This window comes from Rhodoferax sp., assembly GCF_010365055.1.
Lineage (GTDB): Bacteria > Pseudomonadota > Gammaproteobacteria > Burkholderiales > Burkholderiaceae_C > Rhodoferax.
The window spans coordinates 1-53,069 of sequence record NZ_JAAFHA010000019.1; the positions used below are offsets into that span (position 1 = coordinate 1).

The 53,069-nt window shown below is 60.6% G+C and carries 45 protein-coding genes and 1 tRNA gene; 27 read left to right on the forward strand and 19 right to left on the reverse strand.

Annotation, left to right across the window (positions count from 1 at the left end; translation table 11 throughout):
- Window positions 1-102: 102 nt before the first annotated feature.
- The 3 genes from GZ093_RS06765 to GZ093_RS06775 all read right to left on the reverse strand — a co-directional run bounded on the left by GZ093_RS06765 (window position 103) and on the right by GZ093_RS06775 (window position 3,558).
- On the reverse strand, window positions 103-1,143 hold the full coding sequence (locus GZ093_RS06765) for an AraC family transcriptional regulator (protein WP_296483864.1): 1,041 nt from the start codon (window positions 1,141-1,143) through the stop codon (window positions 103-105).
- A 151-nt stretch (window positions 1,144-1,294) separates the two neighbouring features.
- Window positions 1,295-2,632, reverse strand: a complete 1,338-nt coding sequence (locus tag GZ093_RS06770) for an enolase C-terminal domain-like protein (RefSeq protein WP_296483867.1) — start codon at window positions 2,630-2,632, stop codon at window positions 1,295-1,297.
- A gap of 179 nt (window positions 2,633-2,811) precedes the next feature.
- Window positions 2,812-3,558 (reverse strand): FadR/GntR family transcriptional regulator, encoded by a 747-nt coding sequence (locus tag GZ093_RS06775; protein ID WP_296483870.1) that lies wholly within the window; start codon window positions 3,556-3,558, stop codon window positions 2,812-2,814.
- A gap of 151 nt (window positions 3,559-3,709) precedes the next feature.
- On the opposite strand from GZ093_RS06775, the gene GZ093_RS06780 reads away from it, so the two are divergent.
- From GZ093_RS06780 to GZ093_RS06840, 13 genes are all read left to right on the forward strand, one after another.
- Window positions 3,710-4,519 carry an NAD(P)-dependent oxidoreductase gene (locus GZ093_RS06780; RefSeq protein ID WP_296483990.1) on the forward strand — a complete coding sequence of 270 codons (810 nt, stop codon included), beginning with the start codon at window positions 3,710-3,712 and terminating at the stop codon, window positions 4,517-4,519.
- Window positions 4,520-4,532: 13 nt separating this feature from the next.
- On the forward strand, window positions 4,533-5,453 hold the full coding sequence (locus GZ093_RS06785) for an SMP-30/gluconolactonase/LRE family protein (RefSeq protein WP_296483873.1): 921 nt from the start codon (window positions 4,533-4,535) through the stop codon (window positions 5,451-5,453).
- Between the two features lie 39 nt (window positions 5,454-5,492).
- Window positions 5,493-6,476, forward strand: coding sequence for a TRAP transporter substrate-binding protein (locus tag GZ093_RS06790; RefSeq protein ID WP_296483877.1), 984 nt, complete (start codon window positions 5,493-5,495; stop codon window positions 6,474-6,476).
- Between the two features lie 114 nt (window positions 6,477-6,590).
- The gene (locus GZ093_RS06795; protein ID WP_296483879.1) at window positions 6,591-7,118 is read left to right on the forward strand and encodes a TRAP transporter small permease; all 528 of its coding nucleotides are present in this window, start codon (window positions 6,591-6,593) and stop codon (window positions 7,116-7,118) included.
- The gene (locus GZ093_RS06800; protein ID WP_296483882.1) at window positions 7,118-8,401 is read left to right on the forward strand and encodes a TRAP transporter large permease; all 1,284 of its coding nucleotides are present in this window, start codon (window positions 7,118-7,120) and stop codon (window positions 8,399-8,401) included. Before GZ093_RS06795 ends, GZ093_RS06800 begins: the two co-directional genes overlap by 1 nt.
- A gap of 75 nt (window positions 8,402-8,476) precedes the next feature.
- Entirely contained in the window at window positions 8,477-9,451 is a 975-nt protein-coding gene (locus GZ093_RS06805) for a tripartite tricarboxylate transporter substrate binding protein (RefSeq protein WP_296483885.1), read from the forward strand.
- Between the two features lie 75 nt (window positions 9,452-9,526).
- Window positions 9,527-10,006, forward strand: a complete 480-nt coding sequence (locus GZ093_RS06810; protein ID WP_296483888.1) for a tripartite tricarboxylate transporter TctB family protein — start codon at window positions 9,527-9,529, stop codon at window positions 10,004-10,006.
- A 12-nt stretch (window positions 10,007-10,018) separates the two neighbouring features.
- Entirely contained in the window at window positions 10,019-11,527 is a 1,509-nt protein-coding gene (locus GZ093_RS06815) for a tripartite tricarboxylate transporter permease (protein ID WP_296483890.1), read from the forward strand.
- Window positions 11,528-11,588: 61 nt separating this feature from the next.
- Window positions 11,589-12,854 carry a glucarate dehydratase family protein gene (locus tag GZ093_RS06820; RefSeq protein WP_296483893.1) on the forward strand — a complete coding sequence of 422 codons (1,266 nt, stop codon included), beginning with the start codon at window positions 11,589-11,591 and terminating at the stop codon, window positions 12,852-12,854.
- A 3-nt stretch (window positions 12,855-12,857) separates the two neighbouring features.
- Window positions 12,858-14,495: a galactarate dehydratase gene (gene garD, locus GZ093_RS06825; protein ID WP_296483896.1), complete on the forward strand. Its 1,638-nt coding sequence runs from the start codon at window positions 12,858-12,860 to the stop codon at window positions 14,493-14,495.
- A gap of 76 nt (window positions 14,496-14,571) precedes the next feature.
- Window positions 14,572-15,354: a 2-dehydro-3-deoxyglucarate aldolase gene (garL, locus tag GZ093_RS06830; RefSeq protein WP_296483898.1), complete on the forward strand. Its 783-nt coding sequence runs from the start codon at window positions 14,572-14,574 to the stop codon at window positions 15,352-15,354.
- A 57-nt stretch (window positions 15,355-15,411) separates the two neighbouring features.
- Window positions 15,412-16,302 (forward strand): 2-hydroxy-3-oxopropionate reductase, encoded by an 891-nt coding sequence (glxR, locus tag GZ093_RS06835; protein WP_296483901.1) that lies wholly within the window; start codon window positions 15,412-15,414, stop codon window positions 16,300-16,302.
- Between the two features lie 144 nt (window positions 16,303-16,446).
- Complete coding sequence (locus GZ093_RS06840) at window positions 16,447-17,733, forward strand: glycerate kinase (RefSeq protein WP_296483903.1); 1,287 nt, start codon at window positions 16,447-16,449, stop codon at window positions 17,731-17,733.
- Between the two features lie 85 nt (window positions 17,734-17,818).
- Here GZ093_RS06840 and GZ093_RS06845 read toward each other — a convergent pair whose 3' ends face one another.
- Window positions 17,819-18,628 carry a thioesterase family protein gene (locus tag GZ093_RS06845; protein ID WP_296483906.1) on the reverse strand — a complete coding sequence of 270 codons (810 nt, stop codon included), beginning with the start codon at window positions 18,626-18,628 and terminating at the stop codon, window positions 17,819-17,821.
- Window positions 18,629-18,790: 162 nt separating this feature from the next.
- Window positions 18,791-18,922, reverse strand: a complete 132-nt coding sequence (locus GZ093_RS06850; RefSeq protein WP_296483908.1) for a hypothetical protein — start codon at window positions 18,920-18,922, stop codon at window positions 18,791-18,793.
- A 63-nt stretch (window positions 18,923-18,985) separates the two neighbouring features.
- On the opposite strand from GZ093_RS06850, the gene GZ093_RS06855 reads away from it, so the two are divergent.
- Entirely contained in the window at window positions 18,986-19,339 is a 354-nt protein-coding gene (locus GZ093_RS06855) for a hypothetical protein (RefSeq protein ID WP_296483911.1), read from the forward strand.
- A 120-nt stretch (window positions 19,340-19,459) separates the two neighbouring features.
- Window positions 19,460-19,900, forward strand: a complete 441-nt coding sequence (locus GZ093_RS06860) for a CBS domain-containing protein (protein ID WP_296483914.1) — start codon at window positions 19,460-19,462, stop codon at window positions 19,898-19,900.
- Between the two features lie 229 nt (window positions 19,901-20,129).
- On the opposite strand, the gene GZ093_RS06865 is transcribed toward GZ093_RS06860, so the two are convergent.
- The 6 genes from GZ093_RS06865 to GZ093_RS06890 form a co-directional block, all read right to left on the reverse strand.
- Window positions 20,130-22,346, reverse strand: a complete 2,217-nt coding sequence (locus GZ093_RS06865; protein WP_296483916.1) for a hypothetical protein — start codon at window positions 22,344-22,346, stop codon at window positions 20,130-20,132.
- Between the two features lie 82 nt (window positions 22,347-22,428).
- Entirely contained in the window at window positions 22,429-23,403 is a 975-nt protein-coding gene (locus tag GZ093_RS06870) for a thiamine pyrophosphate-dependent enzyme (protein WP_296483919.1), read from the reverse strand.
- A 23-nt stretch (window positions 23,404-23,426) separates the two neighbouring features.
- Window positions 23,427-25,337, reverse strand: a complete 1,911-nt coding sequence (locus GZ093_RS06875; RefSeq protein ID WP_296483922.1) for a 2-oxoacid:acceptor oxidoreductase subunit alpha — start codon at window positions 25,335-25,337, stop codon at window positions 23,427-23,429.
- Between the two features lie 19 nt (window positions 25,338-25,356).
- Window positions 25,357-26,916 (reverse strand): NADPH-dependent glutamate synthase, encoded by a 1,560-nt coding sequence (gene gltA / locus GZ093_RS06880; protein ID WP_296483925.1) that lies wholly within the window; start codon window positions 26,914-26,916, stop codon window positions 25,357-25,359.
- 82 nt (window positions 26,917-26,998) lie between these two features.
- Window positions 26,999-27,889 carry a sulfide/dihydroorotate dehydrogenase-like FAD/NAD-binding protein gene (locus GZ093_RS06885; RefSeq protein ID WP_296483929.1) on the reverse strand — a complete coding sequence of 297 codons (891 nt, stop codon included), beginning with the start codon at window positions 27,887-27,889 and terminating at the stop codon, window positions 26,999-27,001.
- Window positions 27,834-28,085, reverse strand: coding sequence for a hypothetical protein (locus GZ093_RS06890; RefSeq protein ID WP_296483931.1), 252 nt, complete (start codon window positions 28,083-28,085; stop codon window positions 27,834-27,836). The genes GZ093_RS06885 and GZ093_RS06890 overlap by 56 nt, the downstream gene beginning before the upstream one ends.
- Window positions 28,086-28,301: 216 nt before the next feature.
- Between GZ093_RS06890 and GZ093_RS06895 the strand changes: the two genes are divergently transcribed.
- From GZ093_RS06895 to GZ093_RS06910, 4 genes are read left to right on the forward strand one after another with little or no spacing between them, the layout of a single operon-like run.
- Window positions 28,302-29,921, forward strand: coding sequence for an FAD-binding oxidoreductase (locus GZ093_RS06895; RefSeq protein WP_296483934.1), 1,620 nt, complete (start codon window positions 28,302-28,304; stop codon window positions 29,919-29,921).
- Entirely contained in the window at window positions 29,909-31,507 is a 1,599-nt protein-coding gene (locus tag GZ093_RS06900) for a glycerol-3-phosphate dehydrogenase/oxidase (protein WP_296483937.1), read from the forward strand. Before GZ093_RS06895 ends, GZ093_RS06900 begins: the two co-directional genes overlap by 13 nt.
- Entirely contained in the window at window positions 31,504-33,066 is a 1,563-nt protein-coding gene (locus GZ093_RS06905) for an FGGY-family carbohydrate kinase (protein ID WP_296483940.1), read from the forward strand. Before GZ093_RS06900 ends, GZ093_RS06905 begins: the two co-directional genes overlap by 4 nt.
- A 41-nt stretch (window positions 33,067-33,107) precedes the next feature.
- Window positions 33,108-34,457, forward strand: coding sequence for a hypothetical protein (locus GZ093_RS06910; RefSeq protein WP_296483944.1), 1,350 nt, complete (start codon window positions 33,108-33,110; stop codon window positions 34,455-34,457).
- On the opposite strand, the gene ygiD is transcribed toward GZ093_RS06910, so the two are convergent.
- Window positions 34,458-35,315 carry a 4,5-DOPA dioxygenase extradiol gene (gene ygiD, locus GZ093_RS06915; RefSeq protein ID WP_296483947.1) on the reverse strand — a complete coding sequence of 286 codons (858 nt, stop codon included), beginning with the start codon at window positions 35,313-35,315 and terminating at the stop codon, window positions 34,458-34,460.
- Between the two features lie 245 nt (window positions 35,316-35,560).
- Between ygiD and phaZ the strand changes: the two genes are divergently transcribed.
- Both phaZ and GZ093_RS06925 read left to right on the forward strand, forming a co-directional pair.
- Window positions 35,561-37,084: a polyhydroxyalkanoate depolymerase gene (gene phaZ / locus GZ093_RS06920; RefSeq protein WP_296483952.1), complete on the forward strand. Its 1,524-nt coding sequence runs from the start codon at window positions 35,561-35,563 to the stop codon at window positions 37,082-37,084.
- The gene (locus tag GZ093_RS06925) at window positions 37,084-37,785 is read left to right on the forward strand and encodes an RnfABCDGE type electron transport complex subunit B (protein ID WP_296483955.1); all 702 of its coding nucleotides are present in this window, start codon (window positions 37,084-37,086) and stop codon (window positions 37,783-37,785) included. Before phaZ ends, GZ093_RS06925 begins: the two co-directional genes overlap by 1 nt.
- On the opposite strand, the gene GZ093_RS06930 is transcribed toward GZ093_RS06925, so the two are convergent.
- From GZ093_RS06930 to GZ093_RS06940, 3 genes are all read right to left on the reverse strand, one after another.
- Window positions 37,782-39,308 (reverse strand): methyl-accepting chemotaxis protein, encoded by a 1,527-nt coding sequence (locus GZ093_RS06930; protein WP_296483958.1) that lies wholly within the window; start codon window positions 39,306-39,308, stop codon window positions 37,782-37,784. The two genes, GZ093_RS06925 and GZ093_RS06930, sit on opposite strands and share 4 nt — an antisense overlap.
- Window positions 39,309-39,501: 193 nt before the next feature.
- Window positions 39,502-39,816 (reverse strand): BON domain-containing protein, encoded by a 315-nt coding sequence (locus tag GZ093_RS06935; RefSeq protein ID WP_296483961.1) that lies wholly within the window; start codon window positions 39,814-39,816, stop codon window positions 39,502-39,504.
- A 231-nt stretch (window positions 39,817-40,047) separates the two neighbouring features.
- Window positions 40,048-40,452: a ribonucleotide reductase subunit alpha gene (locus tag GZ093_RS06940; RefSeq protein ID WP_296483993.1), complete on the reverse strand. Its 405-nt coding sequence runs from the start codon at window positions 40,450-40,452 to the stop codon at window positions 40,048-40,050.
- Window positions 40,453-40,681: 229 nt separating this feature from the next.
- Between GZ093_RS06940 and GZ093_RS06945 the strand changes: the two genes are divergently transcribed.
- Entirely contained in the window at window positions 40,682-42,220 is a 1,539-nt protein-coding gene (locus tag GZ093_RS06945; RefSeq protein WP_296483964.1) for a 2-isopropylmalate synthase, read from the forward strand.
- A gap of 156 nt (window positions 42,221-42,376) precedes the next feature.
- The gene (gene pbpG, locus GZ093_RS06950; RefSeq protein ID WP_296483967.1) at window positions 42,377-43,417 is read left to right on the forward strand and encodes a D-alanyl-D-alanine endopeptidase; all 1,041 of its coding nucleotides are present in this window, start codon (window positions 42,377-42,379) and stop codon (window positions 43,415-43,417) included.
- Window positions 43,418-43,428: 11 nt separating this feature from the next.
- Here pbpG and GZ093_RS06955 read toward each other — a convergent pair whose 3' ends face one another.
- The 3 genes from GZ093_RS06955 to aat all read right to left on the reverse strand — a co-directional run bounded on the left by GZ093_RS06955 (window position 43,429) and on the right by aat (window position 45,836).
- Window positions 43,429-44,220: an IclR family transcriptional regulator gene (locus GZ093_RS06955; RefSeq protein ID WP_296483970.1), complete on the reverse strand. Its 792-nt coding sequence runs from the start codon at window positions 44,218-44,220 to the stop codon at window positions 43,429-43,431.
- A gap of 79 nt (window positions 44,221-44,299) precedes the next feature.
- The gene (locus tag GZ093_RS06960) at window positions 44,300-45,064 is read right to left on the reverse strand and encodes an arginyltransferase (protein ID WP_296483973.1); all 765 of its coding nucleotides are present in this window, start codon (window positions 45,062-45,064) and stop codon (window positions 44,300-44,302) included.
- Between the two features lie 7 nt (window positions 45,065-45,071).
- On the reverse strand, window positions 45,072-45,836 hold the full coding sequence (aat, locus tag GZ093_RS06965; RefSeq protein ID WP_296483976.1) for a leucyl/phenylalanyl-tRNA--protein transferase: 765 nt from the start codon (window positions 45,834-45,836) through the stop codon (window positions 45,072-45,074).
- A gap of 54 nt (window positions 45,837-45,890) precedes the next feature.
- Between aat and GZ093_RS06970 the strand changes: the two genes are divergently transcribed.
- A tRNA-Pro gene (locus GZ093_RS06970) sits at window positions 45,891-45,967 on the forward strand.
- A gap of 118 nt (window positions 45,968-46,085) precedes the next feature.
- Window positions 46,086-47,243, forward strand: coding sequence for an alpha-hydroxy acid oxidase (locus GZ093_RS06975; RefSeq protein WP_296483979.1), 1,158 nt, complete (start codon window positions 46,086-46,088; stop codon window positions 47,241-47,243).
- A gap of 11 nt (window positions 47,244-47,254) precedes the next feature.
- Here GZ093_RS06975 and GZ093_RS06980 read toward each other — a convergent pair whose 3' ends face one another.
- Complete coding sequence (locus GZ093_RS06980) at window positions 47,255-49,933, reverse strand: bifunctional acetate--CoA ligase family protein/GNAT family N-acetyltransferase (RefSeq protein ID WP_296483981.1); 2,679 nt, start codon at window positions 49,931-49,933, stop codon at window positions 47,255-47,257.
- Window positions 49,934-50,055: 122 nt separating this feature from the next.
- Here GZ093_RS06980 and GZ093_RS06985 point away from each other — a divergent pair, with 122 nt between their 5' ends.
- Both GZ093_RS06985 and GZ093_RS06990 read left to right on the forward strand, forming a co-directional pair.
- Window positions 50,056-51,297, forward strand: a complete 1,242-nt coding sequence (locus tag GZ093_RS06985) for a DNA polymerase IV (protein WP_296483983.1) — start codon at window positions 50,056-50,058, stop codon at window positions 51,295-51,297.
- A gap of 131 nt (window positions 51,298-51,428) precedes the next feature.
- On the forward strand, window positions 51,429-53,069 hold a 1,641-nt coding region (locus GZ093_RS06990), incomplete at its 3' end, for a methyl-accepting chemotaxis protein (RefSeq protein WP_296483988.1).

Sequence of the window (53,069 nt, forward strand, 5' to 3'; positions counted from 1 at the left end):
TTTCGTTTACATCAATGCAATGAATACCGCCTATCAAAAAATAAATCCAATACCTCTTGATTTGGTGGGAAGTCCCTGTAGAGGGCTACAGGCCAAATAAGCCTAAACTTTTTGGCAAACTGACACGCGGTACTGCCCAGGCCCCTGACCCTGCCAGCCCTTGAAGGCATGATGAAACGCTGGCGTATCCTGAAAACCCAGCAGATAAGCCACCTCGGCCACCGGCATGGCCGAGTTGCCCAGGTAATGGCGAGCCAACTCGTGCCGACTGCTGTCCAGCAGCGTCTGATAAGCCACCCCCACATCCGCCAGACGGCGCTGCAGGGTGCGGGTGGACAGGTGCAGGTCGGAGGCGACGCTGGCGAGTTTGACTGGGCCGCTTCCCAGACGACCAGAAATACTTTGGCGCACCTGGGCCACGATGCCCACGTCCTGCGGATAGCGCGCTTGCAGCAAGGCCTCGGCATGCTGCTGCAGCAGCGGCAACAAGGCCTTGTTGGCCTGTGGGATCGGCCAGGTCAATACCGAGGCCGGAAAGATTGCCCGGTTTTCAGATTCGCCCCAACGCAGACGCGCCCCACTCCACTGCGCAATGCGCGCCGCCGTGGCGGCGTCGGTCGCGTGCGTGAATTCCAGCTCAAAGTCGCTCAGGGGCCTGCCGACCAGCCATTGGGCGCAGGTCTGAATGCCCGAGAACACCGACTCCGCCAGCGCACCCGCAGCCGCATGGGCGGCGCAGTCGTTACGCCAAGCGTAAACCACCCTGTCGCCGCGCCGGCTAAAACTGGAGCGACCCAGGTCGTGCACCAAAGACTCAAAGCGCAATACCTGTTGCAGTGCATCCCCCAGGGTCGCACACGCCAGCAGCAAGATACCGTTGACGCCATGGCTGGTGGGCTTGACGGCCTGCCCCAGGCGCCAGCCAAACAGCGGCCCAGCTTGGGTGCGAGCCGCCTGCAGCAGGTCCAGGTAAGCCACTACCGACACATCTTCATCGCCGATGGCGGCGCGCCCGAGGGTCGCGATCAACCGCGTGTCGTCCAGCCCCTGGGCACGCGCTGCATCCCACAGCGTGTGAGCATAGGGCGCCACCACGCGCGCGCTTGGAGCGACGGCGGGGCTTGAGCAATCGGTTGACGGCATCGCGCCATGATAGTCGCGCGCCTTTGCCTTGAAGCTGGCGGCTCGCCAACCGCCAAGTCTTCAATAGCGGCTGACAATGCAGAGAGGCAACCTTCATGCGAACGCCACGAAATCGCGTCTCAACCGACAAGCTGTCGTGTCAATTCCTGGCTCAGCGCACCAGGCTTGGGCTCTTGGGGTTGAACTTCCAGCCGGGCATCAGGTACTGCATGGCGATGGCATCGTCACGCGCGCTTAAAGCCTGTTGCAGATAGAGCTGATGCGCTTTTTCCACTTCAACCATGTCCAGTTCAATGCCCAAACCAGCTTGGGTCGGCACGGTGATGCTGCCGTCCACAATCTGCAGTGGCGCCTTGGTGAGTCGCTGGCCGTCCTGCCAGATCCAGTGGGTGTCGATCGCCGTCACTTTGCCCGGCGCGCTTGCTGCCACATGGGTGAACATGGCCAAGGAGATGTCAAAGTGGTTGTTGGAATGCGAGCCCCAGGTGAGGCCATTCATCTGGCACAACTGCGCCACCCGTACCGAGCCTTGCATGGTCCAGAAATGCGGGTCGGCCAGCGGAATGTCGACCGAGTGCAGCGCGATCGAATGCGCCATCTCGCGCCAGTCGGTGGCGATCATGTTGGTGGCAGTCAGCAGCCCGGTCTCGCGGCGGAACTCGGCCATCACTTCACGGCCTGAGAACACACCTTCGGCGCCACAAGGATCTTCGGCATAGGCGAGTGCATCACGGTGGTCGCGACACATACGGATGGCATCTTTCAAGAGCCAGCCGCCGTTGGGATCCAGCGTGATCCGTGCCTCGGGAAAACGCGCGTGCAGGGCCTCCACCGCTTCCATTTCTTCCTCACCGCGCAGCACGCCGCCTTTGAGCTTGAAGTCCTTGAAGCCGTAGCGCGCGTAAGCGGCTTCGGCCAGTCTGACCACCGCTTGGGCGTCCATGGCTGTTTCATGGCGCAAGCGCAACCAGTCGTCGTTTTGGTCAGGTTCGCTCACATAGGGCAGGTCGGTGAGCGTGCGGTCGGCCACGTAAAACAGGTAACCGAGCACGGCCACGCTGCTGCGCTGTTGGCCCTCCCCCAACAAGGCGGCCACCGGCACGCCCAGGTGCTGGCCCAGCAAGTCCAGCATGGCACTTTCAACCGCAGTCACGGCATGGATGGCGACGCGCAAATCAAAGGTCTGCAGCCCGCGGCCACCGCTGTCACGGTCGGCAAAAGCGACGCGCAAGCGGTTGAGGATGCTGTTCCAGTTGCCTACCGATTGCCCGACGATCAGGTCTTTTGCGGCTTCCAGCGTCTGGCGAATTTTTTCGCCGCCGGGCACCTCGCCCACACCGGTGTGGCCGGCGCTGTCGGTCAGGATGACGATGTTGCGGGTGAAAAACGGGCCGTGCGCGCCGCTCAGGTTGAGCAACATGCCGTCATGCCCGGCCACGGGAATGACTTGCATGCGTTGGATGGTGGGTGTGTGCGTGGTATCAGGCATGAAACGGCTCGCTGAAGTTGAGTTGCAGAATCTAGTCAATAGACATCGTACAACTTGATCGCATTTCTTACAACCGGGTTATCCTGAATACTGGCACTCACGCGCACCGGTCTGTAGCGAGTTCCGACCGTCGCAGTTGCGTCAGCCGCGAGGCCTTCTTCGACGCCATGGGCACGCGCTCACGCCAGGGCAAGCTGCGCCCTGCGCAGGCGCTCGCGGCTGTTGTTCAGGTGGGTGCGCATGGCCGCGCGTGCCGCTTCAGCATCCTGGTTGCGGATGGCATTGAAAATACTCTCGTGGTCGCCGTGCACCCTTTGCAGGTAGTTCGAGCGGCCCTCTGGCGCGCTGTTGGGCGTGTTGACCCGGGCGCGCGGAATGATCATGGTGCCCAGGTAGGTCATCAGGTCGGCAAAGTGCCGATTACCCGTGGCGCGGGCCACTTCCATGTGAAATTCAAAATCTGAAGGTAGCGTATCTGCGTCATGCTCGATAGCGTTTGAAAATGTCACCAAGGCCTTTTCCATGTTGGCCAGGTTGCTATCACTTCTGCGTTGCGCGGCCAAGCCCGCGGCCTCGGTTTCCAGGCTGATACGCAGCTCCAGCAACAAGATCACGTCGGCCACGGTTGAGAAATCGTCTTCGGCAATCTTGAAGTTGCTGGTGTCGGGCGCACTCAGGGCAAAGGTGCCAATGCCGTGGCGGGTCTCCACCAGCCTGGAGGCCTGCATATGCGACAAAGCCTCACGCACTACGGTGCGGCTCACATCAAAGCGCGCCATGATTTCAGCTTCGGTCGGCAACTTGTCGCCGGGCTTGATCTGGCCGCCTTTGATGTTGCCAGCCAGGTCATCGACGATGACCTGCACCAGGCCCCGCGTTCGGCGCGGGCGACTTGCTGACGGACTAGGGGTTTTCCATGATTCCATATAAAAACGCTTGACTCACTGAATGCGGGTGATCACAATTTGCAATGTTGTCAGACAACCTATGACTGACAAGTGAAAAGATGAATCGAATGTAAAGCGAGAAACTGGAAAAGTCCAGTGCCTGCGCAGATTTCCTGAAGTGAGTGAAAAAATGACCATCAAGGCGCATCAGAGATTGTTGCTCACCGGCGCCGCCGGCGGTTTGGGTCAGGCCCTGCGCGAGCGGCTCAAAGCCAATTGTGAGGTGCTGCGTTTGTCAGACCGTGTCGACTTTGGCCCAGCCGCAGCAGACGAAGAAATCATGCTGGCTGACCTGGCCGACGCGCAGGCGGTCGACGCCATGGTGCAGGGCGTGCAAGCCATCGTGCACCTCGGTGGTGTGTCGGTCGAAGGCCCGTTTGGTCCGATCTTGCAGGCCAACATTCTGGGCCTGTACAACCTGTATGAAGCCGCCCGATTGCACGGCGTGATGCGCGTGGTATTTGCCAGTTCCAACCACGTCACCGGCTTCTATCGCCAGTGCGACACCATTGACGCCAGCGCCCCGCCGCGCCCGGACAGCCTGTATGGCGTCAGCAAGGCCTTTGGTGAAGACCTGTCGCGCTTCTACTTTGACCGCTATGGCATCGAGACGGCGTGTGTGCGGATCGGCTCATCCTTCCCCGAACCCAAAGACCGGCGCATGCTGGCCACCTGGCTGAGTTTTGACGACCTGCACCGGCTGATCACGGCCTGCCTCACCACGCCGGTGCTGGGCCACAGCATCGTGTTTGGCATGTCCGACAACGCCGTCACCTGGTGGGACAACAATCAGGCCCGCCACATTGGCTATGTGCCACAAGACAGTTCGGACGTGTTTCGTGACGCGGTGTACGCGCGCACGTCGGCGCCAGACTTGAGCGACCCGGTCGCCCAATTCCAGGGCGGCGGCTTTGTCGTGGCCGGCCCGTTTGCTTTCTGATCGCTGACTTACCATGACCCTGCCCAAAGCTGAGTTGGTGCTCGATGCCCGCAACGCGGTGGGCGAAAGCCCGGTGTGGAGTCCCGCCGAGCAGGCGCTGTACTGGGTTGACATCCCGGCGCGCACGCTGAACCGCTGGACGCTGGCCACCCAGGGTTTGAGCACCTGGCAGGCGCCGGAGATGCTGGCCTGTGTGGCGCCCATGGCCGGCGGCCACTGGATCGTCGGTGCCGAGAGCGGTATTTTTGAGTTGACGCCGCAAGCCGATGGTCAGCTCGGTTTTGAGCGCCTGGCCACAGTCAGCCACGCCTCAGAGGGCATGCGCTTCAATGATGGTCGGTGCGACCGCCAGGGCCGTTTTCTGGCTGGCACCATGTTGATGGATATGGCCTCTAGCCAAGGTGAGGGCTGCGTCTACAGCTATCAAAGCAGCAGCAACGGCGCAGGGCAACTGGTCAAGCTGTTGGACGGTTTCAAAACCCCCAACGGCATGGCCTTCAGCCCGGATGGCCGCACCCTGTACTTATCCGACTCGCACCCCACAGTGCAGTTGATCTGGGCTTTTGACTATGACCCAGCCACCGGAACACCCTCCAACCGCCGGGTTTTTGTCGACATGACCCCCCTGCCCGGCCGCCCCGACGGCGCTGCGGTGGATGCTGATGGTTGCTACTGGATTTGTGGCAACGACGCGGGTCTGGTGCACCGCTTCACGCCCGATGGCAAGCTGGATCAGTCGCTGGCCGTGCCGGTCAAGAAGCCCGCCATGTGTTCCTTTGGTGGCCGGAATCTGGACACCCTATTTGTGACATCGATACGCCCGCAAGGTGTCGATCTGTCTGACCAGCCGCTGGCGGGTGGCCTGTTCGCGCTGCATCCCGGCGTTTGCGGCCTGCCCGAGCCGATGTTTTCCCCTGTTCCTGTCAGTCGTTAATTAGTCAGTCTTTCAACCTGGTCACTCAAGGAGACAACCATGACCTTTCGCAGAACCCTTCTCGCCGCCGCCGTTGCTGCTGTAGCGCTCTCGGCCGCCTTCAGCGCCAATGCACAAAACATCGTGCTCAAGGCATCCGACACGCACCCGGCCGGTTACCCGACCGTGGTCGCGGTCGAGAACATGGGAAAAAAGCTCGATGCTGCCACCAATGGCCGCATCACGGTCAAGATGTTCCCGGGTGCGGTCTTGGGCGAAGAGAAAGCCGTGGTCGAGCAAGTGCAGATTGGCGCCATCCAGATCGCCCGCATCTCGCTGGGCGTGGTTGGCCCGGTCGCGCCGGATGTGAATGTGTTCAACATGCCGTTTGTGTTCCGTGACATTGCCCACATGCGCGCCGTGATCGACGGCCCCATCGGCGTTGAGCTGCTCGACAAAGTCACCAACAGCCCGGCCCGCCTGGTGGCCCTGGGCTGGATGGACGGCGGCGCACGCAGCCTGTACACCAAAAAGATGGTCAAGACCCCGGCTGACCTCAAGGGCGTGAAGGTCCGCATGATGGGTAACCCGCTGTTTGTCGACACTATGAACGCCATGGGTGGCAACGGCATTGCCATGGGCTACGGCGAGGTGTTTGGCGCCCTGCAAACCGGTGTCATTGACGGTGCTGAGAACAACCCACCGAGCTTCTTCACCTCCAACCATTACAACGCGGGCACCAAGTATTACGCCCAGACCAACCACCTGATCATTCCTGAGATCCTGGTAATGTCCAAGGTCACTTGGGACAAGCTCTCTGACGCCGACAAAGCGCTGGTGAAAAGACTCTCGCGTGAAGCCCAGATGGACCAACGCGTCTTGTGGGACAAGAGCGTGGCCGACTATTCCGCCAAGCTCAAAGCCGCTGGCATTGAATTTGTGCCTGTGGACCAAAAGCTGTTTTATGACGCCACCGCCCCGGTGCGTGCCAAGTACGGCGCCGACTATGCCGATCTGATGAATCGCATTGACGCCACCAAGTAAGAACGTCGCAGCCTTCAGCGCGCGGCCAAAGGCCGCGGCGATCCACCTGCACGTGGGTTGCCGCGCCCTGCACGCCACGCCAGCGCATTGACTCTCCATCCGTGAGGCAGCCCCATGAAAAACAAACTACTGCACTTCAATGATGCGCTCTATCTGGCCTGCATCTGGGTATCGGGCATCTCAGTGCTGGTCATGTCCTTGATTGTTCCCTGGGGCATCTTTGCCCGCTATGTGCTGGGTACCGGCTCACCTTGGCCAGAGCCGGTGGCCGTGATGCTGATGGTGGTATTCACATTTTTTGGTGCCTCGGCCGCCTACCGGGCGCGCGCCCACATTGCCGTGGCAATGGTCACCGACCGCTTGCCCAAGAAAATGCAGCTGCTGCTGAGCAGCCTGATCGATGTGCTGATGCTGATCGTGGCGCTCTTTGTGACGGTGTATGGCACCAAGCTGTGCCTGGAAACCATGAACCAGAGCATTGGGCAACTCCCATGGATGCCGGTCGGCGTGACTTATTTGCCGGTGCCATTGGGTGGACTCACCACCGTTATTTTTGTGCTGGAGCATATCGTCTTTGGCCAGCAAGGTAACCGTGCCGTGGTGACGTTTGACCATGAAAAAGTGAAAGCAGAGGCCGCCTGATGGATGCATTGGTATTGCTGGGTTCGTTCCTGGTCTTGATTGTTCTGGGCATGCCCGTGGCTTATGCGATGGGCTTGTCGGCACTCATTGGTGCGTGGTGGATCGACATTCCGGCGGACGCCATCATGATCGCCATAGCCGGCGGCGTGAACAAATTCTCGCTGCTGGCAATCCCGTTTTTTGTGCTGGCCGGAGCCATCATGGCCGAGGGCGGCATGTCACACCGGCTGGTTGCATTTGCCAGTGTTCTGGTCGGTTTTGTACGTGGTGGCTTGTCGCTGGTCAACATCCTGGCCTCCACCTTTTTTGGCGCCATATCGGGCTCGTCCATGGCCGATACCGCGTCCATCGGCTCGGTGCTGATCCCTGAGATGGAAAAAAAGGGCTACCCGCGTGACTTTGCCACAGCCGTCACCATCAGCGGCTCGGTGCAGGCGATTCTGATTCCGCCCAGCCACAACGCGGTGATTTACTCGCTGGCCGCCGGCGGTTCGGTGTCGATCGCCGCGCTGTTTCTGGCCGGTGTCCTGCCGGGCTTGATACTGGGGCTGACGCTGGCCGTCATGTGTCTGTTCATCGCCAAGAAGAAAGACTTCCCTAAGGGTCGCACGATTCCCATGAAGGAGGCCATCAAGATCTGTGTCGATGCGCTCTGGGGTTTGATGACCATGGTGATCATTCTGGGCGGCATTTTGTCGGGGGTGTTTACCGCCACGGAGTCCGCTTCGGTGGCTGTGATCTGGGCCTTTTTTGTCACCATGTTCATCTACCGTGACTACAAGTGGAACGAACTGCCCAAGCTGGTGCACCGCACCGTTAAGACGCTGGCGATTGTGATGATCCTGATCGGCTTTGCCGCCAGCTTTGGCTACATCATGACCCTGATGCAGATTCCGCAGCAGATCACCACCCTGTTCACGAGTGTCTCCACTGACAAGTATGTGGTGCTGCTGATGATCAACATCCTGCTGCTGCTCCTGGGCACGCTGATGGACATGGCGCCGTTGATTTTGATCATGACCCCAATCCTGCTGCCGATCGTCACCACCTTGGGGGTGGACCCGGTGCACTTCGGCATGATCATGATGCTCAACCTGGCCATGGGCCTGATCACCCCCCCGGTCGGTGGCGTGCTGTTTGTGGGCGCGGCGGTGGCCAAACTGCCGATCGAGCGGGTCGTCAAAGCGCTGTACCCGTTTTTTGGCGCCCTGCTGCTGGTGCTGATGGCCGTCACTTACATCCCCGCGCTGTCACTGTGGCTGCCCGGCGTGCTTCTCAAATAGGCAGAACCCCAAGTTCTGCGCCCTGCTTGCCCGTCACTTTCCATTACTTAACCTAGTCAATTCAAGGAGCACTCCATGACTATTCGCAGAAACCTTCTCGCCGCCGCAGTGGCACTTTGCACAGGCTTGCCGGCAGTCCATGCGGCTGATGCCACCGCCTGGCCGACCAAACCAGTGCAGGTGATCGTGCCCGCCGGTGCCGGCGGCGACACCGACTTCAATGCGCGCCAAATGGCGCGTTTCTTCGAGAAAATCGCTGGCAAACCGATGGTGGTGACCAACGTCAATGGCGGTGGCGGCACGATTGCCATGGCCCAGGTCCAGGGCGCGGCACCGGATGGAAACACGATGTTTTTCGGCCATACCGGCATGCTGATAGTCAACGAGGTCTCTGGCCTGATCGACTACAAGTTCGACGCGAAGCTGGACATCGCTTGCATTCCGGCCATTGACAAAGGCGTTGTATTCATCGGTAGCAAGAAATCCGGCTTCAAGAATGTGCAAGATGTCGTGACCAAGGCCAAGGCCGCGCCAAGCACCGTGATCTACGGCACCGAGATGGGCGGCTTTTCACATCTGCAAGGCCTGATGTTCGCCAAGCAGGCGGGCGTGCAGTTGAAATTTGTTGATGTTGGCTCGGCCTCTGACAAGATCACCTCGCTGCTGGGTGGGCGCATCGACCTAGCATCAATCTCTTTCGGCCCGGTCAAAGACTACGCCACCACCGGCGACATGGCCATGGTGGCCCAATTCAGCAAGGACGCCAATCCCCTGCTCGGCAATATCAACACGTTCACCCAGCAAGGCCTGGCCTTCGACATGGAGAAGCCTTACATCATCGCCTTCCCGAAGGGCACCGACCCGGCCATCATCAAAAAGATGGCTGACGTGATGCAGCAGATCACCAAAGACCCGGCCTATGCCAAGGCGCTGGAAGACGGCTTCAAACAACCCGTGTCGTTCATGCACACCAAGGACGCCACCGTCCACCTGAACAAGGTGCGTGACGACCTCATGCAATACAAAGACTTGCTGCGCCAGAAGAAATAAGCTGCTGGACAAACTCGCAGTCACAGGCAATCTGCCTGCTGACTGCGCCTGACCTTGGATAGACCGGAGACCGAGATGGCAGACAAAAAACGAATGGAATTTTTTCTGGGGCTGATCATGCTCTTTGTGGGGCTGGCTTACCTGTGGGCCACCACGGCTATCCCGCGCAAGGACAGCATTGATGCCTCTTTTGTGCCCTATGTGCTGGGTTCGATTTGCAGCGTGCTGGGTGTGCTGCAACTGCTGGCTGCCGCCAAACTGGAGGCCAGATCAGGTTCTAACGACAACGCGGAAAAAGTGGATTACGCCACGGTGGCGAAGACGGTCGCGTTGATTGTGGGCTATGTGGCTTTGCTGAGCAGCGTGGGCTTTCCGATCATGACCGTGGTCTATCTGATGGCACAGCTGTATGTGCTCACCCCGGCCGACCAAAAACCGCGCTGGGTGCTGTATGCCACAGTGGCGGTGGTCGCTGCGGCAGGGATTTACCTGTTGTTTCGCAACGCCTTTGATTTGATGCTGCCCCTGGGCTGGCTGGACTTTGCAAGCGAATAGCCGGGGCACACCATGCTTGACCTGTTTCAACAAGGCTTTGAGGCCGTCTTCACGCTCCAGATTCTGGGGCTGTTGTTCTTCGGAACGGTGGTCGGCATCATCTTTGGTGCCATCCCGGGGCTGACGGCCACCATGGCGGTGGCGCTGTTTCTGCCCATTACGTACAGCCTGGGTGCGGCAGCGGGCATTTCGCTGCTGGTGGCGCTGTTCATTGGCGGCACCTCGGGCGGGTTGATTTCAGCCATTCTGCTCAAGATTCCGGGCACACCCGCGTCGGTGGCAACTACCTGGGATGGCGGCCCGATGATGGAGCGCGGCGAGGGCGCCAAAGCGCTGGGCGTGGGTGTGGTGTTCTCGTTTCTGGGCACCATCATCGGTGTGGCGGCACTGGTGTTCATTGCGCCCACGCTGGCCAAACTGGCGCTGAGTTTTGGGCCTCATGAGTACTTTGGCATCGCCATCTTTTCGCTCACCTTGATCGCGTCGCTGTCGGGTGGCTCCATGGTCAAGGGTATTTTTGCGGGCGTGATTGGCTTCATGTTTGCCACCGTGGGCATTGCGCCGGTAGATGCCATTCCACGCTTTACCTTCGGTCAGGTGCAGCTCAACGGCGGTTTTGAGATTTTGACGGTATTGATTGGTGTGTTTGCTATTGCCGAGGTCATCAAGGTGGCCGAGGACGTCAAGCACGAGAAAAAAGCCGCCATCCAGCAGGTGAGCATGAAGCAGATCAAAGGCTTTGGTTTCTCGGTGGCCGAATTTTTTGGCCAGGGCTGGAACCTGATCCGCTCTTCGCTGATCGGCATTGCCATTGGCATCCTGCCTGGTATTGGTGCGGGCACGTCCAACATCCTGTCGTACGTCGCGGCCAAAAAGCAGTCCAAAACCCCGGAGAAATTTGGCAAGGGCATCATGGACGGCGTGGTGGCGTCTGAGACGGCTAACAACGCCGGTATTGGCGGCGCCATGATTCCGCTGCTGACTCTGGGCATCCCGGGCGACGCGGTCACAGCCATGCTGCTCGGCGGCTTCATGATCCACGGCATCCAGCCGGGCCCGCTGCTGTTTGTGTCGCAGGGCGCGCTGGTGTACACCATCTTTGCGGCGCTGCTGCTGTCCTCAGTGATGATGCTGGTGTGCGAGTTCTACGGCATGCGCATCTTCGTCAGACTGCTAGGGGTGCCCAAAAACGTGCTGCTGCCGGTGATTCTTGTGCTGTGTGTGGTGGGTGCGTTCGGGCTGGGTAGCCGGGTGTTTGACATCTGGACCATCCTGATCTTTGGCTTGGTGGGCTACGGCTTTGTGAAGTTTGGCGTGCCGCAGGCGCCGTTCATCATCGGCTTTATTCTGGGCCCCATGGCCGAGACCAACCTGCGCCGCGGCCTGATGTTGTCAGACAACAAATTCATGGACTTCCTGACCCAGCCCATCTCTGGCACGTTCATTGGTCTGGCCATCGCGTCGGTGGTCTGGCACGTTGTTCAGGCGCTTCGTCACAAGGCGACGCTCCCTACGGACTGAACCCAAGGCAAACACGCTCGGTCGCACCGCCCCCTCCGTACCAAACCACGCTTCCATCATCATGAAAATCACCGCTGTCCGTGTCACCCCGATTGCCATCAAAGACCCTGCCCTGCTCAACGCGGCGGGCGTGCACGAGCCGTTTGGCCTGCGCTCCATCATCGAGGTGGTCGGTGCCAACGGTCTCGTGGGTCTAAGCGAAACCTATGGCGACGCGCCGGTGCTGGACTTACTGACCCGGACCGGGCCCAGTCTGGTGGGTTTGTCGGCCTTTGATGTGCACGGCATGCTGGCTCGCGTGGCCGCGCATGCACCCAAGATCGCCACCGGTCATGTCGAGATGGAACTGGCCCCCGGCTCGCTCGCCAGCAACCTGGTGACCAGCGCCTATTCGGCTTTTGAAGTGGCCTTCATGGATTTGCAGGCGCGCACCATTGGCATTCCCCTGGTGCAGTTGCTGGGCGGCGCGGTGCGCAACAAGGTGCCGTATTCAGCCTACCTGTTTTACAAGTGGGACGCGTCGGTGGATCCCGAGTACGCGCCCGACCCATATGGTGAAGCGGTGAACGCCCAGCAGATCGTCAAGCAGGCGCACCAGATGATTGACCAGTATGGCTTTGAGAGCATCAAACTCAAGGCCGGTGTGTTTGACCCCGAAAAGGAAGCCGATGCCGTACTGGCCCTCAAAGCCGTCTTCCCCAATCACCAACTGCGCATTGACCCCAACAGCAATTGGTCCATGGCGACCAGCCTGCGCATTGCGAAAAAACTTGACGGGTGCCTGGAGTATTACGAAGACCCGACCCCCACGTTGGAAGGAATGGCCGAACTGCACAAGGCCACCGGCCTGCCGCTGGCCAGCAACATGGTGGTGACCAACTGGGCTGAACTCAAGCGCAGCATTGAGCTCAATTCTGTGCAGATTCTCCTCTCCGACCACCACTTTTGGGGCGGCCTGCGCGCCACCCAGGCGCTGGCACGCACCTGCCAGACCTTTGGCCTGGGCCTGTCGATGCACTCCAACTCGCACCTGGGCATCAGCCTGATGGCGATGACGCATCTGGCCGCATCCGTGCATCACCTGAGCTATGCGTGCGATACCCATTACCCATGGCAGAGCGACGAAATTTTGCAGGGCGGCCGGGTGCCCATCACGGGCGGCTGCGTGCACCTGACCGACAAGCCGGGTTTGGGTGTCGAACTGGACCAGGACAAGCTGGCCGAGCTCCATGCGGCCTACAACGTGTGTCGCATTCGCACCCGCAACGACGTGGTGCAAATGCAGCGCTTTCGGCCGGACTGGAAACAGATCAAACCCCGCTTCTAAGCCATGAGTACCACTCCACTTTTTATTCAGATGCACCCTGCTGACAACGTCGCCATCGTCGTCAACGACGGTGGCTTGCCCGCCGGGGCCACTTTTGCCAACGGTCTGACGCTCACGCAAGCGGTGCCCCAGGGCCACAAGGTGGCACTGGTCGGTTTACCCCAGGGCAGCGCCGTGCGCCGCTACAACGTCACCATTGGCACCACGCTCAAAGACCTGGCTGCGGGCAGTTGGGTGAATGAACTGGTGTTGCAGATGCCACCGGCGCGCTCACTCGATGCCCTGCCGCTGGCAACTCGCGCCGCGCCGTCTCTAGCAGCCTTGGATGGCTACACCTTTGAGGGCTACCGCAATGCGGATGGCTCGGTCGGCACGCGCAACATCCTGGCCATCACGACCACGGTGCAATGTGTCTCGGGCGTAGTTGAATTTGCGGTGAAGCGCATCAAGGCCGAGCTGTTGCCCCAGTACCCGAACGTGGACGATGTGGTGGGGCTGGAGCACAGCTATGGCTGCGGCGTCGCGATCGACGCGCCCGATGCGATCATCCCGATTCGCACGCTGCGCAACATCAGTTTGAACCCCAATTTTGGCGGTGAGCTGATGGTGGTCAGCCTGGGCTGCGAGAAGCTGCAACCGGAACGGTTGTTGCCACCCGGTAGTTTTGCTCTACAAAATATAGCTGCCAAGGCAATAAATACGGGGGCTACAGCCCGGTTTGATTCAAATTTTGGCGAAAATCCAGGCGCGCACGCCAGGGATGAGCAGTTGGACGTGGTCTGCCTGCAGTCCGACCACCATGTCGGCTTCATGTCGATGATCGACTCCATCATGCAAAGCGCTGAAAAGCACCTGGCGCGCCTCAACGCCAGACAGCGCGAGACCGTGCCCGCCAGCGCCCTGGTGGTGGGCGTGCAGTGCGGCGGCAGCGATGCGTTCTCGGGCGTCACGGCCAACCCGGCCGTGGGTTTTTGCACCGATTTGCTGGTGCGCGCCGGCGCCACCGTGATGTTCTCCGAAGTCACCGAAGTGCGTGACGGCATTGACCAGCTCACCGCCCGCGCCAGCACGCCCGAAGTGGCGCAGGCGATGATCCGCGAGATGGCCTGGTACGACGCTTACCTTGCCAAAGGCAGTGCCGACCGCAGCGCCAACACCACGCCAGGCAACAAGAAGGGGGGCCTCTCCAACATTGTTGAAAAAGCCATGGGCTCGATCGTCAAATCCGGCAGCGCGGCCATTTCCGGCGTGCTGTCGCCCGGTGAAAGCCTTAAGCAAAACGGCATCAGCAACGGCCTGGTGTACGCCGCCACCCCGGCCAGCGACTTCATTTGCGGCACGCTGCAACTGGCCGCCGGCATGAACCTGCATGTGTTCACCACCGGGCGCGGCACACCCTACGGCCTGGCCGAATGCCCGGTGATCAAGGTCGCCACGCGCAGTGATCTGGCGCGGCGCTGGCATGACCTGATGGACGTGAACGCCGGGCGCATTGCCGAGGGCAGCGCCAGCATTGAGGACGTGGGCTGGGAGCTGTTTCACCTGCTGCTCGAAGTCGCCAGCGGACGCAAGAAAACCTGGGCCGAGCACTGGCAACTGCACAACGCGCTGGTGCTGTTCAACCCGGCCCCGATCACCTGAACGCCTTGCATCCCCATTTTGTTGCGCTGCCCCTGCGACAGCTGCTTTTGTCCCAACCAACCCAACGACTACTGCCATGACACCAGCCACTCCCTACCAAGCCTTCCCCAACAGCTTCAAGCGCGACCTGCTGGCGGGCAAAAAACTCATCGGCTGCTGGTCATCGCTGGCCAACGCCATCACCACCGAGGTGCTGGGCGTGGCCGGTTTTGACTGGATCCTGCTCGACGGCGAACATTCCCCCAACGACATGGGCACTTACATCCCGCAGCTGATGGCGCTCAAGGACAGCGCCAGTGCGCCGGTGGTGCGGCCTTCCAGCAACAACCCGGTCGAGATCAAGCGCCTGCTCGATGCCGGCTTCTATAACTTTCTGGTGCCCTTTGTCGAGAGCGTGGCCGAAGCCCGCAGCGCCGTGGCCGCCACGCGCTACCCGCCCCAGGGCATGCGCGGCGTGTCGGTGTCGCAGCGCAGCAACCGCTACGGTACGGTGGCGGACTACTTCAAGGGTGCCAACGACAACATGTGCGTGATGGTGCAGATTGAGAGCGCCAAAGGCGTGGCAGCAAGCGCCGACATTGCTGCGCTCGACGGTGTGGACTGCCTGTTTGTCGGCCCCTCCGACTTGGCCGCCGGCCTGGGGCACCTGGGCAACGCCAGCCACCCCGAGGTGCAGGCGGCGATTGCGGCCGTGTTTGCCGACGCGAAAGCCGCAGGCAAACCCAGCGGCATCCTGGCGCCGCTAGAGCTTGACGCGCGCAAGTACATCGCCATGGGCGCAACCTTTGTTGCGGTGGGCAGCGACCTGGGCGTGTTCCGGACTGGTACGCAGGCCCTGTGCGACAAATACCGGGCTTGATGCCCTGCCCATCAAAACTGATTTTCTGGATCTTTCAACACCAACTGGAGTATTTCAATGAGCAAACTAGGATTTATCGGCCTCGGGATCATGGGCAATCCAATGGCCGCACATTTGGTCAAAGCGGGCCACGAGGTGTTTTTGACCACGCTGGGCCTGGTGTCCAAAGAGCTGACCGATGCGGGCGGCGTAGACTGCGTTTCTTCCCAAGAGGTCACCCAACGCGCCGACATCATCTTCTTGATGCTGCCCGACACCCCGGACGTGGCCAAGGTGCTGTTTGGCGACAACGGTGTCGCCAGTGGTTTGAGCGCGGGCAAAACCGTGGTGGACATGAGTTCGATCTCGCCGATGGACACCAAGGTGTTCGCGCAAAGAATCAACGCGCTGGGTTGCGATTACCTGGATGCACCCGTGTCCGGCGGTGAGGTGGGCGCCAAGGCCGCCAGCCTGACCATCATGGTGGGCGGCCCGCAGGCGGCGTTTGATCTGGTGAAACCCCTGTTCGAGCTGATGGGGAAAAACATCACCTTGGTGGGTGGCAACGGCGACGGCCAGACCTGCAAGGTGGCCAATCAGATCATCGTCGCGTTGAACATTGCGGCCGTAGGCGAGGCCTTGCTGTTTGCCAGCAAGGCCGGGGCCGACCCAGCCAAGGTGCGCCAGGCGCTGATGGGCGGTTTTGCGTCCAGCCGCATTCTGGAAGTGCATGGCGAGCGCATGATCAAGCGCACCTTTGACCCCGGTTTTCGCATCAAGCTGCACCAGAAGGACTTGGGGCTGGCGCTGCAAGGCGCGCGTGAGCTTGGCTTGGCATTGCCGCAGACCGCGGGTGCGGCGCAGTTGATGCAGGTCTGCGCGGCCAATGGCATGGCGGATCTGGACCATTCGGCGCTGGTCAAGGCGCTGGAATTGATGGGTAACCATGAGGTTGCGAGCCCCAAGTAAGGATCATTCAAAATTCATAGCTAGAGGCGCTTGCTGCAAAGGGGCTGGAGGCCAATTTGATGCATAAATACCCGCTGTGCCGGGTGCAGCCTGGCGGCCAAGGCAACCTGTCGATAATCAGGTTCTCATTGATCAGGACCAACCATGAACCGCCCCATCATCGACCCAACCGATCCGCGTGGCCTGCTGCGCCGCATGTTTGACGCAGCCGTCGCCTCGGCGCAACCCGCGCTGTGCCTGCCTGCGCATCTGCCGGCCCCTCCCAAAGGCAGGACGATCGTGATCGGAGCGGGCAAGGCGTCCGCCGCCATGGCGCGGGCGCTGGAAGACAACTGGCCCGGCCCACTCGAAGGCCTGGTGGTGACCCGCTACGGTTACGAAGTGCCTTGCGAGCGCATCGAAATCGTGCAGGCGGCGCACCCGGTGCCCGACGCGGCCGGGCAGCAGGCGGCGCAGCGCATCTGCGCGCTGGTCAGCGGTTTGTCGGCCGATGACTTGGTGCTGTGCCTGATCTCGGGCGGCGGGTCCTCCCTGCTGCCCTTGCCGCTGGACGGCATCACGCTGGAAGACAAGCAGGCGGTAAGCCGTGAACTGCTGAAGTCGGGGGCCAGCATCAGCGAGATGAACTGTGTCCGGCGACACCTATCGGCCATCAAAGGTGGGCGCCTGGCTGCCGCTTGCCACCCGGCCCGCGTGGTGACGCTGCTGATCTCCGACGTGCCGGGCGACAACGCCTGCGACATCGCATCCGGTCCCACGGTAGGGGATGCAACGACTTGCGCGGATGCACTGGCCATCCTGCGCCGGTATGGCATTGAACTGGCCGCCCACGTCAAAGATGTTTTGACGAGTGGGCGGGGCGAATCCATCAAACCGGATGACCCACGCCTGGCCGGCATCGACACCCGCATGATTGCCACGCCACAGATGGCACTGGAAGCTGCGGCTCACGTTGCCAAAAGCGAGGGCATCAGGCCCTACATCCTGGGCGATAGCGTGGAAGGTGAAGCCCGTGATGTGGGCAAGGTGATGGCCGCCCTGGCGCTGCAAGTGACACGGCGTGGGCAGCCCTTCGAGACCCCGTGCGTGCTGCTCTCCGGTGGCGAAACAACCGTGACGGTGCGCGGCAACGGGCGAGGCGGTCGCAACGTCGAGTTCCTGCTGTCGCTGGGCATCGCCCTGCAAGGCGAGCCCGGCATCCACGCGCTGGCCGGTGACACCGATGGCGTGGACGGGCAGGAAGAAATCGCCGGAGCGCACCTGGCACCCGATACGCTGGAGCGCGCCTGGGCGCTGGGCATGCGGCCAAAAGAAAGCCTGGACCAAAATGACGGTCACGGCTTTTTCCAGACGCTCGCTGACTCGGTGGTGACCGGTCCGACGCTGACCAATGTGAACGACTTTCGCGCGATCCTGATTGAGCGAAAGTGATTCACAGGGCTTGGCCCGGATGGCCCGCGGATTGCCCGAAAAAGTCACGCACCTGGCGCGACAGCACCCTCGATGGGCTGCATCCTCAGTCGCGCTGACTGACGCACAGGCTCTGCGTGGCGCGACCAATCAGTCCGTGCGTGTCGTAGAGCACCGATTCAGCGAGGCCGCCACCATTCGGGCCGAGGTAGGTACGAGCATCGAGGCAGATCCACTCGCCTTGTGGCCGGCGCAAGAGATTGATGGTCAGGTCCGAATTGACGAAGCTGTAGCTTTGTAAATCAAGAATCGCGCTGATGCCATTGCCGGAATCAGCGGCAACGGCGACGCGCTGATAGACACTTGGCGCCTCGCCGTCGAGCAGCGGGTGGCGCAGGCGGAACCAGATGGCACAGGGACCGTTGAAGAACTGGCCCTGCGCAACGCGGGTCTCCACCAGATCGGAGTAGCCCACATGCTTGCTGGCGAACGGGAAGGTCGCCGCTTGCGACGCCTCGGGCCCAATCGGGGCCAGCGGCAGCGGGTGCCCTGGCAGGCCGTCGGGCAACTGCAGCTCGTTCTCGCGCTGGGCCAGTGCCGTGAAGCGCGCGACCTCTTTCCCACCCGCCACGAGCCGCGCCGAGAAATGGCCGGCATTGCGCCCGGCATAGTCGGTGGCGACCTCGACCGCGACCTCGCCGACCGGCACCGGTCGCAGCAGGTTGGCGGTGAGCCGCGCGATGTGGCTCAGGCCATGGGCCGCAGCAGCGTGTTCAATGGCGCGGCACACCAACGCGATCGGTGGCCCGGCGTGCTGATGCGCAGGGTGCCAAGGGCCGCGCGTGAGCAAGCTGGCACGGTAGGCCCCGCTGTCAAGCAAGCTGTAGGCGCTGGCGGGCATGGCTGTCGTGGTCATGGTCAATGGTTCCGTTGTAATAGTCCATAGGCACTACAGTATCAGGCCATCTGCCGTCATCACCAAGGCAACAAAGAACGCGGGCGCTACCTTCGCTACTTCGGCGTCGGGCCGCCAGGCGGCTTGGGCATGGTGGACCTGTGGCCACCTATCAGGGCAGTTTCATCCGGTGCTTTCCTGAAAAATTGGTCGGGTACGCTGGCATGCGATGGTCAGCCGTACATTCAGCCGCTCCTTGTGAATTTCAGAACCAAGTTGCCATGGACTCGTTTTCCATTGCGAAAAATCAAACATGAGACTCCTTCTTGAGTTCAATCTGAGGCTGGAGACTACATCTGTTTTTTTGTAAGAAAAATCATGAACCCAAGATCCACAGCTAGACGCCTCGCCGCTGTTCGCTTCCCCTGTGCGATCGTGACCTCGCTGGCACGGGGACGCGCCACAGCGCAGCCGATACCGAAGGAGCGAAACGGCGCCTACGCTAGCCGTTCACTTGACGCCAGCATCGGCATACCGCTTTTTGAGACACATGGCACCAACACCCTCGAGCGGGTTGAGGACACGCGCATCAATCCGTCCAATGTCGCGTTCCGCACAATGGCATGCCACTGCATGTTCCAAGGCTCCACTATCGACAGCACGTCAGGCAATTGGTACTACGGCCAAGTCGCTGACAAAGATGACGACAAGTTCATGCTGTGGGGCGTGTGAGAAGGACCAAAAATGGAACAGAGCGTGATCGCAAAAAAAATGAAATTAATCCTGTTTTTTGCAGCGAATGCTGCCTGCCGCATCCCTTTAAACCCGTGATTTTTTGAAAGGACACTCGCCATGTATGAACGCACTGTATTTGAATCCATATCCCACAACCGCGTGGTCAGCGTGGCGCCGCATGCCAGCGTCCTGGAAACGGCTTGGGCAATGACCGCGGCCAATTGTGGCAGCGTGCTTATCACTGATCCCGGCGGGGCCATGCTGGGCATTCTCACCGAGCACGACCTGTTGACACGTGTGCTCGCCAAGTCGCTGAATCCGCAAACGACCCACGTGGCCGACGTCATGACCCCCCACCCGCATTGCGTGGGGCCTGAGGTGAAAGTAGCTGAAGCGGTGCTGATCATGATGGAACACGGCATTGGCAACCTGCCTGTCGTTTCTCATGCGTCCAAGATCCTGGGGATATTCTCGGCGCGCGACGCACTGCCAGGAGAGATTGTCGACGCGGCGAGCATTGCGGAGTTCAATGATCAGGTGACCGACGTTTTGGCTTGATTGGCATGTTTCGGTAGCCCCAATTGGGCACAGCCAGTTTTCATGGTTCGAAAGGAGCATGAAATGGCCTCGCCCTAAGCTGTCGGCGCGTGCAGCCGGAAATCAAGCCGGCTTTCGCATTCCTGGTCGTCCGGATTTCTGAAGGATTTCACGCTGAGCCTGGCGTGAGTTGGTCGGGCCTCACGCCTCACGCACAGACCTTCTGATCGAACGCCTGGGCGGCCCGGTACTACTGGAACGCCGCGGCACGTTTTAGCAATTCGTCCAGACCTGGTTCCTGTAAGTTGCGCGGTTTGCCCGGGTGAATGATCGACACTTGGCAACTCTCTGCCGCCTCCACCAATTGCGCGTAGCTTCCGGCCTGGATGTCCGCGATGTAGGCCTGCTTGTTGGCGTCGTAGGAAAACAGCTTGTTGTTGAGCGTGGTGCACTCGTTGCAGGTCGAACAGCGTGGCGTCTCGATATAGGCTTCGTCAGGCGATCTTTCCGGTTCTTGCTCCACCGGTGCGCTCGTCGCAGCGGGCGCAGGGGACGCCGACGGCGCGGCCGACACGCCCGCACCAGGCACGGTTGCCTCGCGCGCCTCAGTCTCGTGCTGCAGGCGCTCTTCCCAGGTCTTCTTCTCGCGCGCGAGAAGTTTTTCCGCGTGTGAATTGTGAATTCCGCCGAGTTCCTGCAGGCTGTGCCACATTTCGCGGCAACGGCGCGCTTCCCTGATGAGCCGCTCGTCGACGATCACTTTCTGCAACACGTTGTCGGCGTCGACCATCAGCAGGCTGGGTACCTTGTCCGGCAGACCCTTGCGCTCGCGCGTCAGAGACTCGTCCACCGGGATCATGCTGCCATTCCACTTCTCCCGCGGAACGCGCGCGAGGTGTCTGGCATAGCGGTGATCGCTGGCCACGAAATCGACCAGCGTGAAGGCCATGTCTTGCGATACCCGCTGGTGCTGTTCGTCCTCGTAGGTAAAGGCCTGAATCGGCCAGTCGAGATCAACCTGCGAATTGGCCCCGAGGTAGAAACGCGAGGCCCAGTTTGGGCCTGCGGATGGGTCGTAGGTGAAGGCCGGGAAGGCGCGCGACTCCATCGCTGCGGCCGACATCAGATAGGGCGGCAGGCCGGAAGACTTTGCGCTCGCGCCAGAAAACACGCTGAACAGGGCGGAGCCACGATAGGTCAACCCGCGCAGCAAGCGCTCGCGGAATCGGAACAGGTTGGAGCTGCTCGACTGCAGCACATACACCTCATTGAGCCCGATGGCCATGTTGGCGATCTGCCTGCTGCGCATGCCGGAGGTCAGTTTGCTTTCCCCATTCGGCGACTCTTCGAGGATGTCGTCGATCTGGAGCAAGACCTTGATCGGCAAGCCCGAGGCAAGGATCTCCATCAGATGGGCGTGCTCGACCGCCTGCATTTTTTCGGCGTTGACGCAGACCAGATAGTCGGGAAACTGCGCCAAGTCCTGCGGGTCGAGTCCGTTGGCGCCGAACTGCTCGAACAAGGCGTCGTGCCTGGATTCGCTGTACTGACCGTCAATCTCGAGCCCGGCGATGGCGATCGCTTTGGCGAGTGCGATCTGCTTCGGGCTGCGCTCGCGGAATGCGGCCAGCGCGTCGGCGCAACTATCGAAGAGGAAGGGGTAGGGTTTGGCGGCATCCGTCTTGGTCGCCGACGCAGCGGGAGACGAAATGAACTGCTGCGCGCTCAATGCATCGAGCAGCCCGCCTATGCGCTTGCGCCGACTCTCGGGAAACACGTCCGTCGGCAGGGCTTTGGAGAGCATGCGCGACATCGCGTCGAAGTCGAAAGCGTCACCAAAGCCGGTCCCTACCGCTGCTTGCAGGTGCTGGGCGCTGCGCCCCGCGGCGGAGCGTTCATAGTCGGCTTTGAGGATGTCAGATAGCTTCAGCACCAGCCGGTCAAGCTCCTTGCGAAATCCCTCGGCTTTTTGCTGTTGCACTGCGGCCCACGCATGCTGCAGCAGGCGGGCGGGTAGCGCGGTGTCGCAGTCAACCACCGCACCATTGACCTTGATCGCGGCGCGGGTGCGTCGCAAGCTGTCTTCGAACGACTGGTCCACACCCTTTGTGAACTGGCTTGAGGCCTTGTCCCACAGCGCGAAAAGCGACCCGCTGGCCCCGCCAGTGGCAAGCTCGCGAATGGCCTGCTCCAGCCGCAGCACATGCTTTCTGATGCGCTCGCCATCGCTGCCTTGCGCGACGCTTGCCAGGGCGCTGTCGATGATGCCCGATAGCGACTGCGCGAACAGGCCATCGGCACGACCGTCGACCAGCACCAGCGGAAAATCATAGCGAAGCTGGGTGAGATCCCGATAGCTGGCAAAAAGGGCCGGGCGCAGGCCCAGTCCATCGACCGCGTCCAGGTGCTCGCTCGGCCGTCTGCCGGTCAAGAAAAACGCAACGTGTGCTTGAGTATCTGCTTCCATGTCTTTATTTACCTGCCTTGCTGGTGGTATTCATTGTTTTCGAAAACGGTCCCCGTGGCGCACCTGCGCTTCATCCGGCCTTCTATTGCGCTCCCTCCGGCCAGACCGTGTACTTGTCCAACTCGGCATTGAGTCCTGCCCGCGTCAGATCGGGCGTGCGCAGCTTGTCCGAAAGCCGCAGGTTTTCGTAACAGGGAATATTCGGGTTGCGATACAGGATGCCGACGGGAATGGAATCGTGGCCGGAGGCGATTTCGCGTGCCCGGTCGATGTTCGACGGGTCATGCTGCAATTGATTCTTGTAGATCCGTGACATGCCGGCACTGGTCTGCAGGCCGTCCTCGTGGTTGAGCAACTGCACTCTGTTGGGGTCTTGCATCCACGGGTCGAGCGACGCCGGCAACCATTCCGGACAGCGCTGCACGATGCGAACGAACGACAGCCCCTTGTGGTGGTAGGCCGCCTTGACAATGTCGAACAGGATCTCCGGGATCCAATCGACCGCCTGCGCCACGAAGGAGACGTTTTGAACGCCGAGCGTCACCGTCAAGGGATTCAAAGCTTCCAGGTAACTGCCGCGTGGCGTCGTATTGCTCTTGGTCCCGATGGGTGAGGTCGGCGAGGCTTGTTTCTTGGTCAAACCATAAATCTGGTTGTCGTGCAGGAACACGGTGATGTTCATGTTGTAGCGGATGGCGTGAATCCAGTGGGCGGCGCCAATGCTGCAGCAATCACCGTCGCCCGTGTTGACGAACACGGTCAGGTCGGGCCTTGCCATCTTCACGCCTTCGGCGACCGGCAGCGCACGTCCATGAATGCCGTGGAAACCGTAGGTCTTCATGTAATGGGGAAAGCGGCTCGAGCAGCCTATTCCCGACACGAACACGGTCTTCTCCGGCAGCAAGCCTTCGTCCCGGCATAGCCGCTGTACCGCCGCAAGAATGGCGTTGTCGCCGCAGCCCGTGCACCAGCGCGGCACGCCGCTCTGATAGTCTTCGAGTTCGAAATGCTCGTCGCACATTTGCAGGAGGCACTCCGCGCTGGACATCATGTTCATGGCCATTTCACCTTTCTTAGCTTTTACTTATTTAGCTGTTCCAGCAGCACGCGGCGGATGGTGCCGGGCTTGATCGGCTGGCCCTTGACCTCGCTCCAGCAGTCCACGTCGACGAGGTAGCGCGAGCGCAACAGGATCGCCACCGACGAATAGCGGCGATTGGTTTCGTCGATGATCTGGTCGTGCGGGCGGTCGCTCCAGTTGCTCTCGATGGTCATGACCTTCTTGAACCCCTGCATGATTTCCTTGATCCCTGGCGGCAGGGGCTGCAGAAATTGCAGGTGCATGGAAGACACCTTGCGCCCCTCGACGCGCATTGCGTCGACCGCTTCCTCAATGGCGCCCTTGGTGCTGCCCCAGCCGATGACCAGCAGATCGCCCTGTGGATCGCCGAACACCGGCGGCGCCTTGAGCGTCCTTTGCAGAGCCGCAAGCTTCAGGCTGCGAAAGCGCAGGGTTTGCTCGTTGATTTCGGCATCGTAGGCGACGTGGCTGTCGCGGTCGTGCGCTAGTCCGGTCAAGGTATGCATGCCGCCGGGCTGGCCCGGAATGAAGCGGCGGGCGAGGCCAGTGGTGTCGTCCCAATCGTAGGGCCTGGCTCCGGCCGGAACCGGGCTCTGGTCAACCGGCGGCGCCAGCCAGGCTTCACTGAACTGCGGGCGCGCGAACGGTTGTTGCGACGTGGCAAGGCCGGCATCGGACAGGACCACCACGACCATGTTGAAAGTTTCGGCGATCTTGCGCGCCGTGATGATCGAATAGAAGCACTCCTCAATCGTGCCCGGCGCCATGACCACCTTCGGTGCGTCACCGTGGCTGCCGAAAATCGCGGCCATGAGATCGCCCTGCTCCATTTTGGTCGGCTGGCCGGTGCTGGGGCCGCCGCGCTGCACGTTCACCACCACCAGAGGAATCTCCCCCATGACCGCGAGCCCGATCGCCTCCTGCTTCAGGGAATAGCCGGGACCGGAGGTGATGGTGATCGTGCATTTGCTGGCGTAAGACGCACCGATGGCGAACGCGCAGGCCGCGATCTCGTCTTCCGCCTGATGCACCATGCCGCCGACATTCTCGAATACTTCTGACAGATAGTGCGAGGCCGATGTGGCGGGCGTGATCGGGTACATGGCGCAGATTTCCATCCCCGATGCAAGCACGCCCAAGGCCAGCGCCGTGTTTCCGTTGACCACGATCTGCGGCTCGGTCGCGCGCACCGCTGGAATGCTGTAGCAAAAGTCCAGATTGGCCTGTGCCCATTTGTGACCCGCTTCAAGCAGCTTGATGTTCGCATCGACCACGCTCTGATCTTTCTTGCCGAAAGCCAGCACGATTTGATCCACCGCCAGCTTCAGCTCCAGGCTGTAGATGCGGCACAGCATGCCCAGCGCGAACATGTTCTTGCCCCGCTTGGCATCCGCGACGATGGTGCGACATTCCTGCTCCATCGGAATTTCGTACACATGGTAGCCCGCAGCCACAAGTCGGTCGTAGGTCTCGACATAGGACGCCACGATTTTCGGATCGGCATGCGTGCGCCAGATGCTTTCCAGCAGGATGGTGCAGCCCGGTTTGAGTTCCTTCGCCCGCACCCTTCCGAGCAGTACTTGCTCATTGAACGCCACCACCAGGTCGGTCTCGTCGCCGCCGTTAGTGATGTATCCGGAGCCGATGCGGATCCGATTGCCGCTGGCCCCTGCGACGCTGCGCGCTGGCGGGCGAATTTCGGCGGGAATGATTTCAGTGGTCCAGATGCCATTGCCCATCTGCGCAGCAATCGCACCCAGGGATTGGCCGCACTTCTGCGCGCCTTCTCCAGAATCGCTGATGATTTCGATGATGTGCTCTTTCAACTTGAGCGCCGATTTCTTGCGGGCCGGCGATCCCGTTTTGTTGCCGGGCTTCTCTGTCAACTGGTGCATGGTGAGTTCGTTCATGGTCTTTCCGTAGCCGCTGTTAGACGTTTGCGCCGCCAATCGCTGTGTCAGCAAGGGGTAATTTAGAAACGCGCACGCGTGCGAAATTACGTTCCTTCGTATCAATCCCAAACAGAGTGGCAGCACCAGCACCAGCACCAGCCCCGTCCCCGCCGGTATAGGGCAGCGCACAGTCGCGGATTCCGAGATAGGCCTTCATGTTGCGCGCGGCCTTGCGGCCGGCGCCCATGGCTTCGATCACGGTCGCCGCGCCGGTGACGATGTCACCGCCGGCGAACACCCCCGCCATTGAAGTGGCGAGGTTTTCGTCGGCACCGATATAGCCCCATTTGTTCAGCTTGAGCTTGGACGTCTGGCCCATGATCGGATTGGCGTTGGTGCCGATGGCATACACGATCAGATCGGCCTCGAAATCAAACTCGCTGCCGGCGACCGGCACCGGCCGACGCCGACCCGAATCGTCGGGCTCGCCCAGCTCCATGCGCACGCAGCGCATGCCGCGCACGCTTCCCTTGCCGTCGTCCAGAACCGACACCGGCGCGGTGAGCCAGTGGTACTCGACCCCTTCCTGCTCGGCGTGATGGACTTCTTCGGCTCGCGCCGGCGCCTCGGTGCGCGATCGGCGGTAAATGCAGTACACCTTCTCGGCGCCGAGCCGAATGGACACGCGCATCGCGTCCATCGCCGTGTTGCCAGCGCCAACCACGGCGACGCGCTTGCCAATCGGCAGCGGCGTGTCAAAGGCTGGAAAGTCCCTCGCGCGCATCAGGTTGCAGCGCGTCAACAGCTCATTGGCCGAGAGCACGCCGTTGAGCGAATCCCCGGGAATATTGAGCATCGTCGGATAGCCGGCGCCAACGCCGACGAATACCGCGTGGAAACCCATCTCGTCGATCATCTGTTCGATGGTGAACAAGCGGCCCACCAGGGTGTTGCATTCGAACTTCACGCCAAATTTTTTCAGATTGTTGATCTCGGCGTCGATCACGGTATTCGGGAGGCGGAAATCGGGGATGCCGTATTTCAGCACCCCGCCCGCCTGATGGAAGGCTTCATAGACAGTGACGTCGCAGCCGGCCTTGGCCATATCCGCCGCGCAGGCCATGCCGGCCGGTCCCGAGCCGACGATCCCGACGCGGAACCGGTTTGGCTCGATATAGGGAATGTTGACCCAGCCTTCCTTGATGGCGGTGTCGCCGACAAACCGCTCCAGGCGCCCGATCGCGACCGCTTCAAGGGAGTCGCCGACGGTGCACACGCCTTCGCATTGGTTCTCCTGCGGACACACCCGGCCGCAGATGGACGGCAAGAGATTGGTGTTGGTGAGAATGTCGTAGGCACCGCGAAAATTGCGTTCGCCAATCTTCTGGATGAAGCCAGGGATATTGATTCCCACCGGACAGCCGCTAATGCATGGCTCGTCCGGGCACATGAGGCAACGCTCTGACTCACGCAGCGCATCTTCAAGGCTGTAGCCGCAGGCAACCTCCTCGAAATTCTTGGCCCGCACCTGCGCGGCCTGTTCGCGCATCGGCGTGCGTTCCTGTGGAATCGTTCGTATCGTCTTTTTCTTTGCCATCTCTTGTTCCTCAAGCAACTAGCCGGACGCTTGGCGAGTCCAAGCGGCGGCGCCATGCTGCGCTCTTGACCGTCGAGCCGATCTAGCCCGCCAACGTGCTGGAGCCCCCTTGCGTCGTCATACGGCAGCTGTCGGACCAGCGTTCGTGGGCCGCCTTCTCGTCTTTCGTGTAGCGCTGCAAGCGCAGCATCAGGTCGTCGAAATCAACCAGATGACCGTCAAAGTCCGGTCCGTCAACACAGGCAAACTTCACCTGATCGCCAACCTTCACCCTGCAGCCACCGCACATCCCGGTACCATCAACCATGATCGGGTTGACGCTCACCATGGTTTTGATCTTGTAGGGCCGCGTGGCATCTGCGCATGCCTTCATCATCACCGGCGGGCCGATCGCAACGACCTCTTCGATGTCTGGGTGTTGCGCCAGCGCGACCTTGATGCCGTCGGTGATCATTCCCTTCATCCCTGCCGAGCCGTCATTCGTGCACAGGATGAGCTCGTCGCAGCTGGCCCGAAACTTGTCCTCCCAGAATACAAGATCCTTGTTCCGAAACCCGAGGACGGCGATCACGTACGCGCCGCTTTCCTTGAAGGCACGCGCCTGGGGAAAGATCGGGGCCACGCCCAAGCCACCGCCCACGCACAACACCTTTTTGGCGTGACTGATCGGACTGGGTGTGCCCATCGGGCCCACCATCGCGAAAAGCGAAGCGCCGACCTGGCATTCCTGTTGCATTTGCCTGGTTGTCTTGCCAACCGCTTGGATCACCAGCGTGATGGTGCCCTGCTTGCGGTCGAAGTCCGCGATGGTCAGCGGAATGCGCTCACCGTTCTCGTGCAGCATGACAATGACAAATTGGCCTGGCTTGGCGGCCTTGGCCATCAAGGGATGGCGCACCTCAAGCAGGTAAGTGACGTTAGAGAAATCCTCTCGGGCCACGATCTCGAAGTTGGACATTGCGGTCGCTTTCATATTCGGCCAGTTTGCGCTGGTGGGTTATTGCGGCAATGCCTGGCATCCGCCGATCTGCCGTCTTCTTCACCACTGACGGGATGATGAAAGTTTCCTCCGGTGGCGAGGGGATGTTTTGATTAATATCAAAACCCAGGACAGACTGGAAGAAAGCAGGCTGGCGCCCTTCCTGCTGCTTGCAGTCCTCGTTGCCCATAGCAAGTACCGCAGCCGAACAAGCTCAATCTACTATCAAATATATAGCTATTTGTGCTTATTCCATAAGGGCTGGAGCCATAAAACATAAAGACCTCCCGGTAAGACAAGTTTTTGAGCTGGCGCGATAAAACAATTGATTGGCGGCATCGCGAAGTGGCAACGGTGCAGCCTTGCTCTACAGTCGGCGGGATACCGGAGCAACAAGGAGCAAGGCATGCGACGATGGAATGGCTGGGGCGACCATGCGACTTCAATGCAGCTGAACGAGGCCGCTCGCGTCATGTTGAACGCGCGCCTGGGGCCTGGTCGGCCCGGCGTTGATGCCACGCGTGAAGACATGCTGGCGCAAGTCCCGGCCTCCCGCCTGAACGGCGCCCACCCGCTGATTCAAACTGACGCCGCCAGTCGCTTTGGCATGGCGATGGGCGAGAGCTTTGCCGACTGGATCCGAAAACGCTTTGGCGCCCTGCCCCCGGTGCCTGATGGTGTGGCTTTCCCGGAATCCTCAAGCCAAGTGCGCGAGTTGCTTGACCTGGCCAACGCGTCCAACTGGATCGTGATTCCGTTTGCCGGTGGCACCAGTGTGGCCGGGCACCTGGACTGCCCCATCAGCGACCGGCCGATCCTGTCGATCAATCTCAGCCGTATGAACCGGCTGCTGCACCTGGACAAAACAAGCCAGTTGGCCACCTTTGGCGCCGGCACGCCGGGGCCGCTGGTGGAATCGCAGCTGCGCGCGCAGGGCTACACGCTCGGGCATTTTCCGCAGTCGTTTGAGTACTCCACGGTGGGCGGATGGGTGGTGACGCGCTCCAGCGGGCAGCAGTCGCTGCGCTATGGCCGAATCGAGCAATTGTTTGCCGGTGGCCGGCTCGAGGCTCCGGTGGGCAACTTGACGATACCAACGCTGCCGGCCTCTGCCGCCGGGCCTGACTTGCGCGAGTTGGTGCTGGGCTCGGAGGGCCGCTTTGGCATTCTGACCGAGGCCATACTGCGGGTTTCGCGTTTGCCCGAGCATGAGAGCTTTCATGCCCTGTTCTTGCCCGATTGGGATTCAGCCGAAGCCGCCGTGCGCGAGCTGGTGCAGCGCAAACTGCCGTTAAGCATGCTGCGCCTGTCCAACGGCATCGAGACCGAAACCAACCTGACGCTCGCAGGCCACGCGCGCCTGATCGGCTGGCTGCAGCGCTATTTGTCCTGGCGCGGCTGTGCGGAAGGCAAGTGCATGCTGATGCTGGGCGTAACGGCCGACGCGCGCACCGCGCACCACGCCCTGCGCGAGGCGCGGCGCCTGCTGGCGCGTCATGGCGGCGTCTACATCGGGCGCGCCATGGGCAGCAAGTGGCTGGCCAACCGCTTTAAAGGCCCGTACCTTCGCAATGCGCTGTGGGCCCTGGGTTACTCGGCCGACACGATCGAGACCGCCGTCGACTGGCCGCAGGTCAAACCACTGATGCTGGCGATGGAGCAGACCGCACGCGATGTGTTTACGCAATATGGCGAGCAGGTGCATGCGTTCACCCACTTGTCGCACTTGTACCCGCAGGGCAGCGCGATCTATTCGCAGTTTGTCTGGGCCACGGCAGCGGGCGGCTTTGCGCCCAATTTTGAGCGTTGGCAAAAGCTCAAAGCCGCGGTGGCCACCACAATCGCCGTGCACGGCGGCACGGTGAGCCATCAGCACGGTGTCGGGCGTGACCACGCCGCCCATCTGGCCGACGAGAAAGGACCGCTGGGCATGGCGACGCTGGCCGGGTTGTGTCACCACTTTGATCCGAACAAGATCATGAACCCCGGCAAGCTGCTGCAGGACGGTGGGCCATGGGCGAGTTGAACCCCAACGCCCGGCGCGCCCAAGCGATGGCGCAGCTTGACGCGCAGACCTGGGACCTTGTCGTGATTGGCGGCGGCATCAGCGGCGCCGGGGTGGCGCAGCAAGCGGCGCGCCGCGGCTGGCGCGTGCTGCTGATCGAGCAGCGCGACTTTGCCTGGGGCACGTCCAGCCGTTCTTCCAAGCTGGTGCATGGCGGCCTGCGCTACCTGAAGGAAGGCGATCTCAAGACCACCTTGCACTCGGTGCGCGAGCGCGAGCGTTTGAGGTGCGAGGCGCCAGAGTTGATCGAGCCGCAGAGCTTTCTGTTTGCCGATTGCGTCGGGCGCAAACCGGGTCGCTGGCTGTTTCAAATCGGTTTGATGGTGTACGACCTGATGGCTGGTCAGCGCAGCCACTGCTGGGCTGACCTGGCGACCACGCAGACGCTGGCGCCAGGCCTGGCACCCCCCAAAATGCGCGGCTCCCTGGTGTTTCAGGATGCCAAGACCGACGATGCGCGACTGGTCTGGCGGGTTCTGATGGAGGCGCAGCGCGACGGCGCGGTCACGCTGAACTACGTCGCAGCACAAGGGTTGCAGCTGGATGCGGGCCGGGTGTCGGGCGTCACCTTGCTGGACGTGCTCAGCGGGCAGCAAACCCAGGTGCGCGCCAAAGCCGTGGTCAACGCCACCGGCGCCTGGGCCGACCGGCTGCGCCGTGCGGTCGGTGGCGATCCCATGCTGCGCCCGCTGCGCGGTAGCCATCTGGTGGTGCCGTTCTGGCGTCTGCCCGTGGCGCAGTCCATCAGCCTGATGCACCCCAAAGACGGTCGACCGGTTTTCCTCTACCCCTGGGAGGGGGCCACGCTGATCGGCACCACCGATCTGGATCATCGCGCGGACATCGATGTCGAGCCATCCATCACGCAGCAGGAAGTGGACTACCTGATCGAGGCAGTGAACGACCAGTTCCCCGCCGCCGCGCTCAAGCCCTGTGATGTCAGTGCCTGTTACGCCGGTGTGCGCCCTGTGGTGGACGACGGCAGCGGCACGGCCTCTCAGGCGGCGCGGGACCATGTGGTGCTGGATGAATCGGGACTGATCACGCTGACCGGGGGCAAACTGACCACCTTCCGACTGATGGCGCAAGACGCGCTGGCGTTGGCGGCACCGCGCGTGGGCCGACCGTTTGCGCGCGATGACGCCGTCCTGTTCACGCCAGTGGCCGACCTGAACCCGCGCTGGAGCGCCGCTGTGCGACACCGGCTGGCGGCGCGTTATGGCTATCGGTCGGGGGAACTGAGCCAGCACGCGGCTGAGGCCGACCTGCAGACCCTTCCTGGCACCAACACCCTGTGGCTGGAACTGGCGATCGCGGCCAGCGATGAAGCGGTCGTGCACTTGGACGATCTTCTGTTGCGCCGCGCGCGCCTGGGCATTCTGTTGCCGCGTGGCGGGCTGGATCATCTGGCGCGTATCCGCAAGATGTGCGAACCGCATTTAGATTGGGGCGACGCGGGCTGGGTCGTCGAGATTGCACGCTACCAGGCGCTCATTGCCGCGCACTACCAACTGCCCACCGTCAAACCAGAGGCGACAAGCCCATGAACAAAACCTACCTGCTGGCTATCGACAACGGCACCCAGAGCGTGCGTGCCTTGCTGTTTGATCTGCAGGGAAATTTGGTGGACAAGGCGCAGGTCAACATTGACAGCTACCAGTCACCCGAACCGGGCTGGAAGGAAAACGACCCCGAGGCCTTCTGGCAGTCGCTATGCCAGGCCTGCCAGCAGCTGTGGGCCCACACCAGCGTGCCCAAGAGTGCGATTGCGGGTGTAGTCATCACGACCCAGCGCGCCACCACCATCGCCTTGGACAGGCAGGGCCAGCCCTTGCGCCCGGCCATCATTTGGCTGGACCAGCGTCGCGCCGACAGCACGCCCAAGCTCAAGTGGTGGTGGGAAGTTGCCTTTCGCGCCATTGGCATGCGTGACACCGTGCACCACTTCCAGCGGGAAGCCGAGGCCAACTGGATCGCACAGAACCAGCCCGAGCTCTGGGCGAAAACCGACAAGTACCTGCTGTTGTCGGGTTACCTCAATTACCGTTTTACCGGCCGTTTTGTCGACTCCATCGCGTCGCAGGTAGGTTACATCCCGTTTGACTACAAGAAAGGCTGTTGGGCCGCCCCACGCGACTGGAAATGGCAGGCCATGCCAATCAAGCCATCGATGCTGCCCGAACTGGTCCCGGCGGGAACCATCATTGGCCACGTCAGCGCCCAAGTCGCGCTGAGCACCGGCATTCCAGAGGGCTTGACTGTGATCGCCGGTGCCGCCGACAAGGCCTGCGAGGTCATTGGCGCCGGTTGCCTCACGCCCGAGATCGCCTGCCTGTCCTATGGCACCACCGCCACCATCAACACCACGACGCCGCGCTACCTGGAGGCCACCCCCTTCATCCCCCCGTACCAGGCGGCGGTGCCGGGCCACTACAACACCGAAATTCAAATCACGCGGGGTTTCTGGATGGTGAGTTGGTTCAAGGAGCAATTCGGTTTGCACGAGCAGCAGATTGCCCTGCAGAGAGGTGTAACACCGGAGAGTCTTTTTGATGAATTGGTGAGCAACGTCCCGCCCGGCGCCCAGGGCCTGATGCTGCAACCGTTCTGGAACCCGGGCATCAAGGTGCCCGGTCCCGAGGCCAAAGGCGCGATCATCGGTTTTGGCGATGTCCACAAGCGGGCCCACCTGTACCGCGCCATCCTCGAAGGCCTGGCCTACGCGCTGCGCGAAGCCAAGGAGCGCATCGAAAGGCGCGGCGGCACGCGCATCAGCAAGGTCAGGGTCTCCGGTGGCGGCTCGCAAAGCGACGCGGCGATGCAGATCACCGCCAATATCTTCAATTTACCGTGCGAGCGGCCGCATTTGTACGAGACCAGTGGCCTGGGCGCAGCCATGCTGGCCGCCGTCGCCTTGGAACTGCACCCCGACTTTGCCACCGCTGTGCGCGAGATGACCCGCATCGGGCAGGTGTTCCAGCCCGAGCCCGCCCACGCCCGCACCTACGACCAGCTCTACCGTCGCGTCTATTGCCGCATGTACCAGCGACTGCAACCCCTGTACCGGGACATTCGGGAAATCACGGGCTATCCGGCACCGGACTGAGCCGCTTGTTACGATGGCTCAACTTTTCAGGAGATGCTCAGATGAGACGATTCGCCGTGGCCTTGGTCGCCGCGCTTGGACTGGCCGCAGCTCAAGCCCTGGCTTGGAGCAACCACAGCTATGCGGCCTACCGTGTTTTTGAAAAAATGCCTGAGGTGGTCAATGCCGCGCCGGTGACGGTCGAGCCGCTGGAAGCCTTCCTGAAAGCGCAAGAAAAATCCATTGAAAACCTGCTGGCCAGCCAGGAAGCCTGGGCCCAGGGCCAACTGGCGGTCTACCCGCCGCGCCCGGCAGCACTGGCTTTCAAGGCCGACTCCACGCGATCCGACGCGGCCCGGCGACTGGCTTTCTTGATGGCGCTGCGGGTCGCGCCAGACAGCAAAATGGCCCTGTACGTGCAACCCGATCCTTGGGACACCCACCCGGACACTGCCATGCGGCTGCCCCACTCTGGCGTCGACACGCTGCCCGAACAACCCAACTCAAGCTACCGCTTTGTGGGCCTCAAGACGGGCACTCAAGTTGCGCCGCTGGCCGTGCTGGCCTCCGCCACCGATGAACCGGACTACGGTCTGGACATCAACCTGTGGGCCGACAGTCCGTCGGACTGGGGCAAAGTGTATGGCTTTGGGACCTTGCCGTTTGGCAACCCCGCGCTGTACTTCTCCACGCAGGCGCCCTTTCATATGGGCTTCTACCAGGAAGACCGTGTCATCTACCTGGCGGCGCCCTTCCTCAAGAAAACCTTTCCCCTGCTTCGCATCCACCAGTACAGCAGCCTGGCCGGGCTGGCGTTCCGCACCGGACATCCTTATTGGGGTTGGCGTTTCACCGGGCTGGCGCTGCACTATGTGCAGGATCTCACGCAGCCTTATCACGCCAGCCTGTCGCCCGGCAATTCATCGGCCAAGCTGATCGGCATCAACCTGCTGGCCATGGCCGGGCTGCCCAGAATGAAGGACGAGATGATTGTGCTGCTGTCCAATCGCCATCTGGCGCTGGAAAAGTACCAGAATCAATTGATCTATAACGCCGCGCTGGCCCGGCAGGAGAGCCCCCTTGAGCAGGCCCTGCGCACCAGCAACAAAGACGCCAGCTACCCGGCTTGGTCCGACATGTATGCGCGCGATGTCGTCAGTCGCCAGTCTCATGCCCTTGGCAGCAGGCTGACCGACATTCTGGTGGACACCCTGCCACCTGGCTATGTCTCGGACCCGTCCTTCGATTTCGGCGTGAAAGAGTCGGGCATCAATCTGCTGGCTGAACTGAGCCGGCAAGATGCAGCCAAACGAGCCAGGTTGGACAGCGTCACCACCGAGTTGATGGGCAATTTTGGCGCCCACAGCCGCAACCTGGTGCGCGGCGTGCTGAAAGCCGGCGCAGCGCCGTGATTAAGCCCAGATCACCGAACGCATCGAGATCGACGCGGCTTGATAGCTGGTATTGAAAAACTGCGGTTCCTCGCTGGCATCGACCGCCCCGGCGGCGTACAGCAAGGGCAAGAAGTGCTCATGGGTCGGATGCGCCTGTTTTGCGACCGCGCCGAGCGACTGAAAATCCTGCAACGCCGTCAGATTGCCGCTCTGCAGATAGCCGGCCACGGTCTGGTCAAACTCGAGCGCCCAGTCGTAAGCCTGATCCGGCGCCGCTCCCATCTGCAGGGTGCGCAGGTTGTGCACGATGTTGCCGCTGCCAACAATCAGCACGCCGCGTTCGCGCAAACCCTTCAGTTGTTGGCCCAGCGCGTAGTGTTCAGTGGGAGGGCGGCTGTAGTCCATGCTGAGTTGAATCACCGGAATATCCGCTTGCGGGAACATCGGCTTGAGCACGGACCACGCACCGTGGTCAAGCCCCCAGTCCTGCATATCCAGCGACACGGGCTTACCACTGTTTGCCTGGCGCAGGCTGCGGCTGATTTCCTGCGCGGCCAGCGGAAAACCTGGGGCCAGGTATTGCTGATCGAAAAGCGCTGGCGGGAAACCGCCAAAGTCGTGAATGGTTTTTGGCTGAGCCATGGCGGTCAGCCACCAGCCGTTTGTGAGCCAATGGGCAGAGACACACAGGATCAGCTTTGGTTTAGGCCACTGAACGCCAAACTTTTCGCCTAGCAACTGCCAGCTTCGGCGGTATTCGTTGTCCTCTATCGCGTTCATGGGACTGCCATGGCCCAGAAAAATGACCGGCATTCTGGCTGTTTGTTTCAACGCTTGGATGGAGCCGAGGGCATTAGCATCTGAGTGGTTGGTCATCAAATCTCCAAAAAAAATCACGATTACACAGTCCGACAGCGCCCCAACCCGCAACGCTCCAGAACTTCCGACGTGTGCAGGGCTGATGATTTTCCTTTATAAAGACGCCATCAAACAGAGATATTGACTTATCCAAGCCTTGCAAAAGCCTGACGAATGGCCGGGAAATTGGTGCTTTCAGTCTTCCGCAAAGTCGGCCAAAAATGTTATATTGCACTGCAACATTTCCAGAAAGTGAATTCATCGTGCTGTACAAAATCTACGAAACCCAACGCTCCTTGATGGAGCCTTTCTCAGACTTGGCGCACTCTGCCTCCAAGGTCTACGGTAATCCGCTGTCGATGTTGGGGCAAAACCCGTTTGCGCAGCGTCTTTCTGCCGGCTACGACTTGATGCATCGCTTGGGCAAGGATTACGAAAAACCGGAATTCGGTCTGCGCACCGTCGATGTTGACGGGGTCGAAGTCGCCATTCATGAGCGTGTCGAACTCGACAAACCTTTTTGTGAACTGCGCCGGTTCAAGCGCTTCACCGATGACCAGACCACACTCGGAAAGCTCAAAGGGCAGCCCGCAGTGCTGATCGTGGCGCCGCTGTCGGGTCACTATGCAACGCTCTTGCGCGACACCGTCAAGACCATGCTCAAAGACCACAAGGTCTACATCACCGATTGGAAGAATGCGCGCCTGATTCCCCTGTCAGACGGTGAATTTCATCTGGATGATTATGTGAACTATGTGCAGGAGTTCATCCGCCATCTGCAAGGCATTTACGGCAATTGCCATGTGGTGAGCGTGTGCCAGCCCACGGTGCCGGTGCTCGCTGCTGTCTCGCTGATGGCCAGTCGCGGCGAGGTGACGCCCCTGAGCATGACCATGATGGGCGGCCCCATTGATGCGCGCAAATCGCCCACGGCAGTGAACAACCTGGCGATGAACAAGAGTTTTGAATGGTTTGAGAACAACGTGATTTACCGCGTTCCCACCAACTTTGCCGGTGCTGGTCGGCGGGTCTATCCCGGTTTCTTGCAGCACACCGGCTTTGTCGCCATGAATCCGAGCAACCATGCCAAGAGCCATTACGACTACTTCAAGGACCTGATCAAGGGCGACGACGCGAGCACCGAAGCGCACCGCAAGTTCTACGACGAGTACAACGCCGTGTTGGACATGGATGCCCACTACTACCTGGAAACGATCCGGGTCGTGTTTCAGGAGTTCTGCCTGCTCAAGGGCACCTGGGATATCAAGGGCGTGGACGGAAAAATTGAACGTGTCCGCCCGCAAGACATTACCACCACAGCCCTGTTCTCGGTCGAAGGTGAGCTTGACGATATCTCCGGCTCGGGCCAGACCGAGGCCGTGCACAGCATCTGCAGCGGTGTTCCCAAGTCGGAGCAAAAACACCTGGAGGTCAAGGGCGCCGGTCACTTTGGCATCTTCAGCGGTCGGCGCTGGCGCGAGGTGGTGTACCCAGCGGTTAAATCGTTCATCCGCAGTCACCAACCCGTTGCCAAAGCTGCCGCCGCACCGCTAGCGCAGGCTGCACCCATCCCCAAAGTAGTTGCAGAAGCACAAGCGGTTGAGCAATCAGTTTCGACAGCTGTGGCGCAAGCCGTTGCGCAAGCCGCTGACACTGCCGCTCACCTGGCACCGACGATCAAACTGGAATCCCCGCCAAAATCTTGGAAAAAACCAGTGCTAGCCCCCGTCAAGCTTAAGCCAGTAGCTACCAAAAACGCAGCTACGAAGCCACTTCGCAAGAAGTGATGAACGCGCTGGCCGCCCGGATACTGGCGGTTTTGCCGCAAACGCAGTGCACCCGCTGCGGCTATCCAGACTGCGCAGCCTATGCGCAGGCGGTTGCAACAGGCACGGCGGGCATCAACCAATGCCCGCCCGGCGGCGCGCAGGGCATTGCGTGGCTGGCGAGCATCACCGGCCAAGCGGTTCAAGCGCTGAATCCGGCCCATGGCGCCGAAACGCCGCGCAGCGTTGCGTTCATCGACGAAGACTGGTGCATCGGTTGCACGTTGTGCCTCGCCGCCTGTCCCACGGACGCTATTTTTGGCAGCAACAAGCTGATGCACACCGTGATCGAGGCGTACTGCACCGGTTGTGAGTTGTGCCTGCCGGTATGCCCGGTGGATTGCATCAAACTTGAGAACACGACAAAGACGGCCACCGGCTGGGCTTCCTGGTCACGACAACAGGCGGATTTGTCTCAACGTCGCTATGAATTTAATAGCTATAGACGCAGTCAGGAAAAGGGCCAGAGCGTCAAAAGGCTTGAAGAAGAAGTACCCCGAACAATAGCGGCTTCGAACCACCCTTCCGTGCACACAAACGTCGCCATGCAGGAACAAAAAAGCGCGGTGATTGAGGCGGCCTTGGCCCGTGCCCGGGTGAAACGCAATGCCGCTGCAGGCGCTGTGTCGGCCCAAGCCCCAGAGCCCGTGCGGCCCGGTTAGCTCACTACCAGGTTTCGGTAGACGCCGCAGCCAACGTACAAATCATCCACGAGCTGGACAAAAGACATTTTGGTTTGCACACGTCCGGTGGTGGGGTTGTTGATGTCGTATTCAACCCAGCCAGGTTCGCGCCGGGCTTGCGCAATGATGTCATCGAGCAGCCCCTGGCCGTCGATGCCGGGAATGTCCTGCACCCGCGTCCCCACTTTGGCCGGGTTACCGCCAAAAGAGCGATAGGTGCCGTCGTCATCAAGCACAAAAACATACATGTCGCGATCATGAAACCCTTGCGCGGGGTCAGTCAAAGCACGCAAAAAAGCATCAAGGGAGGCGCTGCGCCGGCGTTGCTCAACCGCCCGCCTCACCAGTTCAACCGCCTCTTCAGCAGAACCCTGTTGCAGCTTGAACAGCGCCACTGCATCCACCAGCGTTGAGGCGCGGTGCTCCAGATCAGTGGCTTGCGACACCGCCTGCTCCACCATTTGGGCATTGCGCTGCGTGATCTCATCAAGTTGACGCACTGCTGATGTGATCTCGGTCAGGCCGGCACTCTGCTCGGCGCTCGACGTTGATATCTGTCCCATGTTGACGGCCACATCACGAATGCCTGTCACGATCTGAGTGATGTTGCCACCGGCTGCCCGGATGCTCTGCACGCTGGCAGCCACCTGCGCCGATGAGGCGCCGATGAGTTGCCGAATTTCTTTCGCCGATTCAGCCGAACGCTGCGCCAGCAACCGGACCTCACTGGCAACTACCGCAAAACCACGACCCGACTCCCCGGCGCGAGCTGCCTCGACGGCCGCATTGAGCGCGAGAATATTGGTCTGAAACGCCAGCCCGTCAATCACGCTGACAATTTCATCCATGCGTTTGGCACTGCTCTGGATCGCTTCCACAGATGCAATGGCTGCGGTCATGGTACTGGCTCCCTGATCGGCGACATCGCGCACACCGGCGGCTTGCGCGTTGGCCTGAGCGGCTGTGTGGGCGTTCTCTTGCACAGTGGATGACAGCTGCTCGACACTGGCTGCTGTCTGCTCCAGATTGGCGGCTTGTTGCTCGGTCCGATCGGCCAACTGTCGGTTGCCGGTCGCCAGACTTTTGCCCGAATACGCAACGAATGCCGAGTTGCTGCGCACGTTGGCGACCATCGCCGACACGGTTGAACCCATTTTGCTGACTGCCGATGCCAGTTCAGCGAGTTCATCGCGACCGCGAGGAACCAAATTCAAGCGCAAGTCGCCCTGCAACATCTGCGTCATGGCTTGCGTCACCTGCGCCAAATCCAGAGCGAAGCTGCGGTAAATGGCCAGCACACCGTACACGGACACGATCAAGCACGCAGCACTCAACCAAGCGATCCAAGCAGCACCATAGCCTTCAGACTCAGTCAGAAAATACTGCACCAACATCAAAATCGGCGGCGTCATCAGAACGACTGCCAGCAACGATAACTTGGTAACGATGCGCACGCGGCGCATCAGCAGCACGCCAGGAGCCAGCAGGCTTGCGAAAATCATAAATCTGTCTCTCTCATAGTTATCAGTGCTCTTTGGCACTCGCACTCATTTGATCGCAATAGTATGACGCAAAGCTTACCCCCTAAAAAAACAAAACGCCCCGCCATTCGCTAACGAATGCGGGGCCAGTGGCCTACCAGCGATTCACACCGCTGGTCTCACCAAATTGCGTGTCTGAGCGCTGGAAAAAAGCTCAAGGGCGAATAGCGATCTCGTTCTTGACCGATTTCACGTTCTTGACACCGCGCGCGATATTCTCTGCAGCGCTCTTCTCCGTGAGGCTCTTGGCGAAACCTGACAGCATGACCGTGCCATTCAGGGTTTCAACGCTGATCGACGCTGCGCTAACCAGCTTGCTTTCAACAAAGCGCGCCTTGACGAGTGTAGTGATGCCAGCATCGTCAACGTAAGAGCCGACAGTCTCCTGGCCGCGTTGAACAGCACAGCCGGGCGCAGTCAGTAGAACAACAGCGGCAATGGCGGCGGCGAGTGTAGTGCGAATAATCATAGTTAATCTCCAGTTAAAGTTGATATGTGATGGGATGGGTGAACTATAGAGCGGCTCGCGGTGCCGGATCATCAGAATCAGCCGCCTCTACCTGTAGGACAAGACCGGCCGATGGCGTCAGCAAAGCCATATTGGGGTGCCCTGAATTCTCGGCTGGCCGCAAATTCAAGCTGGCAGTGCGGGCAAGCAGCCTGCCACCAACAATGCAAGTGGCCTCCCACGGAATGGCTGCTAGCCAAGCATCACGGGCTCTCCCTTTCGGTCGAAGGGAATCAGCGTTCCCAAGCTGCCAGCTTTGATCGCCTCGACCATGCCTTGTAACGCTATTTCAACCGCCGCGCTGGTCGGCGCCAATCCGCCAGTGCCGGACATCGCAGCGGCAAAGACGATCTGCCAATCTCTCCCAAACTGACCTGATTCCTCAACCAGTTCCTTAAAGCCATGCAGCTCATCGGGCGCCTTGTCCACATACATGATGGGCACCAACGCGCCGCCCTGCCCGGCCAGGAACCGCTCCCGCTGGGACGAGCTTGCATCAGCCGGCAAATCAGCGCCGGCAAACACAAAGAGCAAGCGTTGTGGTTCGGCTTGCTGGCGTGCCGCTTCTAGCAAATCATCAAAACTGGAAATATTCATGGCTGGGACTTTCTTGATTTCAGAGGTCTCAAGTGTCAGGTCAAATTTGCATTTGTGGTACATTGACCCCATGAAAAAAATGTTGCTAGCGCTGCTACTACTGCCTGACGGGCGGAGACGGTAGCGTACGCACGCACCCAAACCAAAAGCCCGTATGCTGCCGCAACGGGCTTTTTTTTCACCCCGATATTTTTTGACTGCGGATATTGTTGAACATAGGAGAAACCAGATGACCGACCAATTGATTATTTTTGACACCACGTTGCGTGACGGCGAACAGTCGCCCGGCGCATCCATGAACAAAGACGAGAAGCTTCGCATCGCGCGCCAGTTGGAACGCCTGAAAGTCGATGTCATTGAAGCCGGCTTCGCAGCGAGTTCCAACGGCGATTTCGAGGCCATACAAGGCATTGCCAAGGCCATCAAAGACTCCACCATTTGCTCACTGTCGCGCGCCAATGACCGTGATATTTCGCGCGCCGCTGAGGCGCTCAAAGGCGCCAACCGTGGCCGCATCCATACTTTTATTGCCACCTCCCCGCTGCACATGGAGAAAAAACTGCGCATGACACCGGATCAGGTGTTTGAGCAAGCTCGGTTGGCAGTACGTTTTGCACGCAACCTGGTGGCTGACGTGGAGTTCAGCCCCGAAGACGCCTACCGTAGCGATGTGGACTTTCTATGTCGGGTCATTGAGGCGGCGATCAACGAGGGTGCTACCACCATCAATGTGCCCGACACCGTCGGTTACGCCATTCCTGAGCTTTATGGCACTTTCATCAAGACCTTGCGCGAGCGCGTGCCCAATTCAGACAAGGCCATCTGGTCGGTCCATTGCCACAACGATCTGGGCATGGCGGTCGCCAATTCACTGGCGGGCGTGAAAATCGGAGGTGCGCGTCAGGTTGAGTGCACGATGAACGGCCTGGGTGAGCGCGCCGGCAACTGCAGCCTGGAAGAGGTCGTGATGGCGGTCAAGACACGACGTGACTACTTCGGCCTGGACGTCGGTATCGAGACTCAACATATTTTGGCGGCCAGTCGCATGGTGAGCCAGATCACCGGCTTTGTCGTACAGCCCAACAAAGCCATTGTCGGTGCCAACGCGTTTGCGCACGCGGCCGGCATCCACCAGGACGGCGTTCTCAAAGCGCGGGACACTTACGAAATCATGCGCGCAGAAGATGTGGGTTGGAGCGCCAACAAGATTGTCCTGAGTAAAGTGAGCGGTCGCAATGCCTTCAAGCAACGCTTGCAGGAATTGGGCGCGCAGATGGAAAGCGAGTCTGAGATTAACGCCGCATTCGCCCGGTTCAAGGAGTTGGCGGATCGCAAGAGCGAGATTTTTGATGAAGACATCCTGGCACTTGTCGGCAGTGAAAGTGTGGCTCGCGAGAACGAGCAATATGGTTTTGTTTCCCTGTCGCAACACAGTGAAACCGGGGAACGCCCCCAAGCCAGTATTGTCTTCACCGCCGATGGCAAGGAAGTGAAAAGTTCGTCGGACGGGGATGGTCCGGTGGATGCATCGCTGAAAGCCATTGAGGCAAAGGTCCAGAGTGGTGCCGAGATGGTGCTCTATTCGGTCAACGCCATCAGCGGTTCGACCGAAAGCCAAGGCGAGGTGACGGTGCGTTTGCAGCGCAGTGGGCGTGTCGTGAACGGCGTCGGCGCTGACCCCGACATCATTGTTGCGTCGGCTAAAGCCTATTTGAGCGCGCTTAGCAAATTGCAGAGCAAGGCCGATCGGGTCGCTGCGCAAGGATAGCGACAGAAGAAATTGCTTGCTTTGCTGGTAATTGTTTAAGAAAGTCCCGCAAGTATTTGATATTGCGCGACTTTTCTGATTAAACTGGCGTCTTTGAGAAATAGGTCTTGAAATTGGTGCAAGGCCCATTTTTGGCAGATTCCATTTGGAGACATTGTGCGCAAACTACTATCTTTCTTTGGTCTGGCAATTTTTGTGCTTGCGGTTTCAGTGCCGCAAGCTGAGGCCGCTCAGAAGAAGCGTCAGTTTACAAAGTCCTCCAAGAGCACCATCATTGCCAAACGAAAAGTTAGCAGGACCTTTGTGGTCGGCACGCACAAGACGGCCAGTCGCACCCGCATTGAGCCTTTGAGGCTATCGTTTGGGCAGATGGCGGGTTTGCAAGGAACACCTGACACTCTTGACTTGAAATCCAGCGTGGCTCTGGTGATCGACCAGGATACCAATGAGGTCTTGTTCAGCAAAAATGAACAGGCGGTCCTACCGATTGCATCCCTCACCAAGCTCATGACCGGACTGGTCCTGCGGGAGGCCCACCTGTCCCCCGACCAGATGATCACCATTTCTCAAGACGACGTGGACACCGAGAAGGGCAGTTCGTCGCGTCTTGGAGTGGGAACCACATTGAGCCGCGGCGAACTCCTGCATCTGGCCTTGATGTCCAGTGAGAACCGCGCAGCACATGCGCTGGCTCGCAGTTATCCAGGGGGCTTGCCAGTTTTTGTGAGATTGATGAACGCCAAGGCAAAATCAATTGGCATGAGCGACACGCACTATGTTGAACCGACCGGACTCTCCAGCAAGAACCAGTCCAGTGCCCGCGATCTCGCCAAACTGGTCAACGTGGCGCATGGCGATCCAATCTTGCGAGAATTGACCACCTCGCCGGATTACCAAGTGGCTGTCGGCAACCGAACGCTGCAGTACAACAACACAAACCGGCTGGTCAAGAATCCATCTTGGGACATCGGCCTGCAAAAGACCGGCTACATTTCCGAAGCCGGTCGATGCCTCGTGATGCAAACAAAAATCGCCGGCCGCAAGCTCATCATGGTGTTCCTCGACTCGGCGGGCAAGCTAACCCGCATCGGCGACGCCGAGCGGGTTCGCCGATGGGTCGAGTCCAAGCCTGCCATCCGGTCGGCATCGGTTCCTTTGGCTAGCGCCGCTGTTGATGAGATAGCTGCTTTTCAGTAAGAACTCAAGCGTTAAGCGCTTTTGCCTTCAGTCTTAAAACCCATACTGGCTGAGATTTCCTGGGCGGTTGCCTGGAGCTTGGGCAACCATTCATCTTCCAGACGATCCGCGGGTGAAGAAATTGACAAGCCAGCCACCAGCGTGCCTTGATCATCGTAAATGCCAGCGGCCATGCAACGCACGCCAAGCTCAAGTTCTTCGTTGTCATGGGCATAGCCGTACCGACGCACTTTCGAGAGTTCCTTCTCCAACGCTGACAGGTCGGTCAGGCTGTTTTTCGTATGACCGCTCAAGCCTGTTCGTGTGGCGTAAGCCCGGACCCGTTGTGGATCATCCGTGGCCAGAAACAATTTTCCGACCGATGTCAGATGCAGCGGAGCCCGCCCGCCAATAGCTCGCACCACCTGCATGCCCGAGCGCTCACTGTACGCTCGTTCAATGTAAATAATCTCGTCGCCCTGGCGCATACTTAAATTGACCGGCTGCTGAATCATTTTATGCAACTTGCGCATCGGCAGCAGCGCCGCGTCACGCACATTAAGTCGGTTCTTGACCAGATTTCCCAGTTCCAGCAGGCGCATGCCCAGCCGGTAGCTGCCAGGTTGCGCACGATCGACAAAACGACCGGTGGCCAAGTCATTTAACAAGCGGTGGGTGGTAGAGGGGTGCAGACCAGTCTTCTCACTGATCTCCTTGAGCGAAATTGATTCCTTTCTTGACGCCAAAACATCCATCAAGGCAAACATGCGCTCAATCACTTGAACGGTTGGGGTGCTCGGGATGCCGGACTCGATAATTCGCATGGTTGCTCCTGAATGACTGCGCCCATTTTATCTTGTGAAATAGACGGCAAGGGTAAACCCTTTTGCACAGGACTTTGACTCAGGACAATGGCAATGCGGGCGGGCCTGGAATATCTGTACCCCAGACCCCTGACACCAGATACTCCAGCGGACTGAACCTCGTCTTGTAATTCATTTTTCGACTGTCCTTGATCCAGAATCCCAAGTAGACATACGCGAGCCCCAATTTTCTGGCTTCGGCGATTTGCCAGAGAACGCCGTAGGTGCCCAAACTGTCACGGATCTGGGGATCGTAGAAGGTGTAAACCGCTGACAAGCCATCTTCGAGCACATCCAGAATTGAGACCATCTTCAGGCAACCCGGCGTGCCATTGGCCAGCGTCTCCCGGAATTCAACCAGTTGCGAATTGACATGGGATCGCAGTAGAAACTGCGTGTATTGATCGACGCTGTCCTCATCCATGCCCCCGCCGGCATGTCGCGTGCTTTGATAGCGCAAATACAGCTCATAGTGTTCCTGAACAAGGCAGGGTTCGAGCACCCTCGCCTGCAAGCCGCAATGGCGTGACCAGGCGCGGCGTTGACTTCTGTCAGGTACAAACTTGTCAACCAACACCCGAACCGGTATGCAAGCGTGGCAGCCTTCACAGCAGGGTCGATAGGTAAACAAGCCGCTACGTCTGAATCCTTGACGCACCAACTCGCTGTAAATGACCTCATCAACCAGATGGCTTGGCACCGCCACTTGCGAGCGTGCTTGCCGTCCAGGCAGATAGCTGCAGGGGTAGCTTGAGGTGGCATAGAACTGCAGCGCGTTCAACGGGCGTTCCTGGAGTTGCATCACGTGGACCTCACGTTGACGTTGATGTCGGCGCCAGCAACTGTTGCCAGAATTGGCAGTCAAACTTCCAGTTGGGCCCGGCTTGGGCGAGTCCTGCTGCCACCCGCTTCAAAAACAGATCGCGCGCCATTTCACTCGCACCCAGCGAAGCCAGGTGGGGAGTGTTTTGCTGGCAATCAATCTGGCCGATGCCATGATGACGGCAGAACGCGACCAAGGCCGCCAAGGCAATCTTGGAGGCATCACTGACACGGCTGAACATCGATTCCCCAAACACGGCTTTGCCCAGCGCCACGCAGTACAAGCCGCCGGCAAGCTCGCCATTGACCCAGGTTTCCACGCTGTGGGCCAACCCAGCGCGGTGCAATCGGTCATAAGCGGCAATCATGTCAGGCACGATCCAGGTCCCAGATTGACCCGTGCGCTCACGGCTGGAGCAGGCTTGAATGACTTGTTCAAAGGCGAAGTCAATCCGAATTTCGCAACCCGGCGTCTGGCAGAACTGCCGTATCGTTTTCTTGAAGGAACGGTGCAATCGAAAATTGGCGACATCGAGCACCATTCTTGGATCCGGGCTCCACCACAACGTGGGCTGCCCCTCGCTGTACCAGGGGAAGATGCCCTGGCTGTAGGCGCGGCGCAAGGTCTCAACATCCAGCACACCGCCTGCGGCCAACAATCCGGGCGCGGGAGAATCTTCGTCCCAAGCCTGACTCGGTGGAGGAAAGTCTTGATTGGAATCCAGCCATGGCAACGGTGGCGATTGAGAAGACATTATTCAATGTTAACCGCGGATTTGATACGGCAACCCGCTACAATGCCACCTCGTCGGGGCGTAGCGCAGCCTGGTAGCGCATCTGGTTTGGGACCAGAGGGTCGAAGGTTCGAATCCTTTCGCCCCGACCATTAATCAAGACAAAGGCCTCTAAGTAGCGATACTCAGAGGCCTTTTTCATTGGCAAATCAGTCAATTGCAGTGCAACGACGTACGAAGCAGTATCTTGTACGCAAAATGGAGCCACACATGCCCGTCATCACCAACATCGAAGACCTGCGCGTTCTGGCGCAACGGCGGGTGCCGCGCATGTTCTACGACTACGCCGACTCCGGTTCCTGGTCTGAGGGCACCTACCGCGCCAACGAGGCCGACTTCCAGACGATCAAGCTGCGTCAGCGGGTGGCCATCAACATGGACAACCGGAGCACCGCCAGCACCCTGGTCGGGTTACCCGTGGCCATGCCGGTGGCACTGGCACCGGTGGGCTTGACCGGCATGCAGCACGCCGACGGCGAGATTCTGGCGGCGCGTGCCGCGAAGAAATTTGGCGTTCCCTTCACGCTGTCCACCATGAGCATCTGCTCGATTGAAGACGTCGCTGCCGGCACCGACAACCACCCGTTCTGGTTCCAGGTGTACGTGATCCGCGACCGGGGCTTTATGGCGCGTCTGATCGAACGCGCCCGCGCCGCCCACTGCTCGGCGCTGGTACTCACGCTGGATCTGCAAATCATGGGCCAGCGCCACAAGGACCTGAAGAATGGCCTCAGCGCGCCACCCAAATTGACCCTGCCCAATATCCTCAACATGATGACAAAGCCGCGCTGGGCCATGGGCATGCTGGGCACCCGCCGACGCGGCTTCGGCAACGTGGTCGGCCACGTGATGGGGGTGGACGACATGAGCTCACTGACGCAGTGGTCGGCGCAGCAGTTTGATCCGACGCTGAACTGGAACGATGTGGAATGGATCAAGAAGCTCTGGGGTGGCAAGTTGATCCTCAAAGGCATCCAGGACCCTGAAGATGCACGCCTGGCCGTCAACGCCGGGGCTGACGCCCTGATCGTCTCCAACCACGGCGGGCGCCAGCTCGACGGCGCCGAGAGCAGCATCCGCGCCCTGCCCCGCGTCGTGGCGGCCGTGGGCAAAGACATCGAGGTTCACATGGACGGCGGCGTGCGCAGCGGGCAAGACGTGCTCAAGGCCCGTGCTCTGGGTGCGCGCGGCGTCTACATTGGCCGCGCCTACACCTACGGCCTGGGCGCGCTGGGTGAAGCGGGTGTCACCCAAGCGCTGGAAATCATCCACAAGGAGCTCGACTTGACGATGGCTTTTTGCGGCCGCACCGACATCAACACGGTGGACAGCAGCATGCTGCTGCCGGGGACTTACGCTTCAAACTGACTGGCAAGCGATCACAGCGTCTGCGTCACCAGCTTGAAGTCAGCATCCTCCGGGAACTGCTTGATCTGGAAGCCCAGGCCCTTCATCAGTTTGAGCATGGTCGGGTTCTTGGCCAGCACCAGGCCCTCAATCTCGGACAAGCCCTTGTCCCGTGCCACGTCCATCACCGACAGCATCAGCCGCGAGCCCAGGCCCTGGCCCTTGAAGTCATCGGACACCACCAAAGAGAACTCGCAGGTTGTACGATCCGGGTTAGTGATGTAGCGCGACACGCCCACGATGCGCGGCACCTCGCTCACTTCGCCATCCGCGCCGACATGGCGCTCGCGGTGGATCGCCACCAGGGCCATTTCGCGGTCATAGTCGATCAGCGTGAAGCGCGACAGCATGGTCGCGGGCAATTCCTGCATGGACGAGACAAAACGGAAGTACCGGCTTTCGGGCGAGAGCTTGCGCACAAATTCCTGGAGCATGCTGGCGTCGTCCGGGTGCACCGGGCGCACCGTGTATTCGCCGCCACCCTTGAGCGGCCACACCTGCTCGTAGCGCGACGGATAGGGCAGGATCGCCAGGTGGTTGTAATGGCGCGCTGACGGCGGCGTGTTGTCGATCACAATGCGCGCATCCACCGCCACGGCGCCGGTCTCATCGACGATGATCGGGTTGATGTCCATCTCACGCAGTTGCGGCAGCTCGCACACCATCTCCGACACGCGCAACAAGATCTGCTCCAGCGCCTCCATGTTGATCGGGGCGGCGCCACGCCACTCGCCCAGCGTCTCGGCCACGCGCGCGCGCTCAATCAAGCGGCGTGCCAGGAATTGATTCAGCGGCGGCAACTCCATCACGCGGTCATTGATCAGCTCGATCATGGTACCGCCCGAGCCAAAGGCGATCACCGGGCCAAAGGGCTCGTCGGTGACCATTCCCACAAAGACTTCGCGCCCACGCTTGTGGCTCGACATGTTCTGGATCGTCACGCCATTGATGCGCGCTTGCGGCTGCAGCCGGGCCACCGCCTCCATCATTTCAAGATAGGTGTCGCGCACGCCCACGGCATTGAGGACATTGAGCACCACGCCCTGCACGTCGGACTTGTGGCTGATGTCGGGCGAGTCAATCTTGAGCGCCACCGGAAAACCCAGTTGGGTTGCGATCATGATTGCCTCGTTCACGCTGCGCGCCAGAATGGTCCGGGTGACCGGAATATGAAAGGCCGCCAGCAGCGACTTGGACTCCATCTCGGTCAGCACCTTGCGCCGCTCGGCCAGCACGCTCTCAATCAACATGCGGGCACCCTCGACGTCGGGCTTGGCCAGGTCCGACATCGGCGGGGGCGTCTGCTGCAGCAGCTGCTGGTTCTGGTAAAAGGCCGCGATATTGCCAAACGCGCCCACCGCCGCCTCCGGCGTGCGAAAGGTCGGAATCACCGCGTCGCTCAGGATGCGTCGGGCGTCACCCACGGTGGCGTCTCCCATCAAGCAGGTAAACAGCGGCTTGCCCAGCTTCTTGTTGACCTCCGCCAGCGCCGTGGCAATGCTCGCAATGTCGACACCCATTTTGGGCGAGCAGATGGCCAGGACACCATCGACCTGAGGGGCCTTGGCCGCCGCATGCACTGCTGCCTTGAAGTGCTCGGGGCCTGCGTCTTCCGAAATATCAATCAGGTCGCACAGTGAGGCCAGGGGCGGCAACTCAGGCTTGAGCGCCTGCGCCTGCGCCTCCGTCAGGCAAGCCAGCTGCAGGTTGATCTCGGTTACCCAGTCGGCCGCCAGCACACCGGGGCCGCCGCCATTGGTGACAATGGCCAAGCGGCGCCCGACCGGGCGGTAGCGCGAAGCCAGGCACTTGGCCGCCGAGAACAGCGCCACAAACGAGCGCACCCGCACCGCACCGGCGCGTCGCAAGGCGGCGTCAAACACATCGTCGCTGCCAACAATGGTGCCCGAATGCGTCAGTGCGGCCCGGTTGCCTGCGGCCCGGCGCCCCCCCTTGAGCACCACCACCGGCTTGACATTGGCTGCCGCGCGCAGCGCACTCATGAAGCGGCGCGCGTTGCTGATGCCCTCCAGATAGACCACGATGCTGTGCGTGTGCGCATCGGAGGCCAGAAAATCGAGCACCTGGGCCATGTCCACGGCGGTATTGGGCCCCAGAGACACCACGGTCGAAAAGCCCACGCCGTTCTTTTGCGCCCAGTCCAGAATGGACGCAGTCAAGGCGCCCGATTGCGACACCAACGCCAGCGGCCCCGGGGCGCTCAAGGCACCCGCCACACTGGCGTTGAGCCGCAGGTGCGGCCTTTGAAACCCCAGGCAATTGGGCCCCAGCAGATTTATGCCGTCACGCCGGGCAATCTTGTTCAGCTCGGCGGCCAGGGCGGCGTCGATGCCGCTGGAAATCACCAGCGCGGCGCGGCAATTGATGCGCCCGGCAATTTCCAGCGCGGCTGCCACCTCATCCGCAGGCAGCGCAATGATCGCCAGATCGGCCTCGGTGTGTGCCAAGTCGGCCAGGGTGCCGGCATAGTTGATATCCAGAAACACCAGCGTACCGGTAAAGCGCTGCGCCCGAATCGCCTGGTGCAGCGCCTGCGCCTGCGCCGTCTGGCCCGATGGATCGTCGGCCTTGCCTATGAAGACAGCGATCGAGTTCGGTGAAAAAAGTGGCGTGAGAAAGTGCTTGTCCATACCGGGTCCTGTTGGAAAAAGAGCTGCTGCACCGCAGCATAACCACTTTTGCAGCATTGCCACTCGCTTTTTGGTGTCAGTGCTTGACTCAAAGCAAAGCCGGTACGCGCTATCCTCCTCTCATGAGCGAAAAAATACGCCGCATTGCCCACCTCGACATGGACGCCTTCTATGCGTCGGTCGAACTGCTGCGTTACCCCCAATTGCAGGGCCTGCCGGTGGTCATCGGCGGCGCCCGCCGCGCCGAGGACGAGACGCTGCGCCAGACCCAGCAGCACACCGCGCTGGCGCGCATCAAGATCGATGACTTTCCCCGCCTGCAGGGTTACACCGGGCGCGGTGTTGTCACCACCGCCACCTACGCGGCGCGGCAGTTTGGCGTGGGCTCAGCGCTGGGGCTGATGAAAGCCGCCAAACTGTGCCCCCAAGCCATTTTGTTGCCGGTGGATTTTGCCGAGTACCACAAGTACTCGCGCGCCTTCAAATCGATCATCCAGGAGATCGCGCCTTTGATGGAAAACCGGGGCGTGGACGAGGTCTACATCGACTTCACCGACGTGCCCGGCGGCCAGCGCGAGGGCGGCCGGGTGCTGGCGCGGCTCATCCAGAAAACCATCTTTGAGCAAACCGGCCTGAGCTGCTCGGTGGGCGTGGCGCCCAACAAACTGCTGGCCAAGATGGCCAGCGAGTTCAACAAGCCCAAGGGCATCGCCATCGTGTTCGAAGAAGATCTAAAAGGCAAAATCTGGCCGCTGGCCTGCCGCAAGATCAACGGCATCGGCCCCAAGACCGATGAAAAGCTGCGCCTGCTGGGGATTGCGACCATCGGTGAGTTGGCGCAGAGAAGCATTGACTGGCTGATCGACCACTTTGGCCAGAAGACCGGCGCCTGGCTGTTTGACGCCTCGCACGGCCTTGATGCGCGCCCGCTGGTGCTGCAGAGTGAGCCGGTGTCGATCAGCCGCGAGACCACGTTCGAGCGCGACCTGCACGCCGTGCGCGACAAGATGGAGCTCGGCGCCATCTTCACGCGGCTGTGCCAGCAGGTGGCTGCCGACCTCGCCGCGCAAGGCTATGTCGGCAAGACCATTGGCATCAAACTGCGCTATGACGACTTCAAGAGCGTGACACGCGACCAGACGCTTGACGCTTACACCGCTGACGCGCAAATCATCCGCCAGACCGCTGGCCTGTGCCTGAAACGCGCGCCGCTGGCGCAGCGCTTGCGCCTGCTGGGCGTGCGCGTGGCCACACTGGCCAAAGCCGAGATTGGCCAGGAATTTATAACAAATCAGGCTCTAGCCCACGTCGTTACTGCCCAAGCAGCTATCGATAGTGAAGCGAATACTGACCAGCTCTTTTGAGCCAGGACGGCAGCGGCCAGACGCTCAGCACGGCACACCCGAGCTCAATCGCCGCCAAAGCCGATTTCAATTGGCGTAAAGTCCGGCATCGAAAATCCATTCACAGTTCATCGTTCTCATAAAGGACTCCCATGCAACTCGCCACCTTGATGCGTCGTTTCACCATCAGATTTCGCATGCTGGGCGCCATTGCCCTGGTGGCACTGGCTTTGCTGTTCATCGGTGCGATTGGCGTGGCGGCCCAGCTGTACGCCAATTCCATCGCCACCGGTTTGGTCACGCGTGACATCAGCTCGCTCACGGAACTCGCGCGCCTGCAGCAGGCCATGAGCGCGGTTCGCCTCAATGAAAAAGAGATGGTCATCCAGTACGAAAACAGCGTGGAGGCGGCCAAGTACCAGGAAGCCTGGACGGCATCGTTTGCGCAGCTGGAAGCATCCGCCAAGGCCCTCGCTCCCCTGCTGCCGCAAGATGATCAACGCACCCAGTTGGCGCAGGTCGTCGCTGGCATGCAGCAGTTCCGCACCGAATTTGCGCCGATGGCCAAGCAGCTCGAGAGCATGGCCTTTGCGTCGGCACAGGTCGCCTCCGCCACCATTGGCCGGCTGCAACCCATTTATGACAAAGCCAACGCGAGCTTGACCACCCTGGCAGCCGAACTGCAGCGCGCCACCGAAGCCAGCCAGGACAAATTGCAGGGCACCGTCATGCAGGTGATTTGGCTCATCGCCGGGGCCACCGGCGTGTTGCTGCTGGTGTTTGTCCCCCTCACCATTTTGAATATGAACGCCATTTGCGTTCCCATCTTGCAGGCCGAGCAGGTCGCCCAGGCCATTGCGCGAGGTGATCTGTCCGACCACAGCGCTGACTGCAGCGGCAGCGACGAAGCCGCCCGGCTGTTGCGTTCCCTCGAAGAAATGCGCCATTCGCTGGGCCGATTGGTCGGGCAGGTGCGTATGTCAACCGACAACATCGCCACCGCCAGCGCCGAGATCGCTTCTGGCAACCAGGACCTGAGCGTGCGCACCGAGCAGACGGCCAGCAACTTGCAGCGCGCCGCCTCCCACATGGACCAGCTCACGCACACGGTGCAGCAGTCGGCCGATGCCTCGCGTCAGGCCAACCAGCTCGCCTCCACCGCGGGCGAAGTGGCCGCGCGCGGCGGCTCGGTCGTGGCCCAGGTGGTCAGTACCATGAGCGACATCACCGTGAGCTCCAAGAAGATCAGCGACATCATCGGCGTCATCGACGGCATCGCCTTCCAGACCAACATCCTGGCCTTGAACGCGGCGGTAGAAGCCGCCCGCGCCGGCGAGCAAGGCCGTGGCTTTGCCGTGGTGGCGAGTGAAGTGCGCAGTCTGGCGGGCCGCTCGGCCGATGCAGCCAAGGAAATCAAGGGCCTGATTGGCGCCAGCGTCGAACGCATCGAGACCGGCTCGCGTCTGGTCACGGATGCTGGCAAGACCATGACCGACATTGTGAATTCGGTGCAGCGGGTCTCCGACATCATTGGCGAGATCACCGGGGCTGCTTCGGAGCAGAGCCAGGGCATCGGCGAGGTCAATACCGCGGTGGTGAAACTCGACCAGATGACGCAGCAAAACGCCGCCCTGGTCGAACAGTCCGCCGCCGCCGCCGAGAGCCTGCGCGAGCAAGCCCAGCGCCTGGCTGAAGTGGTTGCCACGTTCAAAATCCCAAGTTCCGCCACGGGCAACCCGCCGCCCATGCGCGCCCCCCAGCCGCTGTCGACGCCCCCCCAGTTGTCAACACCG

Coding starts and splice junctions, on each gene's coding strand:
- GZ093_RS06905 (WP_296483940.1), top strand. CDS start 31,504: ATGAACAAAACCTACCTGCTGGCTATCGACAACGGCACCCAGAGCGTG.
- GZ093_RS06945 (WP_296483964.1), top strand. CDS start 40,682: ATGACCGACCAATTGATTATTTTTGACACCACGTTGCGTGACGGCGAA.
- GZ093_RS06845 (WP_296483906.1), bottom strand. CDS start 18,628: ATGACCACGACAGCCATGCCCGCCAGCGCCTACAGCTTGCTTGACAGC.
- glxR (WP_296483901.1), top strand. CDS start 15,412: ATGAGCAAACTAGGATTTATCGGCCTCGGGATCATGGGCAATCCAATG.
- GZ093_RS06800 (WP_296483882.1), top strand. CDS start 7,118: ATGGATGCATTGGTATTGCTGGGTTCGTTCCTGGTCTTGATTGTTCTG.
- GZ093_RS06875 (WP_296483922.1), bottom strand. CDS start 25,337: ATGAACGAACTCACCATGCACCAGTTGACAGAGAAGCCCGGCAACAAA.
- ygiD (WP_296483947.1), bottom strand. CDS start 35,315: ATGACCAACCACTCAGATGCTAATGCCCTCGGCTCCATCCAAGCGTTG.
- GZ093_RS06770 (WP_296483867.1), bottom strand. CDS start 2,632: ATGCCTGATACCACGCACACACCCACCATCCAACGCATGCAAGTCATT.
- GZ093_RS06775 (WP_296483870.1), bottom strand. CDS start 3,558: ATGGAATCATGGAAAACCCCTAGTCCGTCAGCAAGTCGCCCGCGCCGA.
- GZ093_RS06910 (WP_296483944.1), top strand. CDS start 33,108: ATGAGACGATTCGCCGTGGCCTTGGTCGCCGCGCTTGGACTGGCCGCA.
- GZ093_RS06890 (WP_296483931.1), bottom strand. CDS start 28,085: ATGGGCAACGAGGACTGCAAGCAGCAGGAAGGGCGCCAGCCTGCTTTC.
- GZ093_RS06975 (WP_296483979.1), top strand. CDS start 46,086: ATGCCCGTCATCACCAACATCGAAGACCTGCGCGTTCTGGCGCAACGG.
- GZ093_RS06980 (WP_296483981.1), bottom strand. CDS start 49,933: ATGGACAAGCACTTTCTCACGCCACTTTTTTCACCGAACTCGATCGCT.
- GZ093_RS06955 (WP_296483970.1), bottom strand. CDS start 44,220: ATGCGAATTATCGAGTCCGGCATCCCGAGCACCCCAACCGTTCAAGTG.
- GZ093_RS06900 (WP_296483937.1), top strand. CDS start 29,909: ATGGGCGAGTTGAACCCCAACGCCCGGCGCGCCCAAGCGATGGCGCAG.
- GZ093_RS06860 (WP_296483914.1), top strand. CDS start 19,460: ATGTATGAACGCACTGTATTTGAATCCATATCCCACAACCGCGTGGTC.
- GZ093_RS06895 (WP_296483934.1), top strand. CDS start 28,302: ATGCGACGATGGAATGGCTGGGGCGACCATGCGACTTCAATGCAGCTG.
- GZ093_RS06865 (WP_296483916.1), bottom strand. CDS start 22,346: ATGGAAGCAGATACTCAAGCACACGTTGCGTTTTTCTTGACCGGCAGA.
- GZ093_RS06820 (WP_296483893.1), top strand. CDS start 11,589: ATGAAAATCACCGCTGTCCGTGTCACCCCGATTGCCATCAAAGACCCT.
- GZ093_RS06940 (WP_296483993.1), bottom strand. CDS start 40,452: ATGAATATTTCCAGTTTTGATGATTTGCTAGAAGCGGCACGCCAGCAA.
- GZ093_RS06840 (WP_296483903.1), top strand. CDS start 16,447: ATGAACCGCCCCATCATCGACCCAACCGATCCGCGTGGCCTGCTGCGC.
- GZ093_RS06935 (WP_296483961.1), bottom strand. CDS start 39,816: ATGATTATTCGCACTACACTCGCCGCCGCCATTGCCGCTGTTGTTCTA.
- garL (WP_296483898.1), top strand. CDS start 14,572: ATGACACCAGCCACTCCCTACCAAGCCTTCCCCAACAGCTTCAAGCGC.
- aat (WP_296483976.1), bottom strand. CDS start 45,836: ATGTCTTCTCAATCGCCACCGTTGCCATGGCTGGATTCCAATCAAGAC.
- garD (WP_296483896.1), top strand. CDS start 12,858: ATGAGTACCACTCCACTTTTTATTCAGATGCACCCTGCTGACAACGTC.
- gltA (WP_296483925.1), bottom strand. CDS start 26,916: ATGGCAAAGAAAAAGACGATACGAACGATTCCACAGGAACGCACGCCG.
- GZ093_RS06985 (WP_296483983.1), top strand. CDS start 50,056: ATGAGCGAAAAAATACGCCGCATTGCCCACCTCGACATGGACGCCTTC.
- GZ093_RS06780 (WP_296483990.1), top strand. CDS start 3,710: ATGACCATCAAGGCGCATCAGAGATTGTTGCTCACCGGCGCCGCCGGC.
- GZ093_RS06870 (WP_296483919.1), bottom strand. CDS start 23,403: ATGAACATGATGTCCAGCGCGGAGTGCCTCCTGCAAATGTGCGACGAG.
- GZ093_RS06850 (WP_296483908.1), bottom strand. CDS start 18,922: ATGTTTGATTTTTCGCAATGGAAAACGAGTCCATGGCAACTTGGTTCT.
- GZ093_RS06810 (WP_296483888.1), top strand. CDS start 9,527: ATGGCAGACAAAAAACGAATGGAATTTTTTCTGGGGCTGATCATGCTC.
- GZ093_RS06790 (WP_296483877.1), top strand. CDS start 5,493: ATGACCTTTCGCAGAACCCTTCTCGCCGCCGCCGTTGCTGCTGTAGCG.
- GZ093_RS06805 (WP_296483885.1), top strand. CDS start 8,477: ATGACTATTCGCAGAAACCTTCTCGCCGCCGCAGTGGCACTTTGCACA.
- GZ093_RS06785 (WP_296483873.1), top strand. CDS start 4,533: ATGACCCTGCCCAAAGCTGAGTTGGTGCTCGATGCCCGCAACGCGGTG.
- GZ093_RS06815 (WP_296483890.1), top strand. CDS start 10,019: ATGCTTGACCTGTTTCAACAAGGCTTTGAGGCCGTCTTCACGCTCCAG.
- GZ093_RS06855 (WP_296483911.1), top strand. CDS start 18,986: ATGAACCCAAGATCCACAGCTAGACGCCTCGCCGCTGTTCGCTTCCCC.
- GZ093_RS06885 (WP_296483929.1), bottom strand. CDS start 27,889: ATGAAAGCGACCGCAATGTCCAACTTCGAGATCGTGGCCCGAGAGGAT.
- GZ093_RS06925 (WP_296483955.1), top strand. CDS start 37,084: ATGAACGCGCTGGCCGCCCGGATACTGGCGGTTTTGCCGCAAACGCAG.
- GZ093_RS06765 (WP_296483864.1), bottom strand. CDS start 1,143: ATGCCGTCAACCGATTGCTCAAGCCCCGCCGTCGCTCCAAGCGCGCGC.
- GZ093_RS06930 (WP_296483958.1), bottom strand. CDS start 39,308: ATGATTTTCGCAAGCCTGCTGGCTCCTGGCGTGCTGCTGATGCGCCGC.
- GZ093_RS06795 (WP_296483879.1), top strand. CDS start 6,591: ATGAAAAACAAACTACTGCACTTCAATGATGCGCTCTATCTGGCCTGC.